Here is a 57,671-nt window from a genome sequence, read left to right as displayed (position 1 = left end):
TTTCTCCGATACAAGTGTGGATTCCGTTTTCAAAAACTCGTTGATTCTTTTTTGTGACGCTTCAGCGCGTTGCACCAGGCTGCTGGTATACCCTAATGAGGTTACCGGCCATGTCAATAAGTTCACGTAAATGATAAACTCGGCAATGTTGCCAAGGGTAAGGTTACCGCGAATTACTTCAGTGCTTCCTGCATAAATGGTAAGAATGGTACTGAGTCCGATCAGTCCCATAATGAGCGGAAAAAACAATGCCTGAACTTTGGTGAGCTTAAGTGATTGATGTTTGTATTCATCGCTTTCAAGTTCAAATTTCCGGATGGATTCATGTTCGCGGTTGAATGATTTCAGCACACGAATTCCACTGAATGCCTCCTGAACAAAAGTTGACAATCGTGACTGACTTTTTTGAATTTGTTCGGAGCGTCTTTCAATAATGTTGTTGACAAAATAAATGCTTAGCGAAAGAAGCGGTAATGGAATAAGTGCGTACCACGTAAGCATGGTACTAACATGAAACATCCAGGGGATCAACATCATGAACAACGTAATGAGTTGCAATCCATACATAATAGCCGGGCCAAGGTACATGCGCACACGGCTCACATCTTCGGAGATGCGATTCATCAGATCACCGGTGTTGTTCTTTCGGTAAAAGCTTAACGGAAGTGCCTGGTAGTGGGCAAATATTTCGTTCTTCAAATCAAACTCCACATGCCGCGACATGACAATAAGCGTTTGGCGAACGAGGTAAAGAAAAAATCCGCGTAGCAAGGCCATCAATAGAATTAATCCGGCATACATGAGAATACCGAAAGCAAAAACCTTGAAAAAGCTATCCTGTATGGAGAGTCCATCGAAGGTGCGATACACCCGAATGTTTTCAGAAACCAGGTCCAAAGAATGGCGAACAAGCTGTGCCGGAATGATCTGGAAGACGTTTGAGATGACCACAAACAGCAATCCAAGCAAGATCAACCGCTTGTATTTGAGTAGGTATTTATTGAGGTATTTAAGCTCCTTCATTTAATAAAATTTGGCGAACCTTTCTTAAAACGAAACAAACCACTATTGGTTTTCGCAAACGTTTGTTTTGGTTGCTAAGCAGGTAAAAAGCGGTACCTTTGTGCATCCATTTTTAACGTGATTTCCGCCCGGTTGCGGCCTGTAAAAGTAGTACAAACATTACTAAAACAAATTTGATGGAGATTAAAGCGCTAGAGAAAGTTGAGCAGGCCGGATTGTTCGGCACTGTCGCTCAAATGGGTCATGAGCAGGTTGTGTTTTGTTATGACGAAGCCACCGGCTTAAAATCGATCATTGCCATTCACAACACCGTACTGGGTCCTGCCTTGGGCGGTACACGCATGTGGCATTACAATGACGAGCATGAAGCCTTGGTTGATGTGTTGCGTTTGTCGCGCGGCATGACATTCAAAGCCTCCATCAGCGGGTTGAACCTGGGTGGTGGAAAAGCTGTGATTATTGGCGATGCCAAAACCATGAAGACTGAAGCCTTCATGAGACGGTTCGGAAAATTCGTGAATAGCCTGGGTGGTAAATACATTACTGCTGAGGATGTGAACATGAAAACAGCCGACATGGAGTACATCAGCATGGAAACCAAACATGTTACCGGCTTGCCTGAATCATTAGGTGGCGGAGGAGATCCTTCTCCGGTAACGGCATACGGCACTTACCTCGGCATGAAAGCTTCTGCTAAAAAAGTATTTGGTAACGACTCACTGGAAGGTAAGAAGATTGTTGTTCAGGGTGTTGGCCAGGTGGGTATGTACCTCGTAGAGCACCTGGTAAAAGAAAATGCCCAGGTGATGATTGCTGATATCAATGAAGAAAAAGTACAGATGCTGGCTAAGAAGCATGGTGTTAAAGCCGTTGCTCAGGATGCTGTGTATGATCTGGATGTAGATATTTATGCACCTTGTGCATTGGGTGCAACGTTGAATGATGATACCATTCCTCGCCTGAAGTGTAGCATCGTTTCGGGTGCAGCTAATAATCAGTTAAAAGATGAAATTAAGCATGGCTACATGCTGATCGATCGTGGCATTACATATGCACCGGATTTTCTGATTAACGCGGGCGGATTGATCAATGTGTACAACGAATACCTAGGCAACTATAACCGCGCCCGTGTATTTGAGCAGGCTGAGAAGATTTACACCACTTGCTTGAATATTTTCGCATTGGCGGAGCAGGAGAAAATCAACACGCAGGAAGCGGCCATTAAATTGGCTGAAAAGCGAATTGAAGAAGTTGGTCGTGTGAGAATTCCGCGTTAATAAAGGAATTGCTATTTTTGAAGTCGCTTGTTAAGGTTAGCCCGGCAAGCGACTTTTTTATTTTACTTTTTATTGTTCTTTGAAACATGCTTAATCGCAGAAGCCTCCGCATAAAAGTCATGCAAAGCCTCTTTGCCTTCCAACAAAGTAAAGAAGCGAATTACCTGTTGTGTTGCGACAACATTGAACAAGCCTTTGCTCCGGATTTAAACTCCATGGAGCCGCAGGATAAAAAAGAACTGACCAAGCAGAAGAAGGAAGCACTCAAGTTGCTGGATAAGGTTTTTGAAACAGCAGCTTCTGTTGAGCATGAAAACGAAAAAATCAAAAAAGTTGTAGAAGAAAGTTTGGATCACTACCGCAAAACGGTGGCTGACGATGTGCGCTTTTTCAAAAAGAGCCTCAAGCAGGATGTAGAAAAAATTTATCGCTACTACCTTTCCGTGTTAACGTTGGCTATTGCCATAGCTGAAGCTGCAAAGGCAGACAAAAAAATCAACCATTCGAATTTTGTAAATAATAAGTGGGTTCAAGGTTTACAAGCGAGCAACGATCTTAAAAAAGAAGCGCTTCGGTTAAATGCGACCTGGGATAATAAATTTGACCGTGTTCAGCTTTGGTTGCGCGATGTGGTAAAGCAGGATAACGAATACATGGCTTATCTTGATAAGAAGTCTCCTTCGGTTGATGATCAGAAACGAATCCTGAACCATGTATTTCGCAGGGTCATTTTGGGCAAAACCACCATCAACGATTTTTTTGAGGAGGAAGTGCTGCATTGGTCGGAGGACCGTGAGATTGTGAAAGGCATGGTGGAAAAGACAGTAAAGTCTTACGATCCGGCTTCCGGAGAGCCTTTGCATCTGCACCAGTTATCGCTCAATTGGGAAGATGACCTTCACTTTATTGAACACCTATTTTCAGGCTCCGTTAACCTGGCACCCGAATACAGCAAACTCATTGCCGACAACACCCGCAACTGGGAGGTTGATCGCTTGCCGCTGATCGACCGGGTTATTCTTGAAATGGCCATTACCGAGATGCTGAGTTTTCCGAGCATACCCGTTAAAGTTACCATGAACGAATACATTGAACTGGCCAAAAACTACAGCACCCCGAAAAGCCGGCAGTTTATCAACGGTATTTTGGATGTAATTACCAAACATCTGAAAACGGAAGGCAAAATCAAGAAGAGTGGCCGCGGGCTCATGGACAATAAATAATTGTTAAAAACCCGTTAAAGGGCCATTTTCTGGCTCATTTTCCTGTTACAAATTATTGTGCTGGTGTATTTTTGAGCGATTTTCCACCGTTCAACCGGTTTGGCATGGAAATCCGGAAATTAGTGGTGAAATTTGAGGTTCTATGAGCAAAAAAAGTGGAAATACGTTAGTGGCTTTCCTGGCTGGCGCAGCAGCCGGAGCTATTTTGGGCATCCTCTATGCCCCCGATAAAGGAATCAACACCCGGCAGAAATTATCGTTTCAGCTTGAGAAGTATAAGGATATGCTTCAAACGTTGCTGAACGATTTTGTTGAAGGCAAGGAGACGCCTTTGACAACCGAGGCTAAATCCATGGGCCAAAAAGTAGTGGACGATGCAAAACTGAAAGCCGAAAAACTTTTAGAGGACGTAGATGAACTTTTAGACCAGATTAAGGGTAAGAATAAATAAACTGAATAACTATGTTGATGAAAAGAAGCATTTGGATGATAGGCCTTGTGGCGTTAATGTTAGTTGCCTGCAAGGATAAGGACGCAGAAAAGAAAATTGCAGCGCTTGAGGCAAGGTTGTCGGAGTTGGAAGGGAAGAAGCCAGCACCAGTTTCTGTAACGCCAACTGAAAATCCTGTTCCTGCTCAGCCCGAGCAAAAACCTGAGGGTCCACTTCCCGTGATTCAGTTTGAGAAAACGGAGCACGATTTCGGAACCATTCAGGAAGGACAAAAAGTGGTGTATACGTACAAGTTCAAGAATACAGGAGAGGCCCCATTGATTATTCAAAGTGCACAGCCTACTTGCGGTTGTACTGTTCCGGATTGGTCGAAAGAGCCTATTCCGGTTGGTGGCGAAGGTTTTGTAAAAGCAGAATTTGACAGCAACGGAAAGCCCAACATGCAAAACAAAACCGTTACCGTAACGGCCAACACCTGGCCAAAGCAAACTGTACTTAGCTTTAAGGCTATGGTTGTTCCAAAGAACGAAGCGCAGGGTCCTGCGAAGTAATTAACGATAAAAAGCATATACGTCATCCCAAACCTATACGGGTTTGGGATGCGTATTTTTAAGCCTAACTTTAAACCGTAAAATTTTATACCGACTATATGATCTATTCCATTTTAGCACAAGCGCAGGCACAAGGAAGCAACTACAGTTTCTACATCATGATGGGCCTCATGATTGTTATCTTTTATTTTTTCATGATCAGGCCGCAACAGAAAAAAGCAAAAGACCAGAAAAAATTTATTGATGACATTCAGCGTGGCGATTATGTGGTCACCATTGGTGGAGCGCATGGCCGTGTGGCTGAGCTTGAGAAGGATACATTTATACTGGAAGTTGAAAAGGGCGGACGCATCAAGTTTAACAAGTCGGCCATTTCGCTGGAAGCAACTAAAGCAGCCAATAAAGGAGCCTGACACGAACAGAAAAACACTGCATCCGATGTAATGGCATTGATCCAATCGATATTGAGTTTTTTTCGATTTAATAACAAAAACTGGAAGGTTATACTGCTGTGTATTTTTGCGGCTGCCATCTTCTGGATTTTCAATTCACTCAACAAAAATTATTCAGCCAGCATCGATTTTCCGCTGGTATTTGATTACGATCAGGAAAGTTATGTAGCGGTAAAGCCCTTGCCGGAGGATATTAAACTGAATGTTACCGGACTTGGCTGGGATTTGTTTCGTAAAAGCGCAGGCCTGAAGGTGCCGCCCTTGCGTATACCATTAGAGAATCCCTCGGAAGTAAAAAAAATTGTTGGCGCTACATTGCCGGCTTTGTTCTCCGGTCAAATGGAGGGGCTTCAAATAAACTTTGTTATCACGGATACGCTGCATCTTCAGATCGATCCAAAAATAAGAAAACGCATTCAGATACACGTTGACTCGGTGGAGCAGTACATCCGCGCAGGGTATGGTTTATCAGGTGAAGTTACGGTTGTGCCTGATACCGTTTGGTTGGAGGGCCCGCAAAGTCAGGTGATTCGTGTGCCGGATAACTTTCAACTTAAGCCCGAAGTCAGCAACTTAGATGAACCTTTTGATGAATTAGTGGCCGTTACGGTACCGGGTAATTTAATACAAATTGAACCTTCCGCGGTTCGCGTAGGCATTCCTGTTAGTGAGTTGGTACAGCGAAGTGATTCCGCCACGCTAACCATTGTGAATATACCCAGAGGGCTGCGGACAATGGCTGCCATAAGCAAGATTCATTTTCGGTATGATGTTCCGGCAAATCTGCAAAGCAATCAGGTCGGGCAGGTTGAAGCCGTGCTTGATCTTGAAGGATTACCTAAAGGAACACATAAACTTGTTCCGCGCCTGGTTAATCTGCCGCCTTTTGTTCACCATGTAGCGGTAGATACGCTGCACATTAGTTTTTAAGAAATCATCATGAAAAAGCCGCTTCAGGTTGGCGTTACAGGGGGCATTGGCTCAGGCAAAAGCCTGGTGTGCCGCATATTTCAATGCCTTGGAATTTCCGTATACGATGCCGATAGCCGAGCGAAATCCTTAATGACCACCGATGGAATACTGGTCTCTCAAATCCGTCAGGAATTCGGAGATTTGGCGTACCATGCCGATGGTAGCCTGAACCGAAAGTACCTGGGGGAAACGGTATTTAATGATCCGGATAAACTCGAGTTATTGAACAAACTGGTTCATCCCAGGGTTGGAGAAGACTACAGGCAATGGTTGAAGGAAAACAGCAGAGAGGTATACGTACTAAAGGAAGCTGCTCTCATGTTTGAGGCAGGTTCGTATAAGGCGTTGGATAAGATTATTGTGGTATACGCGCCTGAAGATATAAAAGTATCCAGGGTGCTTGGTCGCGACTTGCACCGTAGCGAAAAAGATGTCCGCGCAATAATTAAAAACCAAATGCCGGATGAAGTAAAGTTGAAGCGGGCAGACCACATAATCTTCAACGATGATTCTCAACTGGTGATCCCTCAAGTGCTGTCATTGCACCAACTGTTTTTATCCGGGAACTAATTCCGGGTCCGATACTTTTACTTACTATGAAGAAAAAAATTCTTACAGGCGTTGTTGTTTTAGGTGTATTGTTTTTGTTGGCTTTACCAAAGCTAAATCTTTTTAGTTCAAAAGATGAGCAAGGCCCTGCCGCAAACTTAGCCCAGCCCAAACTTCCTGTGGAAGCTTTGGTGTTAAAGCCAGAGCGCCTGGATAATAAATTGGTGATTACGGGTTCAGTTCTGCCTAATGAATCTTTAGAAATAAAAAGTGAAATATCAGGAAAGATTTCACGCATATATTTCCGGGAAGGTAAACGGGTAAAAAAAGGCGACCTTCTGGTTGAGATAAACGATGATGAACTTGAAGCGCAGCTTACCAAAGAGAGACATAACAAAAAGCTAAACGAGGATAATGAATTCCGCCAACGTAAACTTCTGGAGAAAGACGCTATTAGTCAGGAGGAATATGACAATGCATTGAATCGTTTAAATGTTACCAACGCAGACATCCGGCTGTTAGAGGCACAATGGGAGAAAACCAAAATTCGCGCACCGTTTGACGGAACAATTGGATTACGTTTTGTCAGTGAAGGAGCCTTCATCAACTCCAGCACAGTTATTGCAACGTTGTATAATTTGAGCCCTGCAAAAATTGATTTTGCGGTACCTGGTCGATACAGTACACAGGTTCAGCCGGGAAAGAAAATTTTCTTCACCATAGAGAATGATGCACGCGTACTGGAGGGTGAAGTGTATGCCATAGAGCCACAGATAGACGCCAGTACCCGAACATTAAAAGTTCGTGCTTTAGCCGATAATACCGGCAATCTTTTACTGCCAGGACAGTTTGTGCGGGTTGAATTAATCCTTCAAACTATCGACAACGCCATATTGGTTCCCTCAGAAGCGGTGGTACCCGAGTTGAGTGGTCACAAAGTTTATCTGAATAAATCCGGAAAAGCCACCGAAACAAAAGTAGAAATAGGTTTAAGGACTGACCGCAACGTTGAAATTGTTTCCGGATTGAATTCCGGAGATACGCTGATAACCACGGGATTGTTGCAAATGCGAAATGGGTTAGATGTTTCGCTAACCAAAGTACAGTGATTGTGTTTTTAGGGTAGAACTGTAAAGAAAAGAGAATGGCAAGTTTATCAAATATCAGTATTAAGCGACCGGTGCTGGCCATTGTGATGTCATTGGTGATTGTGCTGTTTGGCTTTATCGGATTTACGTACCTGGGTGTGCGTGAATTTCCCAGTGTTGATCCGCCAGTAATCTCAGTGTCAACCAGCTATGTGGGTGCAAATTCAGATGTAATTGAATCGCAAATAACAGAGCCACTTGAAGATGCCATCAACGGCATTGCAGGGATTCGAACCATTACTTCTGCCAGTCGTGAAGGAAGAAGCAACATTACGGTTGAATTTGAATTAGGAATTGATCTTGAAGCTGCGGCCAACGATGTTCGTGATAAAGTTTCTGGCGCGATTCGAAATTTGCCGCCTGATGTAGACCCACCCGTGGTTTCCAAAGCTGATGCGGACTCAAGCCCGATTATTTTCTTTTCAATTCTAAGTGATAAGCGTGACTTGTTGGAGCTATCGCGTATTGCTGAGATAACTTTTAAAGAGCGCCTTCAAACAATACCGGGTATAAGTGTTGTACACATTTGGGGACAGCGAAGATATTCCATGCGTATGTGGATGGATCCGATCAAATTAGCCTCCTTGAAATTGGCTCCCTCAGATGTGCTTCAGGCATTGAACCGAGAGAATGTGGAGTTGCCATCCGGCCGGGTGGAAGGCGAGGCAACCGAACTAACTGTGCGTACGGTTGGCCGGTTGGTTACAGAAGAAGATTTTAACAACCTGATTATTAAAGAGGATGGCGATAACATTGTTCGGTTCAGTGACATTGGATATGCCAAGCTCGGTGCAGAGAATGATCGTACCTTACTAAGACGCGATGGTGTACCAAGTGTTGCGTTGGCCATAGTAGCACAACCGGGTGCTAATAATATCGACATTGCAGATAGAATGTATGAACGCCTTGAGCAAATCAAGCGCGATCTTCCTCCTGATGTTGAAATTCTTTTGAGTTACGACTCAACAAAATATATTCGGGCATCTATACTTGAAGTGCAAGAGACTATCATTATAGCTTTTGTACTGGTGCTTTCAATTATCTTCATTTTTTTGCGCGACTGGCGTACTACACTCATTCCGGTTGTTACTATTCCAATTTCACTTATCGGTACATTTTTTCTTATGTACCTGCTTGGTTTTACAGTAAATGTATTAACGCTGTTAGGAATTGTGTTGGCCATTGGTTTGGTGGTGGACGATGCTATTGTTGTGTTGGAGAATATTTATACAAAAGTTGAAGATGGTGAAGAACCAACGGAGGCGGCAAAAAAAGGTGCTGTTGAAATTTATTTTGCTGTAATCTCGACTACAGTTGCGGTTGTAGCTGTATTCCTTCCCGTAATATTTCTTCAAGGGCTAACAGGCCGGTTGTTTCGTGAGTTCGGTTTAGTTGTAGCCAGTGCAGTGGTGATTTCTTCCTTTGTTTCATTGTCACTCACGCCCATGATGTGTTCGCGCATTTTGAAAAAACGCGCCAAGCAGCCGTGGTTGTATCGGGTTACTGAACCCTTCTTTATTTGGTTAAATGATTTGTACACGCGATCCCTTTCAAGTTTTATGAAAATGCGCTGGATGGGATTTGTTATTATCGTTGTTGCGGCTGGTTTGATTTATTTGCTTGGAGCTAATATTCCAACGGAGTTGGCGCCAATGGAAGATCGGGGTGAGTTTCGACTTCAAATGCAGGCTACTGAAGGGGCCACATACGAGTACATGGATCAATATGTTAAAGCCATTACAGATTCAATTAATACTACATGGATTCCTGAACGAGAAGGAACGATTTCTGTTACGGCACCCGGTTTTTCAGGTGGAGGTGTGAATTCTGGTTTTGTGCGGGTGATGCTAACAGACGCAAAGGAGAGGGATCGTTCTCACGTTGAAATTTCAGATGATCTGACAAAGCGATTACGAACCATGACAGGTATTCGAAGTTTTGCATCATTACCACAAACAATTGGCGACAGAAGGGGTGGACTGCCTGTACAATTTGTAATTCAAGCGGCCGACATTGATAAACTCAAAGCTGTGCTTCCTGAATTTGTTTCAAAAGCTTCGGCAAATCCCAAGTTTACATTTGTCGATCTCGATTTGAAATTCAACAAGCCCGAAATAAGCATTTCCATCAATCGCGATAAAGCAAGAACCCTGGGTGTAAATGTTTTTGATATTGCTCAAACACTGCAATTGGGGTTAAGCGGTTCTCGCTTCGGTAACTTCATAATGGATGGTAAGCAATACCAGATCATTGGACAGGTGGAGCGTCAGGACCGTAACGAACCGCTGGATTTGAAAGCCTTATATGTAAAGAACAACCGGGGAGATTTAATTCAATTGGATAACCTGGTTACCATGCAGGAGTTGAGTAGCCCTCCGCAATTGTATCGTTTTAATCGATACTCATCTGCAAAGGTTAGTGCGCAATTAGCCTCAGGTGTTTCCTTGGGAGAAGGCATTGAAGAGATGAGAAAAATAGCGGATGAAGTGTTGGATGAAACCTACACAACGAGCTTAGATGGAACATCCCGGGAATTTGCCGAAAGTTCATCTACCATCTACCAGGCTTTTCTGATCGCCTTAGCTATCATCTATCTTGTTCTCTCCGGGCAATTTGAAAGTTTCCGTGATCCGTTTATAATCATGTTTACTGTACCACTAGCCTTGGCAGGGGCATTGTTATCGCTATGGTATTTTGATCAAACCTTAAACGTATTTAGTCAGATCGGAATCATCATGTTGATCGGGCTGGTAACTAAAAACGGTATTTTGATTGTGGAATTTGCCAACCAACGTAAAGAGCAAGGAATGAATCGGCTTGAAGCCGTTATCAATGCAGCTGAATCACGATTCCGCCCCATTCTGATGACCAGTATGTCTACTATTCTTGGAATTCTTCCCATTGCCCTTGCTTTGGGGGCTGGTTCAGAAAGTCGTGTGTCGATGGGTATTGCGGTTATCGGGGGCTTGCTGTTTGCCACTATCTTAACTCTTTATGTAATCCCGGCCATTTACTCGTATTTCAGTAGCAAGGAAGCACGAGCCGTTATTGAAGCGTAACTATGAGGTATCTTTTATTAGCACTTTTTCTTTTTCCTTTTTTGAGTTTAGCGCAGGAGCAGTTAAGCCTGGCGCGAGCTATTGAACTTGGGCTGCAAAACAATTTTGATGTTCAGATACAAAAATTGGAAATCGATATTGCCAGCCGCAACAACAATTGGGGACAAGCGGGTGCATTACCGTCAGTTAACTTAAATGGCAACCAAAACAACAACATAACTTATCGTCAGCCGGCTAACCCGTTTGCTGTTCCAGGTCAAAATATTTCCGGTAACCTGGTTGGTCAACTGGATGTACAATTCGTGCTTTTTGATGGTTTTTTTGTGCGCGTTTCCAAGCGTCAACTGGAGCAATTGGAAAAGGTAAGTTATGGAAATGCTACGTTGGTTATCGAGAATACGATTCAGGCAATAATACTGAATTATTATTTGGCCTTGATGGAGCGCGAACGCACCGACTTGCGAAAAAAGGTAATGGATTTTTCACGAGAAAGGTTTGATTATGTGAAGCTGAGGAAAGAATTGGGCGGTGCTATCACGTTTGATGTACTGCAGGCTCAAAATGATTACTTAACGGACTCAACCAATTACCTGCTTCAGGAATTAACCTATAAAAATACAATCCGGAATCTTAATGTTTTATTGAACGAAGATATCAGCACGGTATACACCCTAACAGATTCCCTTACTTTTATAGATGAGGTTTACGGCCTGGATGATTTGCGCAGAAAAATGACCTCAACAAATACCAATCTACGCAATCAATATATGAATCAGGAGTTGATGCGCCTGGCCACCAAAGCAGCTATGGCCGATCGCTATCCAACCGTAACGTTTAATACAGGAGTAAACGGCTCGCGCGACAGACTAAATGCCAATTTTGGATCCAATACTGGACCAGACGTAACAACCACCGTTGGTTATGTTAACGGAGACATCAATTCACCGGTAACAAATACAGCGCCTTCGAGAATCCAGGTTAATCAAACCAATAATGGATACTCATATGGAGCGTACGGAAACTTCACCTTGCGTTATACGCTTTTTAACGGGGGCCAGATTAACCGCAACATTGAGAATGCACAAGTGCGGGAGCAAATTGCTCAAATGAGTGTTGATCAGTTGAAACTTTCGTTGGAAAATGGACTTCAGGTAACCTATGATGATTACAACCTGCGCAGGCAACTCGTTGAAATTGCGAATGTTAAATTTAAGGCTGCAGAACTAAACCTGGAGTTGGCCAATGAGCGGTATAAAAATGGTGCGCTTAGTGCTATTGACCTTCGCATTGTACAGGAAGCGTATCAAAACGCAGCACTCGAAAATTTGCTGGCCATTTATAATGTACTGTTCAGTCGAACAGAACTTGTACGCATTACCGGTGGATTGGTGGATGAGTTTAATGCTAGGCCTGTGGAAGATTAACTCGCTGGAGTTTCTACCGCACCAGCCTTTGTAATCCAAAAATTATTATAACCCTCTCCTACCTGAATTCCCAATTGGCCCACAGCCAACAATTCAAGGATGGAAAGAAAGTTGAAGATTAAAGCAATCCGGGTTTTATAGGTTTCAACAATTTCGGTAAAAGAAACACGCTCCTTTGTGGCCACTTCGTTCAACAGGTATTTCTTCTGGTCTTCCATGGTGTACGGGTACTGAATAACCTGATGTACGGGTTTGTTTTTTTCAGCTTCAAAGCGCTTCAACACTTTTTCGAAAACCGTCATTAGTTTAAATAAGTCCACGTCCTGAAGTTCGGCTTCAACGTTACTGCTTTCGGCTAATGATTTCAGCTCCCGCATCAGGTTACCGCGCTTTTCTTTCATCAGTTCGGTCTCCTCCATTTTATGGAAGCTATCGATAACGGATTTGTATTTTTTGTACTCCAGTAAATGTTTTACCAGCTCTTCACGAGGATCAATTTCGTTACCCTGTTCATCAATTTGCGGACGAGGCAACAGCATTTTGGATTTGATCCGCATGAGCGTAGCAGCCACAAGGATGAACTCGCTGGCCACCTCCACATTCAGCGTGTCTAAATGGTGCAGGTAGTCAAGGAAATCTTTGGTGATTTTAGCGATGGGAATATCATAGATATCCAGCTCATCGCGCTCGATAAAAAACAATAAAAGGTCGAAAGGACCCTCAAAAAGGGGTAATCTGACCTCAAAATTCTCTTGTGCTGTTGTTGTCATGGAAGGGGCAAATTTATTCCAAATTTCCTTAGCAGAGGTGCTAAAAGGGGGTTCGTTACAATAAATAATGCCCGATCTGTTGAAATATGTATTTTTACAGAATTGTAAATGGTTTACCCAGCCAAAACAATTGGTTTAAGCCCATTGTTAAACGCTTTATACCTGAAAAATCATGCTTATCACGCCCGGCCCTCTTTTGGCTAAAATCAATAGCCCTGACGATGTAAAAAAACTCGATCAGGCCCAGTTGGTTCAGCTCTGTGACGAACTGCGTCATTTCATCATTGACAACGTGTCTGTTTATGGAGGGCATTTCGGGGCAAGCCTGGGCGTAGTTGAGCTTACGGCTGCGCTGCACTATGTTTTTAATACACCCAGCGATCAATTGGTTTGGGATGTAGGCCACCAGGCTTACGGCCACAAAATTCTAACAGGCCGGAAAAATGTGTTTCATACCAATCGTTTTTATGGAGGTATTTCTGGCTTTCCCAAGCGAAGCGAAAGTGAATACGATGCGTTTGGTGTGGGGCACTCCTCTACCTCTGTATCGGCAGCGTTGGGTATGGCGGTAGCATCAAAATATTTGAAAGAAGAGGATAAGCATCACATTGCCGTAATCGGAGATGGAGCCCTTACAGGCGGTATTGCTTTTGAAGGATTAAATCATGCGGGTGTTTCAAATGCCAACTTGTTGATTATCCTGAACGATAACTGCATGTCGATTGACCCGAATGTGGGTGCGCTAAAAGATTACCTGACTGACATCACCACGTCCAAGACATACAACAAACTTAAGGATGAGGTGTGGAACCTGCTGGGCAAACTGTCATCGTTTGGTAAAAACGCACAGGAGATTGTTTCGAAGATTGAGAATGGGATAAAGTCAACTGTACTGAGTCAAAGCAACTTTTTTGAATCACTTAACCTGCGATACTTTGGTCCGGTTGATGGTCACGATGTGAATCATTTGGTGAGTATTCTGAACGATTTGAAGTCGATTAAGGGGCCTAAAATTTTGCACTGCGTTACTGTTAAGGGCAAGGGCTATGCCCCGGCTGAATCGGGTAACGCTACCACATGGCATGCACCTGGTACGTTCGATAAGATTACGGGCGAGATACATAAAAAGGTGTACGACAAGCCGCAGGCGCCCAAGTACCAGGATGTATTTGGTCACACACTTGTCGAGCTTGCTAAACAAAATGATAAAATTGTTGGGATAACACCCGCCATGCCTTCCGGCTCTTCCATGAACATTATGATGAAAGAAATGCCGGATAGGGCTTTTGATGTGGGCATTGCCGAACAGCATGCCGTTACATTCTCGGCTGGTTTGGCAACACAAGGCATCATTCCGTTCTGTAACATTTACAGTTCATTCATGCAACGCGCCTATGATCAGGTAGTGCATGATGTGTGTATCCAGAATCTTCCGGTGAATTTCTGTCTTGACCGCGCAGGTTTTGCTGGTGCCGATGGACCAACGCACCACGGTGCATACGACATTGCTTACTTCCGTTGTGTGCCCAACATGATTGTATCGGCTCCGATGAATGAGCAGGAGCTTCGCAACCTGATGTATACGGCATCGTTGCCCAGAACAAAAACGGCTTTCTCTATTCGCTATCCGCGTGGACAGGGCGTGATGCCCAACTGGCGAACACCATTTGAAGCAATCGAAATTGGTACAGGAAGAGTAATTCGCGAAGGCGAAGAGGTTGCCATCCTGACCCTTGGTCATATCGGAAATTATGCCGTTGAGGTTAGCGAGCGATTGGAGAAAAAAGGAATCTCCATTGGGCATTATGATATGCGGTTCGTAAAACCGCTGGATGAAAAATTGCTGCACAAGATTTTCGCATCATACAAGAAAATCATTACGGTGGAAGATGGCTGCATTCAGGGAGGCTTTGGTAGTGCAGTTCTGGAATTTATGGCCGATCATAACTATCATGCTGAAGTAAGACGACTCGGTATTCCTGACCGTGTAGTGGAGCATGGCGAACAATCCGAGTTGCATCATGAATGCGGCTTTGATGCTGAGCATATCGAAAAGGCCGTGCATGAAATGCTTGAACTGGTGCATAAACCAGCCTGATAATTTTCATGATACATTATACCGAGGAGGGCAAGGGTTTTCCAATAGTACTGATCCATGGATTTTGTGAGACGAATCAGATTTGGTCGAAACTCACCCCTGTTCTGGCTACCAATTACCGGGTAATCGCCATTGATCTTCCGGGATTTGGCAAAAGCAATGAACTTAACCGTCCTTTTACACTTGTTGAGGTAGCTCAGCAGGTCATCAATTTTATTCAGCAGGATTTAAGACTTACTACCTGCGTGGTGTTTGGCCACAGTCTGGGCGGTTATGTTACGCTTGCTATGGCCGATCTGAAGCCCGAACTTCTTCATGGATTCGGGTTGATACACTCCACGGCATTAGCCGATTCGGAGGAACGAAAAATTTCCAGGGGAAAGGTAATTGAGTTTGTAGAGGAGCATGGCGTTCAACCCTTTGTCCGGTCTTTTATTCCCCCCTTGTTTTTCAGCCAATCTCATCCGGCTATAAGCGGTGCCGTTGCGCTAGCAGAGCAGACCAGCAAGCAAACATTAATCGGGTATACGGAGGCTATGCGTGGCCGCCCCGACCGTACGCATGTGCTTAAGGCGTTCACAAAGCCTGTATTATTGTTGGCAGGAGAAAGGGATACCATCATACCAGTACAAACGCTCGAGGAGCAGGCAAAAGTTACCTCTAATCCAACCCTGGTTATCCTCCATGGTGCGGCCCACATGGGCATGTTGGAAAATGTTACGGAGACGGGAGAAGCCATTCAGATGTTTCTCCAGCGCATAGGCGTTTGATCCGCTGCGTGTTTGAAATCATATTTTTTTATTTTTTTAGCTAAAAGTGTATTAAATTGGGATGGTTTTTTCCAAATACCGTTTAATCCAGTTAGGTTAAAATAAAAGAGGCACATATATTTGTTTAGACATTACCAATAAAACCAAAACCCACTTATGGAACTCATAGAAGCGGATTTTCAACCCTGGAACAGGATGGCCGAATACATTGCGTACGGCTGTTGGGCGTTAGCGCTCTTGATTGTTCTGTGGCACCTTGTAAAACTGGCTACCACCAGTGATCCAAAGACCAAGTACGATTACATTAGCCGCAACGAAATCAAATTACTGTGGATTGCTTCTGTTATTTTGATTGTAGGTTGTTGCTTTTATGCCAATGCGAACATAGTGGAACTAAACGCTATTCTGATTTTCGTGCGTGTTTTCACAACAGTTTCAATGGGCTTAATTGCTGCTCTTATTGTACAAAATCTGCTTAAGTTCTATTATCCGTTTTACATTGAAAAGCGCTTAAAAGTATTGCGTTACCAGCCAAGGATTTCTCCGAAAAACGGCCGCCCCATGAAGTTGTTAAGTGAAGAAGAAGAAGATGCTTACCTGGATGAAGGTATGCAGGCGGAAGAAAACGTTTTTTCTACTGATTATGATGTATGGAAGGATGAAGAAAGCGGCTATATCAAGATTGAAAAGTACGCAGGTCACCTTCATGCTTTGGAATGCCCTGAGTGTAATTACCAAACCTTTAAAGTAGCGAAGGAAGAAATTTTGAAAGCACCTACACCAACCGAAGAAGGTGAATTGCTTAAGCATTATACTTGTGGGTATTGCGGATACAAAGCAAAGAAAACCGTTACGCTTCGGGCGTCAACTAAATTTGAGGAAGCGGCAGCTACTGCTTAGTCAATTTAATTTGAAATTCTTGTATAAAAGGGCTTTCCATCCGGGAGGCCCTTTTCTTTTAAGCCATTTCCTGCGGAAGTTTGATTTGATCTGAATAGAATTTCATCCGGGTATGATTGGTGTCAAGCAGTGAAATTTTTTCAATGCTGGCCCATTTGTGATTCACAAAAACCTCAACATAGTTTTGCCCGAGTAAATACAAATTGATTTTGTAGTTGTAATACCGGATGGCCATCACAAATGTGCCGCGCTCATAAAGTACGCTGATTTTTCTGTCTAGTGTGTAATTCTTAAACTCAGCCCACGTGATCATGAACTAAACTTAGCGAAAAAACTTCTTGATCGAAAAAATTATCCGTTAAGCTTCTCTTTGAAAAACGCTACCGTTCGTGACCATGCCAGTTTTGCAGCCTCTTCGTTATAGCGTGTTGGTGCGGTATCGTTATTAAAGGCATGCTGCGCACCTTCATAAATATAGAGCTGATATTTTTTGCCAGCCTCTTTCAAGGCCTTTTCATACGCCTCAATTCCGGCATTAACGCGTTCATCCATACCGGCATAATGCAATTGTAATTCGGCTTTTATTTTTGGTACTTCTGCCAAATCTGGCTGGCGTCCGTAATAAGGCGCAGCAGCTAAGAGATCAGGTACCTGAATGGCGAGGTTGTTGGTCATCGCTCCGCCCCAGCAAAAACCAATGCAGGCAAATTTTCCGTTGCAATCTTTTCGTGTCTTCAAATAAGTAAACCCATGGGCAAAATTACTGATGGTCTTTTTACCATCCAGTTGTTGAAACAGTTCTCGGGCCTTGTCTGTATCGGTAGGCGTTCCGCCTAGAGGTGCCAACGCGTCCGGAGCAATGGCAAGAAAGCCTTCGAGTGCCATACGTCTGGTCACATCTTCAATATGCGGATTTAACCCCCGGTTTTCATGCACTACCATAACACCACCGTAAACACCGTTTTGTTTCGGGCGCGCAACATACGCGCGCATCGTAACATCATCAGCGGGGTAGTTGATATACTCTGTTATCAATCGATCATCCTGCAGCGGAATGGTAGCAGCATGCGCGTAGTTTACTTCAAGCAGAGGCAATACAGCAAGTGCGGCTGCTGTGCTTCCGGTTAAAATGGTAAGCCTGCGAATGAATTCTTCCCGCGAAAGCGGCTTGTGTGTGTATTCGTCAAACAGATTAATGATGCGCTGATCCATAGGTATAACGGTTGTTGTACCAGTAAGATCAAAAGTTCCTGCGCTTATTGCAAGGCTTTATCCAATGCTTTTGCAGCCTGGATAATGGCTTCCACGCTTTTGTGGTAAAAATCAAGATTTACTTTATCGAAATCATCAGTTGGACGGTGATAATCGGGATGATCTTCTACACCGAAATACACGAACGGTATTTTCTTCAAGTGAAAATTCATGTGGTCGGACTGGCTGGTCCAGTCATTACGACCCGAACCAGGTTGATCATGGCCAAACCGTAAGCTGAATTTTTCGGGTAAAGAAATTTTTTCGATCGGATTTTTTAATTGCGGATAGTGGTGAGTTCCGCATGCGTACAATTCATTTTTTTCATTGCGGCTGATCATGTCCATGTTGATGTTTAACGCAATGGATTCGCGAGCAAGATCTATTGTGTTTACAAAATGTGCTGAACCGCGCAGGCCCATTTCTTCCGCATCAAAAAATGCAAGGAGGATGCGATGTGAAGGTTTGTTCTTGGTAAAATATTCCGCTATCGCCAGAAGGGCAGCTGTACCAGATGCATTGTCATCAGTACCGTTGTAAATTTTACCACCCATTATGCCCATGTGATCATAATGTGCACTGATTACAATGGTTTCCTTTTTCGTTCCTTCAATAACAGCGAACACATTTGACCCATCACCAGCCTGCACCTGGCCAAAGGCTTGCGGAAAGGAAAAGGTTTGCACATAACCACTTTCAAAGAAGGGTTTAATGTTCAGCGTTTCTAAGCGGTTAATGATATACGATCTGGCTTTTGCGCTACCATCGGTTCCAACCCTTCTGCCTTCCAGACTGTCGGAAGAAAGAATTTTCAGGTCATTGGTAAGCCGACCAGCATCAAAAGAATACTGAGCAAGTGCAGTTTGTGTAAATAAAAGAACTGCGATAATAAGACCCCTGCAAACAATCATTCCCATAAAATAGAAAGCCCCTTTTCGGGGCTTAGGTTTTATAATTTTTTGGGTGAAAGACGGGACTCGAACCCGCGACCCCCAGAACCACAATCTGGTGCTCTAACCAACTGAGCTACATTCACCGTTAGTTTTTGCCCGAAAAACCCATAGGGGTCCGGGAAAGGACTGCAAATTTAGCAACTGCCAGACAATAACAAAACCAGACTTAATCCCGTTCGAACGTAAGCCTCTTGCCCATGCGGCTTTCATTAAAATGGCCATTTTCATACGCTAAATGTCCGGAAACAAAGGTATGGGTGATGCGCGACTTAAATGTTACCCCCTCAAACGGAGACCACTTGCATTTGGCCAGGATATTCTCCCGATTAACCGTCCATGGGTTGTTCAGGTCAACCAATACCAGGTCGGCAAAATAGCCTTCGCGGATAAACCCGCGTTTTTCTACCTGAAAAAGAATAGCCGGGTTGTGGGCCGTTTTTTTAGCGATCCACTCAAGTGAAACTTGCCCGCGGTGATAGAACTCCAGTAGGGCGTTTAAACTATGTTGCACCAACGGTCCGCCAGAAGGTGCCTTGAAATAATTTTGTTGTTTTTCCTCAATGGTGTGTGGTGCATGATCGGTTGCAATCACATCAATCCGATCATCCAGAAGCCCTTGAAGAATGGCTTTCTGATCGGCTTCTGTTTTAATGGCAGGATTCCATTTTATGTGCATGCCCAGGCGATCATAATCTGCATCGTTAAACCACAAGTGGTGAATGCATGCCTCGGCTGTGATTTTCTTTTTATCTAACGGAAGTGAATTGTCGAAGAGCGAAACTTCTTTGGCTGTGGAAATGTGCAGGATGTGCAAACGCGTACCGAACTTTTTTGCCAACTCAACCGCAAACGATGATGATTTGTAACACGCTGCTTCACTGCGGATTTCCGGGTGAAATTTAATGGGCATGTCTTCACCATATTTTTCCCGGTAGTCGGCTGTATTTTTTAGTATGGTGGCTTCATCTTCGCAATGTGTGGCGATTAGAAACGGAACTTTTGCAAAAAGATTTTCCAACGTTTTAGGATTATCCACCAGCAAGTTGCCTGTTGATGAACCCATAAAAATTTTCAACCCGCAAACCTTTTTTGAATTTGTTTTTAACACCTCTTCCAGGTTATCATTTGAGGTGCCCATGAAGAACGAGTAGTTTGCCAATGAATCGCGCGAAGCAATGTTGTACTTGTCTTCCAGCAGTTGTTGTGTGAAGGCAGGCGGAACGGTGTTGGGCATTTCCATATAGCTGGTAACGCCACCTGCAACTGCAGCGCGTGATTCCGTGAAGATAGTAGCCTTGTATGTAAGTCCGGGCTCCCGAAAGTGGACCTGATCGTCTATCAATCCAGGAAACAGGTACTTTCCGTTTGCATCAATTACCACATCTGCCTCATGTGCTGACAAATCAGCACCAATGGCTTCCATGTATTCGCCCCTGATCAGCACTTCACCCTGAAAGACCTTGCCTTCATTGACTATATTTGCATTGACGATTCTTGTTGATTTCATACTGTAAAAATACGCCCGCATGGCAGCAATTTCATCTTTTGAAGATTTTAAATTGAATAAACAGTTGCTGAATGCGATAGCCGATGCCGGTTTTGATCGTCCAACGGAAATTCAACAGAAATGCATACCCATACTCATGGGCGGTCAGGAGGTGATAGGCATTGCCCAAACCGGTACGGGTAAAACGGCAGCCTATGTTATTCCGGTGCTGATGAAGGTGCGTTATGCTCAGGGAACCGAACCACGAGCCATTATTCTTGCGCCCACCAAGGAACTCACCATTCAGATTGCTGAACACACAAAGCAGCTTTCAAAATATACGGATCTGCGGATTCTTCCGATTTATGGGGGCGTGGGACCCAAGACCCAAATCGAAGCGATTCAACAAGGGGTGGATATTCTGGTGGCTACACCGGGAAGGTTTATGGAGTTGTATCTGAAAGGAGATCTTCCAACCAAACAAATCAAAACACTTGTACTAGACGAAGCTGATCGCATGATGGATATGGGTTTTATGCCCCAGCTTCGAAAAATATTTGAAGTGATCCCGAATAAGCGGCAGAACATGTTGTTCTCGGCCACATTTAACCCACGTGTTGAAAAGTTATCCGCGGAGTTTTTAGAGTTTCCCATACGGATTGAAGTTACACCCCCGGCCACAGCGGCCAGTCAGGTACATCAGGAAGTGTATTATGTGCCCAACCTGAAAACGAAAATTAATTTTTTAGAGCACCTGCTCTCCGATCATGAAACCTTTGCTCGCGTGATGATCTTTACACGTAATAAGCAAACAGCGGATAATGTGTTTCATTACCTTGATCGTAAAGGACTTGGTCCGGTTCGAGTTATTCATTCCAACAAAGGTCAGAACAGCCGCATCAATGCAGTGAATGAATTTAAAGAAGGCAACCTTCGGATTTTGGTTTCAACCGATGTAACGGCACGCGGCATTGATGTAACCGGTGTGTCGCATGTTATTAATTTTGATGTGCCTGTGGTGTATGATGATTATGTGCACCGCATTGGCCGCACCGGTCGCGCGTTTCATGAAGGCACAGCCATTACTTTTGTAACCGATGCTGAACTGTATCACATCAAAAAAATTGAACGGTTGATCCGTGAACAGATTCCGGTAAAGCGCATACCCAAAGCGGTAGAGATTACCGAGACTTCCTTTGAAGAGGCGCAAGCCATGGCCCGGGAAATAGACCGGCAGAAGCGCAAGGAAAACCCTGATTTTAAAGGGGCGTTTCATGAAAAGGGGAAAGCAAAGAAGAAGTAATTGTGAGAAGTATAGCTGCATGCATTTTATTTCTTTTTTCATCTTTTGCTTATGCACAGGTAGCCAACGATAAAATTGATAACCGGATTGAATTGCATCTGGATTCTGTTCCGGTTTATTCCAACACCTATAATGCAACGGTCGAGTGGGGTTGTATTAACCGAGCGCTTACCAACAGTTGCCTGGTTTACCATAACGACCAATGGTTTTATTTTACGCCAACCGATTCAAGGAAGCAGTACCTGAATATTACAAATCAACAGTGTAAAAACTTCAAAGGTGTGCAAGTTGTGATCATAGAAGGTAATCCGTGTGAGACGTCAACGTATACATTAATCCATTGCACTTCTTTTACCGATCAGAACGATACGTTTATTGAATTGGATTCTCTCAAACCCGGAGTGCAATACCTGGTGTTGATTGATGGATTCCTTGGGGATCAATGCGATTTTGAAATTCAGTTCAGTACACGGCCATCAGGAATTCCGGTGCACCGGGATAGTAAGGACACGCTTTCGCTTCGGCTTGAACAAGATAGTCACCTGGTGAACCTTCAATGGGGTGCAAATCAATCACAGTTGGATGAGTTGGATCATTTTGAAATTTTCCGGCAGCAAGTAAACGCCTCCAAAGCAGTGGAACTTGCAGAAATTTCTATCTCAACCAACGCGTTGGGTAGACACATGGAGTACTACGTGTATAGCGACAGTCTCTCCGAGCATGGTTTGTTTGTATACCGGATAATAGGCATAACAAAGTCTGGTAACGAACGGATTATACTGGATGAAACCCAGGTTGAATTTTTTCCAGTAAAGCCTGCTCAGACTATTATTGAGCACGTCATTCAATTTCCGGTAACTTTCTCAGGGCCTGTCGAAATTGTGGTTTCTGATGCCATCAAAGGAACGGCACTTTTCGGAACAACTATAAAGGCTGATCAAAACCGTTTAGTGCCATTGGATGTAACCCATCTTGTTAATCGCGGTTACCGGTTTTTTCGAGTAAAGGCGGTGCACGTAAAATCCAGGAATGTGTTTACACAAACCTATGCGTTGAGTGATGATGGGGAGTGGATAGTGGTGCCTAAATAAAAAATCAGCCAACAGATTGCTCCGTTGGCTGATTACGTCATTTATAATTGACTAATTGATATTATCCGTTCATCGATAACAAAAACTCTTCATTATTTCGGGTTCCTTTCATCTTCTGCAGCAGGAATTCCATCGCTTCGTTGCTATTCATGTCGCTCATAAACTTGCGGAGTATCCACACGCGCTGAAGTTCTTCTTCCTTCATCAACAGGTCTTCACGTCTGGTGCCGGAAGCCGGAACATCAATGGCCGGATACACACGCTTGTTGGAAAGCTTGCGATCGAGCTGCAATTCCATGTTACCGGTACCTTTAAATTCTTCAAAGATTACTTCGTCCATTTTCGAACCGGTGTCAATCAAGGCAGTAGCAATGATGGTCAGCGATCCGCCATTTTCAATATTACGGGCCGCACCAAAGAAACGCTTGGGCTTGTGCAACGCGTTGGCATCCACACCACCGGAAAGAATTTTACCAGAAGAAGGAACAACGGTATTGTAAGCACGCGCTAAACGTGTAATAGAATCCAACAGAATCACAACATCGTGTCCGCATTCTACCATACGCTTGGCTTTTTCCAATACAATGCTGGCCACTTTTACATGGCGTTCAGCCTGTTCGTCAAACGTAGAGGCAATCACTTCTGCTTTCACGTTGCGCGCCATGTCGGTTACTTCTTCAGGGCGTTCATCAATCAGCAACACGATCAGGTAAACTTCCGGATGATTTTCGGCAATGGCATTGGCAATGTTTTGCAGCAACACGGTTTTACCGGTCTTAGGCTGTGCCACAATCATACCGCGCTGACCTTTTCCGATAGGCGCAAACAAGTCGAGTATACGAGTCGACATGTTGTCGTGTGTGGTGCTCAGCCTGAGTTTTTCTTCCGGGAAAAGTGGCGTGAGGTATTCGAACGCTACGCGGTCGCGTATTTCTTCCGTGGTTTTTCCGTTAACGGATTCAACCTTTAATAGGGCAAAATATTTTTCTCCTTCTTTCGGAGGGCGGATGGTTCCTTTTACAGTATCACCGGTTTTTAAACCGAACAGTTTAATCTGTGAAGGCGAAACATAAATATCATCCGGGCTGGCCAGGTAGTTGTAATCGGAAGAGCGGAGGAAGCCGTAGCCATCCTGCATAATTTCCAATACACCTTCGTTGTCGATTACGCCATCGAAGTCGCGGATGTTGGGGCGTGATGCTTGTTGCTGTTGTTGTGGGTTGCGCTCATCATCACGTTTTTCGTGACGGGGCTGTTGTTGTTCAACTTGTTTTTTAGGGGCGGGTTCTTCGAAGGTGGGAGTGGTGGTTTCAAGATCAAGGTTGATGGACTCCAGGAGTTCATCGGTTGATAGCTCTTTCTCCTGTTTAGGTGTTGGCGCAACGTTTTCGCGTCTGCGTGGCCTCAGGTTTTTGCCTTCACCCTTACCTTCATTGGAAGGTGCCGATTTTTTTGGAGCCGGGGCTTCCGGGGTGATGGCCTGCTGGTCGAGTATCTTGTAGACCAGGTCTTGTTTGGAAAGTTTTTTGGCGTTCTTCACGCCCATTTTTTCTGCAATTTCTTTCAGCTCGGAAAGAAGTCTGACATTCAGATCGTCAATTGTGTACATGTTAAAAAATGAATAGAGTTGTTTTGATGGTTGTTAATCCGGTTGGGTGTTCATCAGAGAAATTTCTGAAACGCGTTCAATGAAAACAGGGTCGTTTTTAAAGTTCAGCTAAAGTTCAGTAAGCTAGTGCGGTATATATGAAAGGGCTTTAGAATATGCCCGATGACGTTGCAAGTATAGGCCAAAATTGATTACAAACAAAAATCCTTATAGAATTTGTTGGGTTTTAGCCCCCTTTCGATCATTCAAAAACCTAATTTTACAGCCGAATTTAAAACGCATAGAGTATGCTTCAGGTTTCCATTTTGCGCGAGCAGCGCGACCGTATCATTAAAGGACTTGAAAAGCGGAGGCTGAAAGATGCCGCTGCGTTGGTAGATCAGGCGATCGAACTGGATCAGTCGCGCAGAGATACCCAAAAACAAGCCGATGACCTGAAGGCAAAATCCAATGCTGAAGCCAAGCGTATAGGTGAGTTGATGAAGGCTGGGAAAACTGATGAGGCCAACACCTTGCGTGCGGCCATTGCCAGTGAAAAGGATCAGCTAAAGAGCCTTGAGCAAAAGCTTAGCGGGTTAGAAGAAGCGTTGAAAATACAGTTGTATAAAATCCCGAATGTGCCGGCTGAAAAGGTTCCGGCAGGGGGTGGCGCTGAGGATAACATCACCGTACATGAACATGGAAAAATCCCTCAGCTTGGCGCAGATGCATTGCCGCACTGGGAGTTGATCAAAAAGTACGACATCATCGACTTTGATTTAGGGATTAAAATAACCGGTGCAGGATTTCCGGTATACAAAGGCAAAGGGGCCAAACTGCAGCGTGCCTTGATCAACTTCTTTTTGGATGAAGCCGAGAAAGCCGGCTACCGTGAAATGCTTCCGCCTATTGTGGTGAATGAAGCTTCCGGCTATGGCACCGGGCAACTTCCCGATAAGGAAGGTCAAATGTATTTTGTTCAAGAGGATGGACTGTACCTGATTCCAACTGCCGAGGTTCCCATCACCAATTTGTATCGTGATGTAATGCTGACGGAAGATCAGCTTCCGGTAAAAAATGTGGGATACACACCATGCTTTCGCAGAGAGGCCGGAAGCTGGGGTGCGCATGTTCGCGGATTGAATCGCTTGCACCAGTTTGATAAGGTTGAGATTGTGCAGGTACGCAAGGCGGAAGAATCATACCAGATATTGGATGAAATGTGTGCGCATGTTCAGGGCTTGTTGGAAAAATTGGAATTGCCTTACCGAAAGCTATTGCTCTGTGGCGGAGATATGGGTTTTAATTCAGCCATGACCTACGACATGGAAGTGTTTGCCGCAGCCCAGCAGCGTTGGTTGGAAGTAAGCTCCGTGAGTAACTTTGAAGCATACCAGTCGAACCGGTTAAAACTCAGGTATAAGAACAAAGACGGCAAAACCGAATTGTTACACACCCTTAACGGTAGTGCGTTGGCGTTGCCACGGATTGTAGCTGGTATCCTGGAAAACAACCAAACCTCTGATGGCATTAAAATACCCAAGGTATTGGTGCCTTATTGCGGGTTCGACAAAATCAGTTAATACAGCTACGCAATCGTATGAAGTAAGTTTTAGAGAGGCTTTATTGATTTTTCTCGTAAAAATCACAGACCTTTGTTTTGTTGATTACGTATATGTGCTTACGTAAAGCCATTTTTCTGATCCGCTTACTACTCATTGTAATCTGTATTCAGTTTACAGCGCCTGCTGTAATGGCTATGCCTTTAACAGCCGGAGGGCATGAGCAGGGCACCTTCGTTCCCATAAAAAAGACGGGTAAACCCTTAAGCACTTCTTCACTATTTGAAAAAACAGAAACTGAAGGCGAAAGCGAAAGGCTTAAGTTCGATGCAGTTGAAATCGAAGATATTTCAGCCTCATGCCATTTTCGTTCTCAAACGTTTCAATCACCTTGTGCCAACAGCCCGATTGTTCTTTACGGGCATCAGCCACCACTCTTCAGGCTGCATTGTGTTTTTCTGATTTGATTTTTAAGGATCGCTGAATCATCAGCATGGGTTTGAACCCTGTTCGAACCATCGGCTTTAATCCAAAGTCATTTTAGAAATTCTTAGAAATTAAATTTTATTCGATTGAAACACGCTCAGTTTAATGAGCATGAAGTACTGAAAGAGCTAAGCCACTATTTGCCCGCGCAAGCTCCGTTGAAAGACTTTATTCATCACAACACACTTCATGCTTTCCAGGATTTGCCGTTTGAAAAAGCTACCCGATATGCTGCAGAACTTTTTGGGTACAAAACATTGCTCATGTTGGAGGAATACCGTTCGTTATTCCATACGGGAAGAATCAGTTCATCCGTTCTGGAGAAAATAGTTTCTGCCCGAAAGGGAAATGCCCTGGTTGATGTATGGAAGCGAAAACTTTTGCACGAAGATTACCCGCCACCCCAATCACCCCGGATTGGTGCTTTGCGTTCACGATGGAAAAGGGATTACCGTGTTGACCTGGATTCTCTTGTTCATCCCTTTCTGTTTCGAATTCTTTGCAGTTACCTCGATCAGGGAATTGCCATGTGGGGATTTCCGGTTTGGCATAAAGGGTTTCTGGCGTCCATTCGGGAAATGGAGCGCACTAGCCTGACGAGCTTTTTCAAATCGAAACGTGCAAAGCACTATTTACTTCAACACCACAGCCTGACCAGTTTATTACGGGAGGTAGTGGGCAATGAAAAATATTTTAAGCAGTACGTGTTCGATCAGCAGTTTGCCCATCAGGGTTGGTCGGGGATGGTAGCAGTAATTGAAAATGATCCACATGTATTATTAGACCGCAAGAAAATCTCGTTGCATGACCTGATCGTATTTGAATTGCTGCTGGAGATTGATGCATTGGATACTCATTTTGAAGAAGGATGGACTCCGCTTGGGCATTTGACAGGCGAGAAGCCAATCGATTTGTTCGAAGAAGTCAGTTCAGCAGAACACCATGAGGTTTTGGTGCTGTGGCAAGAAGCTTTTGAATGGACGTATTATGATGAAGTGCTGCTTGGTTTAAAGTTGGGATCAAATGGAAAGCAGGATTTATCGGCTAAAACCTTTCAGGCCATGTTTTGCCTTGACGACCGTGCGTGTTCGTTGAGACGGTACCTTGAGCGACTCGATACACATTGCGAAACGTATGGCACGCCTGGTTTTTTCAATGTTGAGTTTTTCTACCAGCCCGAGCATGGAAAATTTTTAACCAAGCTATGCCCGGCACCGGTAAGGCCTCAGTATCTGATTAAAGAAAAGGGCACGCGTAAAAAGCATGAGCGTGATGTTCATTTTACCAAACACAGTCATGGCTTATTCAGGGGTTGGCTCATTTCGCAAACACTTGGTTTTTGGTCGGCATTAAAACTCTTCATTAATATTTTCAAGCCATCCATGAGTCCGGCAACGGCCACTTCGCTGCGGCATATGGACAAACATTCAACACTCACTATAGAGTGTAAACATCCTGAGCATCGCGAAAAGGATTTGCAGGTTGGCTTTACAATTGATGAAATGGCTGATCGGGTGGAGGGGTTGCTAAAGAGCATCGGACTGGTGAAAAATTTTGCACCGTTGGTTTATGTTGTTGGCCACGGATCGAGCAGTGTCAATAATCCACATTATGCAGCCTATGATTGTGGCGCATGTTCAGGAAGACCAGGCTCAGTTAATGCACGTGTGGTTTGTCACATGGCTAATCACAGGGCAGTGCGTGAAGTGTTGAGCGCACGCGGTATTGATATTCCGGCAACAACCCGTTTTGTTGGTGGCTTGCACGATACAACGCGCGATGAAGTGGTGTTCTTTGATGAAGAAACACTTTCTCAGGAATTAGCAGAAGCACATATGCGCAATGTGCTGGTGTTTCATACGGCTCTTGATTTAAACGCAAAGGAACGTTCACGTAGGTTTGTGATGGTTAACAGCAAACTCAATCTTGACAAGGTGCATGATGCTGTGCGCAGAAGATCGGTCTCGTTATTTGAACCGCGACCAGAACTTAATCATGCCACCAATGCCTTGTGCGTAATCGGTAGAAGAAACCTAACCCGACACGTGTTTCTCGACCGAAGATCATTTCTTAATTCGTACGATTATCGGGTTGATCCGGAAGGAAAATACCTACTCAACATTTTGAAAGCAGCTGCACCCGTATGCGGGGGCATTAATCTGGAGTACTTCTTTTCGCGTGTGGACAATCAAAAACTTGGAGCGGGCACAAAATTGCCACACAACGTAATGGGGCTGTTTGGGGTAGCAAACGGAATTGATGGCGATTTGCGTCCCGGCTTACCCAGCCAGATGGTTGAGGTACATGACCCGGTTCGTCTGCTTACCCTTGTGGAGCATAAACCCGATGTTGTGTTGCGCGTAATCCAATCCTCTCCACCAACATATGAGTGGTTTGAAAACCAATGGGTTCACCTCGTAGTGGTTGATCCGGAGACACATGAGTTTTGGTTATACCGGGATGGTACATTTGCTCCCTATGATCCGGTAGAGAAGCCCATGTTACAGGCGGATGATCTCGCTCCTGTATTTGAAACCCATTCAGAAAATTTACCTGTTTACTTAATCCCCTAAGTCATGCGACCAGAACTTTTCATTCAAGTGTTTGTGGGGATTCCGTTGCTTGGATTTCTGCTGAGTTTAATCGTTTCGCGAAGCCGGGAGATGTTTATTTCGCGACTTGCATTTGGCACCATTGGCGTTAACCTGTTAGCGGTGATGATCTTCACTGGATATTGGTTGATGGAAGGACAGCCTACACTTAACCTTCGCGATTTCTCCATTTTCAAAACGCAGGGATACGAATTCTTTGTCGATTTCTGTTTTGATAAGATAACGGCTGTGTATTTGTTGGTGGGATCGATACTCTCTTTTTTGGTTACGTTGTACAGTCGGTATTATATGCACCGCGAAGAAGGGTACAAGCGGTTTTTCAATACCCTATTGTTCTTCTACCTCGGGTACAACCTGGTGATCGTTGCCGGTAATTTTGAAACGATGTTTATCGGGTGGGAGATGTTAGGCATATCATCTTTCCTGCTCATTGCATTTTATCGCGACCGGTATTTGCCGGTAAAAAATGCAGTAAAAGTTTTTTCTATTTATCGTGTAGCTGATGTAGGCTTTCTGCTCACCATGTGGATGAGTCATCATCTTTGGCATGAGAACATCACATTTGTTAAGTTAAACGATGCGGCATTTGTTAATGAACACCTGGCATCTCATTCGGCAATCGGAGTATTCATTTCTTTGATGATTCTGATTTCAGCTGCTGCCAAATCTGCACAGCTTCCGTTCTCATCGTGGTTGCCGCGTGCCATGGAAGGCCCAACGCCATCCAGTGCCATTTTTTACGGATCACTTTCGGTGCATATCGGTGTGTTTTTGTTGCTACGCACTTTCCCGTTTTGGGAACACCAGTTTTCTATTCGCATTTTAATTGGTGTTCTTGGCCTGGTCACCAGTCTGGTCGCTACAGGTATTGCACGTGTTCAGTCTACGGTGAAAAGTCAGATCGCATATTCCTCTATCGCACAGATTGGTTTAATTTTTATTGAGGTAGCAGCCGGTTTTGAAAACCTGGCGCTTTTTCATTTTGCAGGCAATGCTTTTTTACGAACCTATCAGCTACTTGTTTCGCCTTCGGTTGTAAGCTACCTGATTCGCGAGCAGTTTTATCATTTTGTTCCACGCGAACACACGGTGGAGGATTCACTGCCAAAGCGAATTGAATATTCTTTTTATATGCTCTGTTTAAAAGAATGGAACCTTGACTCTTTCATGTATCGCTATTTATGGAATCCGATGAAGACAGCCGGAAATGCATTGGGTTTTTTCTCCGTGAAGCGTGTTGTTATATTCTTTCTAATGGTTACACTGTTGGGGTTGGGTGTTCACGCCATTGCGCAAGCATTGCCTGATGAGTTTGTCAAATCACTTCCGTTTGCATTTGCTTTGCTGGCAGTAACCATGGTATTGAAATCCTTCACAGAGCGAAAGAATGTGTTGGCAAGCTGGATGTTGATAATTGCTAATCATTGTTTGATTGCACTGGCCGTTTCATTCAATGAGCTTTTTGGGCTGGATCATATTGTGATTTACCTGAGCGGTGTAATTGCATTTGGCATTCTTGGGTACCTGGGCTTACTCCGGTTAAAGATGCTGGAGGGCGATATTGACCTTGATCGGTTTCATGGTTATGTATATGCGCATCCGAAAATCACCTTTACCTTTTTATTAAGCTGCCTGGGTATTGCGGGCTTTCCGATATCACCAACCTTTCTGGGTGAAGATTTAATATTCACGCACATTCATGCATATCAGTATGGTCTTGCCTTTTTGGTGGCGCTGAGTTTTATCCTAAATGGATTAGCGCTTATTCGGATTTATGCGCGTGTTTTTCTAGGACCACATGTTAAGTCCATGTATGAGATGGCCTATCGGTCATCCTGATTAACACAATTCATCAAACATTAAAGAAATCAACATGAAGACAATAGATATTCCAAAAGACGGTATTGAAGGATTTAAACAAAATTGGAAGCAAGATGCACTCTCTGGCTTCCTGGTTTTTCTGCTGGCGTTACCACTCAGTTTGGGCATTGCCAAGGCGAGTGAGTTTCCACCAGCGATGGGCGTGTTAACCGCCATGGTTGGGGGATTGTTTGTAAGCTTTTTTGCAGGATCGCGCCTTACCATTAAGGGCCCTGCGGCTGGCTTAATTACTATTTGCGCTGCAGCTGTTACAGAATTCGGTGGTGGCTCTGAAGGTTGGCACCTGGCCCTTGGTGTAATTGTAGTGGCATCCTTAATTCAAATAATTTTCGGTTTCCTGAAGTTCGGATCACTCAGCGATTTTTTTCCGCACTCGGCTGTGCACGGCATGTTAGCTGCCATTGGCCTTATTATTTTTTCAAAGCAGATTCATGTGTTGCTGGGTATTGATCCGGCCACGCTGAAAGGCCTTGGGCCGGTTGAATTGTATGAACGTATCCCGCACTCCATCATACATGCTGATCCGCGCGTAACGCTGGTGGGTATCGTAAGCCTGGTAATCATTTTTGGAATGCCGTACCTGAAGGGAAAAATTTTTAAACGTATACCTGCGCCAATGGTGGTGCTGCTGGTCACTATTCCAATGGCACTTATTATGGATTTCAAGCACACCGAGCCCGCCTTTGATATGGTAAGCATTGGTGATTTTTGGAGTAACGTGGGTTTCAACGCAAGCTTCGCAGCCATTGGTACGTTTGTTTTCTGGAAGTACGTCTTTATGTTTTTGTTTGTGAGCAGCCTGGAGTCGTTGCTTACGGTTAAGGCAATTGATGGATTGGATCCCTGGAAAAGGGTCAGTAATCCAAACAAAGACCTGGCTGCAGTTGGTGCAGGGAATGCCATTGCCAGTTTATTGGGTGGTTTGCCTATGATATCTGAAGTGGCACGAAGTTCAGCGAACATCAACTTTGGGGGACGCACACGCTGGAGTAATTTCTTTCACGGATTCTTTCTGCTTGCTGCGATGATCTTTTTTATACCGGTAATTGAAATGATTCCCAATACTGCATTGGCCGCTTTACTGATTGCAGTAGGTTATCGACTCGCTTCTCCAAATGAGTTTTTCAAAACCTATAAGATTGGTTCGGAACAGCTTGTGGTCTTTGTGACAACTATTATTGTTACCGTAGCTACGGATTTATTAATAGGAGTTTTTGCGGGTATCCTTATGAAGTTTGTATTTCACGTCATTAATGGTGCACCTTTACGGTCGCTGTTCAAGGCCCGGTTTGACGTTCAGGAATCCCAGCAGGAATATGCCATAAAAATTAGAGATGCAGCTATCTTTTCTAATCTGATCGGATTCAAAAAGTTATTTAAGCAGCTGAAACCGGCAAAGACGGTAACCTTAAATTTCGCTGATGCAAAGATTGTCGATCATACCTTCATGGAACAACTACATCATTTTGAAGAATCATTCGGGCATGAAGGCGGAAAAGTAAATGTAACCGGGTTTGAGTATTTTGAAAACTTCTCAAATCATCCCTTGTCGGCCCGTAAGGTTTCAGTGAACAATAACAAGCTGGAAATTAAACTCAATGACCGCCAGATTAGTTTGCGCAAGTATGCGAGTGATTTTGGCTTTACCTTTTACCCACAAAAGGTAAAGAATACCTTTAAGTTTAAGGACTTCCCGATTTTGCAGGGTATTAAATTTCAGTATGAAGAAAATGTTCTCGTTCGATACAATGAATGGGCACGGTATGAAGTGTCAGACATCAAGCTTTCTGAGTTTGCTTTACAGGCACAATCCGATTTGGTGATCACTGTGCTTATGATCAGCGAAACTGAGGTTCACTTGCCTGATTTTGCCCTGGAACCGGAAAATCTTTGGTCGAAATTTTCTGAAGGCGTTCAAGGTAAAGACATTGATTTTTCTGGAAATCCGGTTTTTTCAAAGCGCTACTATTTGCGCGGTACGGACGAAAGGGCAGTTAAGGAATTTTTCAATGAGCCTGTTATCAATTTCTTTGAATCACATAATGGCATTCATGTGGAGTCTCATCGAAACAAAATTTTGATTTATCTGAAAAGGGATACGCTTGATCCTGAAGGCATCCATAACTTGATTGCATTCGCAGATGAATTTGTTCAGTTGTGCCAATTGCAGCCGACAACATAGTATTACAAGTATTCTTTTCGAAAGGCAGAATAAAGAAAGAGTACTCCAACAAGTACAGTCATTACCGCAGCTGCTGAACTGATAAAAATTTGTTCGCCTTGCCAGCGTAGATAAATACCCGCCAATGCCCAGGTAACTACTGCGGCAAAGGCGGGTTTCTTATACGTTAATGTAATGTAAACGGCAAGTAAAAAAGCAACCGCCATCATGATCACCGTCCAGGTTTCGGGTGCAAGCATGTACGATGATAATTTCAGGGAAACAAGTGCAGTGGCTATGTTGGCAATGGTGGCTACACAAATCCACGCAAAGTAAGTTGTGAGTGGTAGTGAAATAAAGAAGCGCTTTGCACGCGTGTTCAGGTTTGCTTGTTGAAATTTGAGAAAGGCTAGCGTAAGCGTTACCAAAAAGGCAAGCATAATGATTACGGATATCCACACATAGAGAAAGTGCCAGGCTAAAATCCAGGAAATATTGAAAACAGAAGAAAATATAAAATAAGGTGATAGCTGCCTATAGATTTCCTGAGTCGGCTTGTCGCGCAGGCGAACCCATTGCCACAAAACAAACGCCAGCAGCAGCAGGTAGATCACGCTCCAGATGGAGAAAGTAATACCTGCCGGGGTAAACAGACTTGGGTACAGGGCAGAAACCTCTCCCGTGGTTAAGCCATTGATGGGAAGAATGTTGGCTAGTGCGTTAGCGGTAAGCACTGCGATTAGGGCAATGGAATGAATTAGGGAGTTGATAACTGGATTTTTCATATTCATAGAACATTGAATTATCCAGCTTGGTTTTCCACTTATCATAAATCAGTTGAAAAGGCCAATGAGTAATTAGTAAACTTGTATATAAACCTCAAAAAATATGAAATTACATGCTTTATGGGCATCTGGCTTGATCCTGATTGGTCTTGTTGGCTGTCAGAATAAGGAAGCAGAAACCGCACTAACCTATCCGGTTACACAAAAAGTTGACACCGTTGATGTGTACTTCGGAACAGAAGTTCCCGATCCATACCGTTGGCTGGAGAATGACACCGCCAAAGCCACAGCCGATTGGGTTACCGCACAAAATGATGTTACGTTTGGCTACCTGAGCAACATCACCTATCGCGATGCAGTTAAGCAGCGCCTGCTGGAGCTGAACAATTATGAAAAACTCGGCACCCCTTTCCGCAGAGGTGAATATTATTATTTCTACAAGAATGACGGACTTCAAAATCAATATGTATTGTACCGAAAGAAAGGCGAGAACGGTGAGGCCGAACTGTTTTTAGATCCCAACACCTTTTCAAAAGACGGAACGACCACCATGCGTGGGCTGTCGTTTTCAAAAGACGGTTCCTTGTTAGCTTTTCAAATCGCTAAAGGGGGCGCGGATCGTGCCGAAGCTGTGGTGATCAGAACATCCGACAAATCGTTGGTGGAAGATACCATTCGGAATATGAAGCAAAGTTCCATTTCCTGGAAAGGCAATGACGGTTATTACATCAACCGGTTTGCTGAAGGGTTGAACAAAAGTCTGGGTGCAAAGAATGAATATCAGATACTCTATTATCATAAGCTGGGTACCCCCTCTTCTCAGGATAAAGTGATTTTTGGTGAAAAGGAAAAGCGGAGATTTGTAAGCGGATTTGTTTCTGAAGATGAGCGCTATTTAATTATGACAACTGCCGAAGGCACCACCGGCAATGAGTTATATGTTCAGGACTTATCTAAACCTGATGGTAAGATTTTGCCCATCAAAACGGGATTCGAAAGCGATCAATATGTAATCGAAACCGAAGGGTCAAGATTGTTCATTGAAACAAATTACCAGGCGCCAAATTCAAAAGTTGTTTGGGTGGATGCGGCTAACCCATCATACGAAAACTGGAAAGATCTGATTCCGGAAACGGAGAACACCCTAAGTACATCAGCAGGTGGAGGAAAAATTTTTGCAAGTTATTTGGTTGATGTAAAGACTCAGGTTAAGCAGTATGATCTGAATGGCAAGTTTGAGCGCGAAATAGAACTGCCTGGCATTGGAACGGCCAATGGTTTTAGCGGATGGAAAGATGATGTAAACCTGTATTACACCTTTACCTCATTTACCTACCCGCCAACCAGCTTTAAATACAACATCGCTTCCGGTGAGTCAACGGAATATGCACGGCCAAAAATTGACTTTAATCCGGATGATTTTGAGACCAAACAAATATTCTACACCAGCAAGGACGGTACAAAAATTCCCATGTTCATTGTACACAAAAAGGGGATTGAACTTAATGGTAAGAACCCAACGTGGTTATATGCCTATGGAGGCTTCAACATTAGTTTGACACCTTCTTTCAGCGCATCAAGAATGGTGTGGCTGGAGAACGGTGGCATTTTTGCACAACCAAACCTTCGCGGTGGCGGTGAATACGGAGAGAAGTGGCATTTGGCTGGAACAAAGATGAACAAGCAAAATGTGTTTGATGATTTTATTGCAGCAGGTGAGTACTTAATAAACGAAAAGTATACATCCAATGAGTACCTGGCTATAAATGGAGGGTCAAATGGTGGGTTATTGATCGGAGCGGTGATGACTCAACGACCTGATTTGGCTAAAGTAGCTTTTCCTGCGGTGGGTGTGATGGACATGTTGCGCTATCATAAGTTTACAATAGGAGCAGCCTGGGCTCCGGATTATGGAACTGCTGAGGATTCAAAAGAGATGTTTGAGTATTTGAAAAGATATTCGCCAGTTCATGCGTTAAAACCCGGAACAAATTACCCGGCTACAATGGTAACTACCGCTGATCGCGATGACCGGGTGGTGCCGGCACATAGTTTCAAGTTTGCTGCAGCACTGCAGGAAAATCATGCGGGTAGCAATCCTGTGTTAATCCGTATAGATGTGAACTCGGCTCATGGTGCTTCAAACCTGAGTAAAGGAATTGAATCCATTGCCGATCAATATTCATTTGCGTGGTATAATATGGGCGTAGTTCCACCTATAGCGAAAGAGGATATGTAATAACAATTGAATTTTTTTAATTTAAGGGGCTGTCTATCGGATAGCCCCTTTTGGTTTTATGAAAACAGAGATTACCATACGAAAAGGAACAAAAGCTGATCTGCCACGCGTTCTTGAGTTGATTAAGGAACTTGCCTTGTATGAAAAAGCTCCGCACGAAGTAATCAATACGGTTGAATTGATGGAGAAAGATGGTTTCGGGTCGAATCCGATTTATGGCTTGTTTGTAGCTGAGAATCAAAAGGGTGTTGTGGGCATCTCCATTTACTATTGGCGTTACTCTACCTGGAAGGGCAAGCGACTTTACCTGGAAGACATTGTAGTAACCGAAACAGAACGTGGCAAGGGAATTGGGAAACTACTCTTTGACCGAACCATGCAACATGCGCTGGATGAGGATTGCTCGGGCATGATGTGGCAGGTGCTGGATTGGAATGAACCGGCTATTAATTTCTATGAGAAATATTATAAGGCGAAATTGGATGGTGAGTGGATAAACTGCAGCCTGGAGCGTGATGAAATCATAAAACTGATTTCAAATGAATAGATCAGATCTCCTGCAGCAATGTTCTGAATGCCACATGACGCCCGCCATATTTTTGCTTATGTTTTTCGATTAATTCGGGAGCAAACTTTTCGAGATACTGCACTACGTTTTCCAGGGTTTCAGCGAAGTATTGTACGCTATACGAAATGCTGCCATCGTCATTGTCGTGCAACACCTTGTACATTTTATAATTTAAAAACAGACCGGTATTGAGTACATCGGGAATGTGTTCGGCCTTCATCCAGGCAACCCATTCTTGTTCAATTTCCTTATCAATGCCAATGGTAACGTTGTATAAAAACATATCTCTTATTTTTCTGCTACGTAGTCTTCAAGGTAAGCAAAGTTTTCGGTTAGCTGCCCGCCTTTTGCAATTGTCGCGCGTTTCAAAACTCCATCGGCATCTTTTACAAAAAGCAACGGTAAAATTCGGTCGATTAAATCGCGACCAAATTCTTCCGAAGCACTGCGGGGAAGTTCACACGGGAGGTTATCCACCGCCATTACCGTTATGTGTTTATCATTACTTAAAGAAGGTTTTTCCTGCCCGGTTTGTGGATCGTAATCATATAAAGGCTCAGGAATGGTACTGGCCCGAATGGTACTGGGGATGGAGCCGCCCACATCGCAGGTGATATCGGCAATAATTTTAATCTTGAACTCGGGTGAGCACATGTCTTCACGCGTAAAGAGAACAGGTGCTTTGGGATTCCAGAAAGCACCTGCCATCAATATGTCGGCAACTTTGGTGAACGATAAAAACGTTGAATCATAACGTTCGGGATGCTGATGAAATTCATCGCGGTTAAAGTGTCCACCTTCACGCCTGATGTGGTAATCGGCACTGCCCAATTGTACGTATACGGGCTCATCAAATGTTTTGGTCAGAAAATCGTACACGCCAACTTTACGAATACCCGCTGTATCCAGTGTTTCCATAGCACCTTTTCCAACACGACCAGCACCAGTAAGGATAATTTTCACGGGAGGTAATTTCACCTTGCGTAACTCCAGCTTCAAATCGTTTACGTCAAAACACTCAAACGCTCTGCGCAAAGAATAATCTCCATAACGTTTTCCGTAAGTCCACAAGCCATTATAGGCACCAACAATTCCCGCGTACCGGCCAAACGCCACAAGCCTGTTTCCCAGTCTGTCTTTTAAGGTTTCATAATCGATCAGCCTGATTTTTCTTTTGAGTATCTCCTGAAGCAGTTTTTTGTTATAAGGTTGCTTTTTTATCGTATGCGAAAAGAACAGGTAGGTTTTATTCGGAATAAGATCGGCTATGGGAACCTCTTTAATGCCCATCAGTATGTCGCAATCGCCTACGTCTGTTCTAACCTCAATGCCTAATTCGCGGTATTCATCATCGTTAAATGCGCGCACTTCACTCGATTGACAGATTACCTTAACGTTCGGAAACCGTTGTTCAATTTCTTCTGTTTGCAGGGGTGTGAACGGAACGCGTTTATCGGGTGGGACTTTGCCTTCGCGAATGATGCCGAGTTTGATAGATTTCATAGACATGGAACTATCCAAAGGTAATGAGGTTTTTGATGTAAATTGGAGTTGTGGAAAAATACAGTTTGCTGATTTTGGGTTGGATAGGTTACCTCGGTCTACACAGCGTGTTTGCGGCTGATGGCATAAAGCAGTATTTCAGCCAGCGCATGCGTAGCGTATTTAAGTATTATCGGTTGTTGTATGTTTTCTTTTCAACCACCGGGCTTTTTGCCATGTTGTTGTTGAATGCCTCCATTTCTTCAGCTTATCTTATTGAATCCAGTGATTGGAACCGATACTTAAGCATGATGCTGGCCACGTTTGCCATTTTTATTTTTAAGGCTGCCTTTAAACAATATAGCCTGAAAGGTTTTGCAGGCTTTGAATCGGATGAACAGGAACAATTTAAAGTGGATGGAATACTGAAGCATGTGCGTCACCCGATTTATTCGGCCACGATTTTAATGGTGGTGGCGTTCTGGTTATTTATTCCCAACGTGACTACGCTGGTTTCAGCTTGCTGTATTTTCATTTACCTGGCCATTGGTATCCCGTTGGAAGAGCGAAAACTGATTAAAAAGTATGGTGAGGCATATATCAGTTATAAGCAGCGCGTTCCCGCCCTGATTCCGTGGTTTCGAAGGAGTTCCTGAGTTATTCTTTCTTCTTTTTCTTTTTGCCCTTTTTCAACTCATCATAATCATCCCGTTCAGCCAGTTTTTTGTCGTCCACATTCTTATCCAGAAAGGCGTTGATTTTTTCAATATCCATGTTGGATTTCAACTCACCAAACTGGTTGATAGACACTTCAAATCCTTCCAGATCTTTGTGCACACGCGGCTTTTTGGCAGCCGGTTTTTTTTCGGGTTTTGATTTTTTTGTCATGCTAACCGACTTTGATTTTTAGATTACTCAATGCAAACGTCAACCGACTCACCACCTCTTCCTTGCCGATGATCTCCATAATCATCATCAGATCTGGTCCACCGCCCAATCCACTTAATGCTACACGCAACGCCTGAAGTATTTTGCCAGTGCCAATCTGGAGAGAGGCTGTAACCTGTTCCAGGGTTTCTTTTGCTATCGTTGCATCGAATGTACTCAATTTTTCAACGGCATCGCGGTAAGCGGTTAATACCTTCACAGCCTCATCGTTCCACTTTTTTGACACAACTCCCTCATCAAATGATGAAGGAGCGTTGAAGAAGAATTTACCCTGCTCCCAAAGATCTTTTGGGAAGGTGATGCGTTCTTTCATTACAGCACAAATTTTTTCTGCTTTGTCCTGTGAGCAGTTAATGTTTTCTTTCTTTAGCTGATTCAGCAAGAATGAGGCAAGTTCGGCATTGGATTTAACCCTTAAATATTGCTGGTTATACCATTGGGCTTTCTGGATATCAAACTTTGCTCCGGCTTTTCCAATTCGTTCAATGCTAAAAGCCTGAATTAATTCATTCATCGAAAAGATTTCCTGTTCCGTGCCGGGGTTCCATCCCAGAAAAACAAGGAAGTTAATTAAGGCTTCAGGTAAATAACCTGCTTCGCGATAGCCGGTAGATTGCTCGCTCGTATTCGGGTCAGTCCAAGTTAACGGAAAGATGGGAAATCCCATGCGATCCGCATCGCGTTTGCTGAGTTTGCCGTTACCATCGGGTTTTAGTAATAATGGCAGATGTGCAAACTGTGGCATATCTTTTTCCCATCCGAAAGCTTTGTACAACAAAACATGGAGCGGGGCAGAAGGAAGCCATTCTTCGCCTCGGATTACGTGCGAAATTTTCATCAGGTAATCATCTACTACGTTGGCCAGGTGGTAGGTGGGCATTCCGTCTGATTTCATCAAAACTTTGTCATCGAGCTGGGCGGTTTGCACCGAAACTTCACCACGAATCAAATCATGCAACACTACCGTTTCATTTTCCGGAATTTTAAACCGTATAACATACGGATGGCCAGCGCCAAGAAGCTTTTTAGTTTCTTCAGCCGATAGGGTAAGTGAGTTGCGCATGGTCATGCGGGTGGTACTGCTGTACTGCTGCTGATCGGAGCCAGCGGCTTTTTGACGTTCGCGCATGGCTTCCAGATCTGCTTCGGTATCAAAAGCATAATAGGCATGTCCGCTTTGCAACAGTTGCTGCGCGTATTGGCTGTAGATTTCTTTCCGTTCCGATTGACGGTATGGCCCGTATGGCCCGCCTTCGCGAACACCTTCATCGATCTGTATTCCGGCCCATGCTAATGAATCCATAATATACTCCTCCGCACCGGGTACATACCGGTTCTGGTCGGTATCTTCAATTCGAAGGATCATGGTGCCCCCCTGCTGGCGGGCTAATAAAAAATTATAAAGGGCTGTACGAACCCCCCCGATATGTAACGCCCCTGTCGGACTCGGGGCAAACCGCACGCGAACATCTTTCATAGGGCAAAGTTAATCGTTCAATTATAATTCTTCTGTAAAAGGGTTTTACCTTTGCACCTTTTACACACAACTGCCATGGCTGAGGAAAAGAGTCTGAACTTTCTGGAGGAAATTGTTGAAAACGACTTGCGGGAAGGCAAGCACCAAACCATACTCACCCGCTTTCCGCCCGAGCCTAATGGCTACCTCCACATTGGCCACGCCAAAAGCATTTGCCTGAATTTTGGTCTGGCTTTAAAGTATGGTGGTAAAACCAACCTGCGGTTTGATGACACCAACCCGGTAACAGAAGAAACCGAGTATGTAGAGAGCATCAAAAATGATATTCAGTGGCTGGGTTTTCGGTGGGCTAATGAATTTTATGCTTCCGATTATTTTGAGCAGCTGTATGAATTTGCGATAAAGCTGATCACGAAGGGTTTGGCATATGTGGATGACAGCACCAGCGAAGAAATCGCACAGCAAAAGGGAACCCCAACACAACCCGGCACGAATAGTCCGTATCGCAACCGGAGTATTGAGGAAAACCTGCAGCTGTTTGCCGATATGCGGGCGGGTAAGTATAAAGACGGTTCGAAGGTACTGCGTGCCAAGGTTGACATGGCGCATCCAAATATGCACATGCGCGATCCAATCATTTATAGAATTAAGCATGCGCATCATCATCGCACGGGCGATGCCTGGTGCATTTACCCGATGTATGATTTTGCCCATGGCCAAAGCGACTCGATAGAAAAAATAACGCACAGCATCTGTACACTTGAGTTTGTTCCACACCGTGCCCTGTACGATTGGTTCATCGAAAACCTGGAGATTTATCCATCGCGGCAATATGAATTTGCTCGATTGAACCTGACGTACACGGTAATGAGTAAGCGTAAGTTATTGCAACTGGTCAATGAAAATCATGTAAGTGGATGGGACGACCCGCGCATGCCAACGTTGAGTGGCGTGCGAAGAAGAGGATATACACCTGAGAGCATTCGCGATTTTTGTGACCGCATTGGCGTAGCCAAACGCGATAACCTGATTGATGTAGGTTTGTTGGAGTTTTGTGTTCGCGAGCACCTGAACAAAGTTGCCCTGCGCAGGATGGTGGTGTTCGATCCGGTTAAGGTAGTGATCACCAATTATCCGGAAGGAAAGACTGAAATGGTTTCGAGCGAAAATAATCCGGAAGATGAATCAACCGGAACACGCGAAATTCCCTTCAGTCGTGAACTATACATTGAGCAGGAAGACTTCATGGAGAATCCCCCGAAAAAATATTTCCGTCTGGCGCCCGGACAAATGGTGCGGCTAAAAAGTGCTTATATTATTAAGTGCGAGTCGGTGGTGAAGGATGCAACCGGAAATGTGACTGAGTTACACTGCACGTATATTCCAGAAAGCCGCAGCGGTTCTGATACTTCAGGAATAAACGTGAAGGGTACGTTACATTGGGTGAGCGCTGCCCATGCAGCAAAAGTGGAAGTGCGCTTGTATGACCGACTCTTTAAAGTTGAAGATGTAGCGGATGCTGAAGGCGATTTCAAAGATCACCTCAATCCCGATTCATTGAAAGTACAAACGGTATTTGCTGAACCCGATCTGTTAAAAGCGACTGCCAATACACGCTACCAGTTTATGCGCAAAGGATATTTTGTTCTTGACCCGGATTCGACCGAAAGCAATTTGGTTTTCAACCGAACCGTTACGCTCAAGGATATGTGGGCGAAAATCAAGACTTAAGACTCAAGTAGCAAGACACGACTTCCTCTGTCTTATGTCTTACATCTTATGTCTTAGGTCTCATGTCTACTTCACAGCGATACAAGAAATCTCAACCCGCACATCCTTAGGCAGGCGACTAACCTCTACCGTTTCGCGGGCAGGAGGATTGGCGTTGAAGTACTCTCCGTAAATCGCATTGACTTCTGCAAAGGAATTCATGTCTTTTAAAAAGATAGAGCATTTGACCACGTGGGTAAAATCCATACCGGCAGCGCTTAAAACAGCCTTCAGGTTTTTCATCACCTGGTGTGTTTCATCGGCAAGGCTTCCTGAAACCAGGTTTCCGGTTTTGCGATCTATGGCAATCTGACCACTTACAAACAGCATGTTGCCGGCCTGAATGGCCTGGCTATACGGACCGATGGGTTCTGGTGCCTGGTCGGAATAAATAACGGTTTTTGACATAAGGGATGATTTTTAAAACATTAATTTAGCAACGGCTCAAAGTACGTGAATCATGAACATTTTAGTGATCGGTGACCCGATAAATCTTGAAGAATGCAAGCTTAAATTTGGCGATCAGCACGCGTATACCTTTGAGCAGGACCATCGGGAGGCTGAACGTTTTGTTTCCGGTAGCGACCTGGTGTTTGATTTTATTTTGGATGAAGAGCCTTTTCAAGCTGAAATCTATGCAGAAAAGGAGGCAAACGTATTTGTAAATACCGCCAAACTTTCACTGGCAGAGCTTTTCAGTCTATCCGATCACAAGATCAAGGCAAACCTGTTTGGTTTTAATGGTTTACCCACTTTTGTAAACCGTTCGGTGTTGGAGGTAAGCGTACTGCATCCTGCTGATGTGGTGAATCTAAAAAGCTTATGCGATAAGTTGGGTACCGACTTTTTGTTGGTAGAAGACCGAGTGGGATTAGTCACACCGCGCATCATTTGCATGATTATTAACGAAGCATATTACACCGTTCAGGAAGGGACTGCTTCACGCGAAGATATTGACCAGGCCATGAAATGGGGCACCAACTATCCGCATGGACCGTTTGAGTGGTGCGGTTTAATCGGCATCAAACATGTGTACGAGTTGCTGGAAGCGGTGTATGAAGATACACACGATGAACGCTACAAAGTGTGCCCGTTATTGAAGCGGGAGTATTTGATGGGGTGATTAAACTTATCCCAGTGATTAGCTGAGTCAGATCAGTTAATCTACGTCACAGTTGTACTTAAACTCGCCTGTTACGGCAAGTGCACTCGATTGGCGGGTTAACAAGAAACCTTTTTCTGAAAAGGTATATGTGTAAGTAGTGATGTCTCCGGATTGAACATGTTTAATACTTACAGGGTTGTTTTCACTCAGGTTCCAGATGCTAAACAAGTATTCTTCCCCACTGAACTTGGTTTCGAAGTATGGATTTTTCTTGTCGTCATATTCAATTTCGTAGCTTTCTTCCAGTTCTTCCAGTTCATTGTACATGCTCACCAGCGTAATGTTTTTGCCTGTATAGGTGTAAACGGTTGAGTCGCCCTTGGCAAAATTATTACTGTTGCTTCGCTCCGCGAAACTGATAACCTTATCATTTGAGTCCAAAAAGTAATAGCGATAGGATTGCAGGTTCTCAATGGAACTACTCGACCGATAGAACTGCTCTTTTATGGTGTCAGTTGCATGGGTTATCTGAACAAAGTCATCTGCAATATTTCCATTCACATAAAAATTTATGCGCGTTAGTTTATCATCGTTACTGTATGTACGAATGCTGGTGAATGAGAAATCGTCATCATCAGTAAACGTATAGTTTACCCCTGCCAATCGGTTTCTTATATCGTAGCTTGCCGTCATAATTCCCTCTTCTTCTTCGAAGGGAAACTGGGTCGGTAAGCATTTGGTTGATCCTGTAAAGATTTCGTTATTCTCACAATTGGAGAACAAGAGAGTTGTTCCAACAAGAATCACGATTGATAAAAGTGATTTCAGTAGTTTACGCTCTCCTTTGGACATCTTTAAAAGCACAAGCCCTGCAAAAAAACCAACAATAAAAATCAAGAGTGTATTCATAGACTTTATTCAACAGTTACAGATTTAGCGAGATTTCTAGGCTGATCAACGTTACAGCCACGCATTACAGCAATGTGGTATGAGAGTAGCTGCAACGGAATTACAGAAACAATCGGTATCAAGGCATCCTGAACGGCCGGAATTTCAATTACGAACTCTGCCATTTGCGGAATTAACTTGTCACCTTCGGTTACAACCGCAATGACCCTTCCTTTTCGGGCCTTTACTTCCTGAATGTTGGAAACAACTTTCTCGTAAGATCCATCGTGTGTAGCAATAAACACTACGGGCATTTCTTCATCAATCAACGCTATGGGACCGTGCTTCATTTCGGCAGCCGGGTAACCTTCTGCATGGATGTATGAAATTTCTTTCAGTTTCAAGGCGCCCTCCAAAGCCACTGGAAAGTTATAACCACGGCCTAAGTAAAGGAAATTAGAGACATCCTTAAACGTGAAAGCGATTTCACGAATCTTATCATTAAGCCTCAACACCCTTTCAACTTTTTCAGGAATAGTTTCCAATTCAACCAACATTTGGTGAAAAGCCTGATCAGTAATGGTCCCGCGTTTTTGCGCGATGATGAGGCAAATCATACTCAGTACTGTAAGTTGTGCAGTGAATGCCTTAGTACTGGCTACTCCTATTTCGGGTCCGGCATGCGTGTAGGAACCCGCATGTGACGTACGCGCAATGGATGAACCCACCACGTTACAAACCCCGATAATGATGGCACCTTTGGATTTGGCCAGCTCAATGGCAGCGAGTGTATCTGCAGTTTCTCCTGACTGTGAGATAGCAATGACTACATCACCCTCGCGAATAATTGGATTGCGGTAGCGAAACTCTGAGGCATATTCGACTTCAACCGGTATCCGGCAAAATTCTTCAATCATGTATTCAGCTACCAGTCCGGCATGCCAGGATGTGCCACAGGCTACAATGATGATGCGCTCCGCATTCATCATCTTATTCACATACTCACGGATACCACCCAATACCAGTCTTCCTGCTTGTGAGTCAAGTCTTCCCCGCAAGCAATCTTTAATGGATTTCGGTTGTTCAAAAATCTCTTTCAACATGAAATGATCGAACCCGCCCTTTTCGATTGCCTCCAGCTCCAGCTCCAATTTTTGAATGTATGGAGTCATTGGGGCATCTTCTATGGTTTTGATGCGTAGTTGCCCCTCATCAATTACGGCAATCTCCAGATCGTTGAGGTAAACCACATCTTTGGTATATTCGATAATGGGTGTGGCATCGGAAGCCATAAAGAATTCATCCTTCCCAACCCCAATTACCAATGGGCTACCCTTACGTGCTGCAATGAGTTGATCGGGATTATCGTTCGACATGATGACAATGGCATAGGCACCTACCACCTTGGTAAGCGCCAGGCGCACTGCTTCTTCAAGCGTGCAGTTGTTATTTTCCCAAATGTCTTCAATGAAGTGAATTAATACCTCGGTATCTGTTTCACTTAGAAAAACATGTCCTTTATTGACCAGCTCTTGTTTCAGCGAGCTGTAATTTTCAATGATACCGTTGTGGATAATCGCAAGCTTGCGTGAAGAAGAATAATGCGGATGAGCATTTACATCATTGGGTTCACCGTGCGTAGCCCAACGGGTATGTCCGATGCCGATGGTACTTTTTAACGTAGCATCATGAAGGTGATCTTCCAGGTCAGATACTTTCCCTTTTTTCTTATAAACGTTAAGCCCGTTATTCAACAGGGCAATACCTGCACTGTCGTACCCGCGGTACTCCAATCGTTTAAGGCCCTTTATGATTACTTCCTGGGCATCGCGATGGCCAACGTAGGCAACTATTCCGCACATAAATGCTTAGTTGTTAAAGGTTTTGATTATTCGGCTGCGTATAATAAACACGCAGTTTTATATTTTCTTTCGTAAAGACGGTGCGATCAAGTGTTTTGCCGGTGGGCACTGTCGAAGGAACTCCTGTAATGCTTGTGCCTGGGTACAAGCCTAAATAAAGTGGCCTATACTGACTGTTTTTGTTTTGAAAGAGCGTTTGAATAAACAAGGTAATTGAACCCGTGTAGGTCTTGGTTGAACTATTATAAAGCAAGCTACCAGCAATTCGATTCTGACTTTGTTGAGATAAGTCACTGCTAACGTAATAGTTGATCAAGTTGGTGAACATGAAAAACTTGTTCAGCGAATCTTTAGTAGTCTGATCGAGTTCACGATAATCCAAAAAATTATTATCCTCCTGCATCAGCCGTAATTCTAATACAGGCAAAGGCTTATAGTCACCAGTTGTATTCACTGATTCAATGACAATTTCTGCAGCATTTATGATAATGTTTTTTTCAGATACCTCGTCAGCAAATTCTTCGTAAAAACTGCTTAAGTCAACTTTAGTAACCATAGGATAACCGCCCTGTACTACACGTAGACTGGTGGTTGCTTCTCCTGCTGCATAAGGAGGATCAACAACGGGTAATTCGGCTACACGATCAGGAATAATATTATGAAAAGAAACACCTGAAAATCCAAAATCACGTGCCAGGGTATCCACAACCTGACCAGCAAGTTCGGAGTGATAGTACAATCTTATTTGAGAATAGGCATTTGCTGGTTCAAGTCCATACACAGCATCGCATCCCTCAGGAATAAGTGCCAGGCCCTTAAATAATGAACGAAACTTAGTCGCGTTTGAAAAATTCTGATCATCATCGTTGAGTGCTACATTGAAAAGTTCAAGTCCAAAACTGTCATCAAGCCTTGCTCTTGCCACCAGTGTATCTTGCCGGTTTATTCTTTCAACCGTAATGTTTGTAGCAACACGTCTTTCTTCCTGTTCAAACTGATAAATTTGTTGGAATTGGGTTTCACCAATTTCTTCTGCTTCATCAGCATAATTAACGGTTGAATTGGAATAGTATCGGTTAGCAATGTTTACTAATACTTCTTTGTCGGTTCCAGGTATCGTGAAGTACTCTTGCCGTAAATTTAACGGATTTGCTTCTGTAATTTTCCGAATGCTGAGTTTGCCTGTTCCGGCAGAACTGGTATTCAAACCATATGAATAGCCATCTAATCGAAGTTGCAGCGTAATGGAGTCATACACATAGGTGTGATCCTCTTTTTGAGCAAGCTTGGTTGTAAGTGCAGGTAAGAACTCTGTGAAAACTTCTGTCTTAATGGCGCCAATAATCGGGTCATTGTGTTCACCGGCAAGTAGTCTTCTTGCACCTGTTCCTTGATCGGTTAACTCAGGATCGGTAGCAACAATTGCCCCATCTCCAACAAGAAACTCCTGAAACTTTACATTAAACCGGTTATTAGCTTTAAACCCCAACAGGCTTGTCTCATCTTCACAAGCCACCAAAAACAAAGCAGCTAAAAGTAGCTGCCATGTTCGCTTAACCCACAAGTTCATTATATAAATTGAAGTATGATTCGGTGTAGTTTTCGTCTTTGTCGATGGTTTCGACTTTCTTTTCTTTTATTTTTTTGAAGAGCCCTTCAAGTTTTTTGTTCTCGCCTGCCACAATAACCGCATCGGAGAATTCAACACCCATGCGGATGAATCCTTCGTAGTCGGCCGACTTCAGGTTGCCCAACATCTTGTCTTCAATGTCCATCATCTTCACTTTGCTCATAATGTCTTCCTTGAACTTATGCGTAAAGCTATTATTGTAAATGGTGAAAACAGTTTTTGCGTTCTTGAACAACGGATCGTTCTTGTAGGTGGTTTTCAAGTACAACGGAATGAAGCTGGTAATCCAGTCGTTGCAGTGTACCACATCCGGTGCCCACCCTAATTTACGAACGGTTTCAATAGCACCTTTGCAAAAGAAGATTGCACGCTCATCGTTATCGGCATAAAAGCGATTTTCTTTATCGTGAAATACAGACTTTCTGTGGAAGTAATCTTCATTATCAATAAAGTAAACCTGAAGTTTGGCATTCGGGATAGAAGCCACCTTGATTGTCAAGGGCTTTTCCTCATCACCTACGGCAATGTTAATCCCCGATAATCTGACTACTTCATGTAACCGGTTCTTTCTCTCATTAATAATCCCAAAGCGCGGCACCAGTATGCGGATCTCCATTCCCTTTTCCTGCATGGCCTGGGGTAACTTGCGTACAAAATCGGCTACCTCAGAAGTTTGCAGAAAGGGATTGATCTCGCTGGCTACATAAAGAATACGGAGTTTCGACATAATATGATTGATTAGTTGACTGAACGGAAAATGAGCCACAAAAGTACGAAAATCGCCCCCCTTATTCAACTCTTTTTCTGATTAAAGCCTATATTTGGCGCCTTTATCCGAAGCTGTAACATGCAGATTTTCAGGGAAATTAAGCCCCTAAGGGCATTTTTGGTTGAAAAATGGAGGGCTGGACAAAAGCCCGGATTTGTTCCCACCATGGGGGCCCTTCACCGCGGACATTTGGAATTAGTTGCCGCTTCACGTGCCAACCACCCGTTTACCGTTTGCTCTGTTTTTGTTAACCCCACCCAGTTCAATAATGCTGAGGATTTCGCCAAATACCCCCGAAATATTGAACGGGATATTGATTTATTAAAGCAGGAAGGGTGCGATGTGTTGTTTTGTCCGGATGAAGCCGAGATGCGCCCGGATAGCCAATTCCTGAATTTTGATTTTGGGCACCTGGATAAAGTGATGGAAGGAAAATTTCGTCCGGGTCATTTCAGTGGGGTCGCGCAAGTGGTATCAAAGCTGTTTCATATTGTGGAGCCAGATACGGCCTATTTCGGACAGAAGGATTGGCAACAGTTTGTGATCATCTGCACGTTGGTTAATGAGTTAAAGTTTAACGTAAAGCTTAAGGCAGTTGAAACCGTTCGTGAACCTGATGGCCTTGCAATGTCTTCAAGAAACGAACGACTTTCAGAAGTGCAACGAAAGGAGGCCACTTTACTATCAAAATGTTTGAATGAGGCCCGCGAACAACTTCTGCACGGAAAGTCTGTTGAAGATGTAAAGAAAAGTGTCACGAACACGTTTAATCAAAATGAAGCTTTGCAGCTTGAATATTTTGAAATGGTAAACGCAGAGAACCTAACCCCAATCAAATCTGTTGGGGATGCTGACCGTGCTATACTGTGTATGGCTGCCTATGTGGGTGGGGTTCGTTTAATTGATAATATGTTTGTTTGATTTATGAGAATTGAAGTTTTAAAGTCGAAAATACATCGGGCAAAAATTACCCAGGCCGAGCTGCATTATGTAGGTAGCATAACCATTGATGAAACGCTTATGGATGCTGCCGGATTTATAGAAGGCGAAAAGGTGACCGTTGTAAACGTGAATAACGGTGAGCGTTTGGAGACCTATGTCATCAAAGGAGAACGTGACTCCGGTATGATTTGCCTTAATGGGCCGGCTGCTCGCAAAGTGCAGGTGGGGGATATCGTAATCATTTTTTCATACGCCTCCATGAAGCTTGAAAAAGCCAAAACTTTTAAACCCACTATTGTTTTCCCAACACCCGATAACCGATTAAATTGACAGCTTAATTCCACCGCATTGGGTTCACGCATCCGGGTATTTGTTCAATACATTCTTGTCCTCGCAGCCACCGTTTTTCTCGTGTGGTTTTCGCTGCGTGCCATTCAGGTTGAGGAAGGTCAGAATAAATGGGATTACCTCTTAAACACGTGGCATCGGGCCGATAAGTTTTGGCTCATGGTCATGCTGGTTTTTGTGATGATCAGTCACGTGCTTCGGGCCGAACGCTGGCGGATGTTATTAAAGTCGGCAGGCCATAGTACTTCCTTGTATAAGGGTTTTCTTTCGTTGATGGTGGGTTATCTCGTAAACCTGGTTATTCCACGGGGTGGGGAAGTCTCACGGTGTTTTAATTTATATAAGCTCCACAAAATTCCCGTGGAGGTTTCATTCGGCACGGTGGTGGTAGAACGAATTGCCGATTTGTTTTTTTTGGTGATTGTGTTGACCCTGGCATTTGTGGTTGAGGCTGATAAACTTTTTGGATTCATAGAAACCTTACCCATTCAACCAGTACTTGGCCAGGGCAAATTGGGTTTGATTATAACGGTGCTTGTTGCGCTGATCGTGATCAGCCTGATTGGCTTTTATATCTTAAAAAGAAATCAAAAGCTTCGTGATCGGGTTCGCAACGTATGGAAGGGATTTAAAACCGGCCTAACCTCAGTACTCAAACTTGAAAGTAAAGGGCTTTTCATTTTGCACTCCGTTGTCATTTGGGTTTTGTACTTTCTGATGAGTTATGCCGTAATCCGTGCGTTTGATGAAACTGCCCATCTTGGCTTTGGGGCAGTACTTTCACTTTTTGCCATTGGCACCATTGCCATGGCTGCACCGCTTCCGGGTGGGGCCGGGTCGTATCATGTTCTGTTACCGGCCGGACTTTCCCTATTGTACCAGGTTCCGCAAGCTGATGCGGTAGCGTTTACATTCGTTTTCCATGGCTGGCAAACCCTGATTATGATTGTGGGCGGGGTTATCTCCTTAATTTTGACGTCTGTTCTTCTTAGAAAACAAAAGAGTGCACCACCCGTATCGGATGAGCAACCTTCTGATTAGCTTTGTAAAGGCCAGTCGTGACGAATTGTCAGGGAATTCAACTGGCTTGGAAGTTGTTAAAGTAGAAATCTAAAAACGTAGAGAAATATGGGTGTTTTCATTATTGGTGGAATTTTCATGGTGATCGGGATGATCGTTAGCGGCAGACTGAAAAGTAAATTCCGCAAGTATTCCGAAATCCGGTTGAACCGCGATTTATCAGGTGCTGAAATTGCCAAGCTGATGCTGGCCGATAACGGCATTCACGATGTGCAGGTACTGAGTGTGGAGGGTGAACTTTCCGACCACTACAATCCGGCAAACAAAACCGTAAACCTTAGCCCTGAAGTTTATCATGGCAGAAGCGCTGCCGCAGCGGCCGTTGCTGCCCACGAATGTGGTCACGCGGTGCAGCATGCTACGGCTTACTCCATGCTTCAGTTCCGTTCGGCTATGGTGCCCATTCAAAATGTGAGTGGTAAAATCATGAACATGATTTTTTGGGCTATGATTTTGGGAGGTTCATTCATGCAAAGCATTTTGCCCTGGAACTCAGCTTTGCTGATCATTATTGCCTGTTACGGGGTGTTCACTTTGTTTGCCTTTGTAACGCTACCGGTTGAATTTGATGCCAGCCGCAGGGCATTGGCCTGGATCGAAAACCGTGGAATTGTAAACCGCCAGGAGCATGACATGGCAAAGGATGCGCTCAAGTGGGCCGCCATGACATATGTGGTGGCTGCAATCGGTGCGCTGACTACCCTCTTATATTATGTGATGATGTTTCTGGGTGGGCGTGATGATTAATCCGATATAATTTCAAGTATTCAATTAATTTTGGGCCCGGAATTAACCCCGGGCCCTTTCTATTTGTTTAATTCGGAAAAAGCACAGACCATGAATTTTCAACTAACCGAAGAGCACATTGCCGTACAACAAGCTGCCAGAGATTTTGCGCAGAATGAATTATTGCCGGGTGTAATTGATCGGGATACCGAGCAGAAGTTTCCGGCCGAGCAGGTAAAGAAAATGGGTGAACTCGGTTTCATGGGTATGATGGTGGATCCGAAATACAATGGTGGAGGAATGGACACCATCTCCTATGTGTTGGCGATGGAAGAGATTTCAAAGATTGATGCATCGGCTTCGGTGTGTATGTCGGTAAACAACTCATTGGTGTGTTGGGGATTGGAGAAATTTGGAACGGAAGAACAAAAGGAAAAATATTTAAAGCGCCTGGCTGCAGGCGAGATCATCGGTGCGTTTTGTTTGTCGGAGCCCGAAGCAGGCTCAGATGCGACAAGCCAGCGTACTACTGCAGAAGATAAAGGCGATCACTATCTTTTAAACGGAACAAAAAACTGGATCACCAACGGCAACAGTGCCAGTGTATATATAGTCATCGCCCAAACCGATGCAGCCAAGCGCCATAAGGGTATTAATGCCTTGATTGTTGAAAAGGGAATGCACGGCTTTGTAGTTGGCAAGAAGGAAGACAAGATGGGCATCCGTGGTTCGGATACACACTCGCTAATGTTCACCGATGTAAAGGTGCCGAAAGCCAATCGTATTGGTGAAGATGGTTTTGGTTTTACCTTCGCCATGACCACCTTAAATGGTGGACGAATAGGTATTGCTTCGCAGGCGTTGGGTATCGCTTCAGGTGCTTATGAGTTAGCGCTAACATATTCCAAAGAAAGAAAAGCTTTCGGAAAACATCTGGCCGAGCATCAGGCCATTCAATTCAAGTTGGCGGAAATGGCTACAAAAATTGATGCAGCCCGTTTGTTGGTTTGGAATGCAGCGTGCCTGAAAGACCAGGGGAAGGATTTTGTTAAGGCGGCAGCGCAAGCCAAACTTTTCGCTTCACAGATTGCTCAGGAGGTAACTACCGAAGCGGTTCAGATTCATGGTGGTTACGGCTACGTGAAAGAGTTTCACGTTGAGCGCCTCATGCGCGATGCGAAGATCACGCAGATTTATGAAGGCACAACAGAAATTCAGAAGCTGGTTATTTCACGGGAGCTTCTTCGTTAAGCAACTGAATTAATCTTCTTTTAGAAATTTACGGTGAGCGTAATTACTTCACCACCCCGCTTCACCTTCACCGGAATGGTTTGCCCTTTATCAAACTTTCCGAGTGCACCCATATAATCCTGAATGTCTTTTATGGTCAGGTCGCCCATTTGGATGATAATGTCTCCGGTTTGAATGCCTGCTTTTTGTCCGGGTCTGCCATCGGTTACTCCATCCACTTTAACGCCAGGTTCATCGGCTGTATAGCTGGGCATAATGCCCATGGTTACTTTAAAAGCAGAGCGGCTCGCCATCGGTTTTGCTTTGGTAGTAAGAAAGGCAAGCTTGGGTTCACTGTCCAATTCGTTAATCAATTTAGCAATCAGGGTTAGCACATCTGCCTGACCTTTGGTGTTTATTTTTTCCCAATCATCTGTGGGTTTGTGATAATCGGAATGCGCCCCTGTGAAGAAATGAAGTGCCGGAATATTTTTCAGGTAAAACGAAGTATGATCAGAAGGTCCGATTCCCGAAGAATCTGTTTTTATTTTCAATTGATCGGATGCTAATTTCTGCAACAATGGCTCCCACACCGGGCTTGTTCCTGTCCCGTTCACGGCCAGGGCTTTCGTTTGTGGATCAAGTCTACCAATCATATCCATGTTGATCATGTAATTTACTTTCGTCAGATCAAGTGGCGCATGCTCTGTAAAATGCTTTGATCCGAACAGACCCATTTCTTCACCCGAAAAGCAGATGAAAACGAAATTGTATTTCTCCTTAATCTTGTTGGTGCTGAAGTATCGGGCAAGCTCAAGTACGCCCGCCACGCCAGAGGCATTATCATCAGCACCGTTATGAATTTTACCGCTTGGATTGGCATCCAGCGAATTCCCTTGTTCACCAATGCCCAAGTGATCATAATGCGCGCCAATAACAATGGTGTATTCCGCTTTATTGTCGAGAAAACCCACCACATTATGAGCGGTGCCCGGTTCGCCCTCACCATGCGCCCCACGTTTAAACTCAAAGGGTTGAAGGTAGTTTTTGGCTTTGCCCACCGGCTTTAGCTTAAGCGATTTGTATGTTTTGGAGATGTATTCGGCAGCCATTTTTTCGCCTTCGGTGCCTGTGCCGCGCCCTTGAAGATCATCACTAGCCAGTACTTTAATGTGCGAAAGGATACGACCTTCATCGAATTGCTGTGCAAAAAGTGAGGCAGAAATTAATAATCCGAATAAACCAAGAAGTGCTGTTTTTTTCATGTGGATATATAATGAACCGCAAAGATAGCGCAACCCCTACAGTTTTATGCTAGCATGGAATAAAAAGTGATAAATTGGAGGCATGGGTTATCGCATGGATTTTTTTGCCGTCTTTATATTGCTCGGCCTGGTACAAGCGGTATTCCTTACGCTATTTTTCTTCTCTAAAGAACATCGGTTACGACAATATAATGTGTTCTACGGGTGGTTGCTGATTGCCATCATCGCTTGCGAGCTTGAGATATTTCTCATGTACACCGGGTATATTGTTCACGCCCTTCATCTCGCGGATTTTTCTGAGCCTTTTGCCTTGCTTATCGGCCCGTTCCTTTTTCTGTATGTTAGCTCGTTGGCCCGCGGACCGGTAAATCGGAAAACCATTGGTGCCCACACGGCTTTCCCCATTATTTACTCCTTGCTGTTGATTCCCTTTCTGATCTCATCAACCGATATAAAATACAATGCGTGGATAAATGCCTATCATCCCGGTTCGCCCTTGAGGGATGTGGTTTACCACTTCGATCCGTGGATGTTCGTGTTAACGGAGTGGCATACGGAACTGGTGTTGATCAGCCTGGCGTTTTACCTGGTGCTTAGCGGAGGGGTTATCATTCAGGCGTTCGGTAAGAAGAATGAATCCTTTTGGTCTCCCCAATCATTATCATTACGAACCTTACGCAACGGAGTAATGCAGATTGCATGCTTCACGTTATTTATACTGGTTGTAAAACTTTTGAATAAGGAAGATACAGGCGACCATTTGTTTGCCACGTTTGGCGCATTACTGATTTATGCTACCAGCTTTTCGGTGATGCGAGGCTCCGGTTTTTTTAAACAGGCATCGCTTAATGAGCAACAGAAATATAAAGGTTCATCACTCACGCCAGCTCAGCAACAAGCGCTTATTGATAAACTGAATTACTTGATGAAAGCTGAGAAACCTTTCATGCGTTCTGATTTCTCACTTCCTGAATTGGCACAAGAGTTAGGCGTTTCGGTTCATGTGCTTTCGCAAGCGATTAATGACGGGTTGGGCAAAAGTTTTTTCGAGCTGATAGCCGCTTACCGTGTTGAGGAGGCAAAGAAATTATTAAAAGAGCAGATGAATATTAAAGTGGAAGAAATTGCGGAGCAGGTTGGGTATAATTCAAAATCATCGTTCAACACAGCATTCAAAAAAAATACGGGCATGACGCCTTCGGAATTTCGTCAGCAATAACCCAATGAATCCTATTCTTTATATTCTTCAGCAGGTACACCCACTTTCAATGGAAACGCAAGAGGCCTTTTCCTCCATCCTACATACCAAACAGGTTAAGCGAGGCGATCACCTGGTTCGGATCGGTCAGGTACCGGAGAATTTTTACTTTGTGGTAAAAGGTCTGGCACGTGTTTATTATTTACGGAATGATCAGGACATAACCGATTACTTTGCCATCGATAATCAGTTTATCGGTGCGTTGCCCGCCTTGTTCAGTCAGCAACCTTCGCACAAGGCCATAGAAGTGTTGGAAGATTCAACCATTAGTTACTTCTCATACGCTGCTTTCGATAAGCTGTGCGAACAACATCACGATCTTGAACGTGCTTCGCGTAAAATGACGATTTACGGAATGCTTGAGGGGCAACAACGCATAGAAAGCATTCGGTTTTTATCGGCTAAGGAACGCTACGAAGAATTAGAAAAGCTGTATCCCGGTATAACCAATCGGGCACCGTTAAAACACATTGCTTCCTACCTCGGCACAACACAGGTAAGCATCAGCCGCATTCGCGCAGGCAAGCAATAATTTAACATATGTAAAATTCCTGACCGCAAGGTTAGCGTATAAGCAAGTGATGAATAACAAGATTTTAATTCTGGGTGGCGGTATTGCTGGGCTGACCACCGCAATTGCCTTGCAACGTAAAAACATCGACTTCACCGTGTACGAGGCGGTTCCTGAAATCAAAGCCATTGGCTCGGGCATAAGCCTGGCGGGCAATGCCATGAAAGTATTGGAGCAACTTCAGGTGGCGGAACAGGTAAAAGCGCGCGGGCACCTGATCACATCCATGATCATTCAAGACGAAAAAGGCAACTACATTTCGGCACTCGATACACGAAAGTTTACCCGGGAATATGGAATGTACAATGTAGCCATTCACCGGGGTGCATTGCATGAAGTGCTGCTGGGAGAAATACCACCCGGCCGAATTCAAACGGGGAAAAAAGCAATCGGTTTTAACGAAAAGGAAAACAGCGTTGAGCTGAAGTTTGACGATGGCACGAAAGCTGAGGGTGCGGCTGTTATTGTTGCGGATGGCATTCACTCGACAATACGCAAACAACTACTACCCAACTCAACACCGCGTTACGCAGGTTATACTTGCTGGCGCGGAATTGTTGAAAATACGTGGGGTATTGAAGATCAGGCGGTGGAGGCCTGGGGCACCACAGGCAGGATTGGATATGTTCCCATTGGCGATAACAAGGTGTATTGGTTTGCCTGTAAAAATGCGCCTTATCAGGATGAGCGCATGAAACAGTTATCGCGTGAAGCACTGAAGAAAAATTTTGAAAGCTTCGCACATCCTGTTCCGCAAATCATTGAACAAACACCAGTGGAAAATATTATCTGGAATGATATTGTAGACCTGAAACCCATACCGAGGTTTGCGTTCAACCGTCTACTGTTGATTGGCGATGCTGCACATGCCACTACACCAAACCTTGGGCAAGGTGCCTGTTTGGGTATAGAAGATGCACTGTCCATTGCTGAATTATTGGAACATCATGAAAATCCTGTAAAAGCTTTCGAAGCTTTCGAACAAACAAGGTTAAAGCGTGCGCACTTTATCGTTAACACAAGTCATCGGGTTGGCAAGCTGGCGCAGGTAGAAAATCGTTTTCTTGTCAGGTTAAGAAATGCACTTTTCCGGTTGCTTCCCGAATCAATTAACGAGCGCCAGTTGAAGCAGGTACTGGCCATTACTTCATAAAACTTTTGTAGCTGACTTGCCGTAAAAGGATAACCCATCAATCCTTTCGAATATGAGTTTGCTTTTTGGCACCACGGCAATAGGCTTTGTTTTACTTACCGCATTATTTTATGGACTCGTCTTGCGCCACCTGCGTGCTGCATTGGTTAAAACCGGCTGGACTGAAGAAAAGCAAAAGAGAATCCGCACCGGAGCTTTCATTACAATTATGGTTTGGTCGATACTTGTGGCGGCAGTGGCACTTACTGGCTTGGCGGGAAAGTTTGAATTGTTTCCGCTTAACATTGCCCCAATGCTGTTCATTCCCCTTGCCGGGATATTATGGATTACATTTTCTGCAAGAACAAAGGAAATTCTTAAACATGTACCCATTCGTGCGCTTACCTCACTTCAGGTGTTCCGTGTTTTTGTAGAGATATTATTGTGGATGTTATTTATTCAAAACCTGTTACCAGAACAAATGACGTTTGAAGGAAGGAACTTCGATATCCTTGCCGGTATCACTGCGCCATTGATGGCGTACTTCTTTAGTGA

Annotated in this window: 52 protein-coding genes and 1 tRNA gene (2 of these 53 only partly in view); 34 read left to right on the top strand and 19 right to left on the bottom strand. The window is 44.1% G+C overall.

Going from position 1 to position 57,671, the window contains the following annotated elements:
• On the bottom strand, positions 1-1,023 hold the 5' portion of the coding sequence (locus QY309_15975; protein WKZ59349.1) for an ABC transporter ATP-binding protein. It extends 792 nt beyond the left edge of the window; only the first 1,023 of its 1,815 coding nucleotides appear in the window; the start codon lies at positions 1,021-1,023; the stop codon falls past the left edge of the window.
• Between the two features lie 173 nt (positions 1,024-1,196).
• Between QY309_15975 and QY309_15970 the strand changes: the two genes are divergently transcribed.
• The 10 genes from QY309_15970 (at position 1,197) to QY309_15925 (ending at position 12,129) form a co-directional block, all read left to right on the top strand.
• Positions 1,197-2,300, top strand: a complete 1,104-nt coding sequence (locus tag QY309_15970; protein ID WKZ59348.1) for a Glu/Leu/Phe/Val dehydrogenase — start codon at positions 1,197-1,199, stop codon at positions 2,298-2,300.
• Between the two features lie 86 nt (positions 2,301-2,386).
• Positions 2,387-3,523: a transcription antitermination factor NusB gene (gene nusB, locus QY309_15965; protein ID WKZ59347.1), complete on the top strand. Its 1,137-nt coding sequence runs from the start codon at positions 2,387-2,389 to the stop codon at positions 3,521-3,523.
• A 142-nt stretch (positions 3,524-3,665) separates the two neighbouring features.
• Positions 3,666-3,974, top strand: coding sequence for a YtxH domain-containing protein (locus QY309_15960; protein WKZ59346.1), 309 nt, complete (start codon positions 3,666-3,668; stop codon positions 3,972-3,974).
• Positions 3,975-3,991: 17 nt separating this feature from the next.
• Positions 3,992-4,525, top strand: a complete 534-nt coding sequence (locus QY309_15955) for a DUF1573 domain-containing protein (protein WKZ59345.1) — start codon at positions 3,992-3,994, stop codon at positions 4,523-4,525.
• Positions 4,526-4,623: 98 nt separating this feature from the next.
• Entirely contained in the window at positions 4,624-4,938 is a 315-nt protein-coding gene (yajC, locus tag QY309_15950; GenBank protein WKZ59344.1) for a preprotein translocase subunit YajC, read from the top strand.
• 30 nt (positions 4,939-4,968) lie between these two features.
• Complete coding sequence (locus QY309_15945; protein ID WKZ59343.1) at positions 4,969-5,907, top strand: CdaR family protein; 939 nt, start codon at positions 4,969-4,971, stop codon at positions 5,905-5,907.
• Positions 5,908-5,916: 9 nt separating this feature from the next.
• On the top strand, positions 5,917-6,519 hold the full coding sequence (gene coaE / locus QY309_15940) for a dephospho-CoA kinase (protein ID WKZ59342.1): 603 nt from the start codon (positions 5,917-5,919) through the stop codon (positions 6,517-6,519).
• A gap of 26 nt (positions 6,520-6,545) precedes the next feature.
• On the top strand, positions 6,546-7,607 hold the full coding sequence (locus QY309_15935) for an efflux RND transporter periplasmic adaptor subunit (protein WKZ59341.1): 1,062 nt from the start codon (positions 6,546-6,548) through the stop codon (positions 7,605-7,607).
• Positions 7,608-7,642: 35 nt separating this feature from the next.
• Positions 7,643-10,705, top strand: a complete 3,063-nt coding sequence (locus QY309_15930) for an efflux RND transporter permease subunit (protein WKZ59340.1) — start codon at positions 7,643-7,645, stop codon at positions 10,703-10,705.
• Between the two features lie 2 nt (positions 10,706-10,707).
• Positions 10,708-12,129 carry a TolC family protein gene (locus tag QY309_15925; GenBank protein WKZ59339.1) on the top strand — a complete coding sequence of 474 codons (1,422 nt, stop codon included), beginning with the start codon at positions 10,708-10,710 and terminating at the stop codon, positions 12,127-12,129.
• Here the strand turns inward: QY309_15925 and QY309_15920 are convergent.
• Positions 12,126-12,899, bottom strand: coding sequence for a segregation/condensation protein A (locus QY309_15920; protein ID WKZ59338.1), 774 nt, complete (start codon positions 12,897-12,899; stop codon positions 12,126-12,128). The two genes, QY309_15925 and QY309_15920, sit on opposite strands and share 4 nt — an antisense overlap.
• Before the next feature lie 172 nt (positions 12,900-13,071).
• Here QY309_15920 and dxs point away from each other — a divergent pair, with 172 nt between their 5' ends.
• The 3 genes from dxs (at position 13,072) to QY309_15905 (ending at position 16,667) form a co-directional block, all read left to right on the top strand.
• The gene (gene dxs / locus QY309_15915; GenBank protein ID WKZ59337.1) at positions 13,072-14,997 is read left to right on the top strand and encodes a 1-deoxy-D-xylulose-5-phosphate synthase; all 1,926 of its coding nucleotides are present in this window, start codon (positions 13,072-13,074) and stop codon (positions 14,995-14,997) included.
• A gap of 8 nt (positions 14,998-15,005) precedes the next feature.
• Positions 15,006-15,767, top strand: a complete 762-nt coding sequence (locus QY309_15910) for an alpha/beta hydrolase (GenBank protein ID WKZ59336.1) — start codon at positions 15,006-15,008, stop codon at positions 15,765-15,767.
• 156 nt (positions 15,768-15,923) lie between these two features.
• On the top strand, positions 15,924-16,667 hold the full coding sequence (locus QY309_15905; protein WKZ59335.1) for a hypothetical protein: 744 nt from the start codon (positions 15,924-15,926) through the stop codon (positions 16,665-16,667).
• A 58-nt stretch (positions 16,668-16,725) separates the two neighbouring features.
• Here the strand turns inward: QY309_15905 and QY309_15900 are convergent, their stop codons facing one another.
• From QY309_15900 to QY309_15880, 5 genes are all read right to left on the bottom strand, one after another.
• On the bottom strand, positions 16,726-16,980 hold the full coding sequence (locus QY309_15900) for a hypothetical protein (GenBank protein ID WKZ59334.1): 255 nt from the start codon (positions 16,978-16,980) through the stop codon (positions 16,726-16,728).
• 38 nt (positions 16,981-17,018) lie between these two features.
• On the bottom strand, positions 17,019-17,879 hold the full coding sequence (locus QY309_15895) for a dienelactone hydrolase family protein (GenBank protein WKZ59333.1): 861 nt from the start codon (positions 17,877-17,879) through the stop codon (positions 17,019-17,021).
• Positions 17,880-17,923: 44 nt separating this feature from the next.
• Complete coding sequence (locus tag QY309_15890; protein WKZ59332.1) at positions 17,924-18,835, bottom strand: M28 family peptidase; 912 nt, start codon at positions 18,833-18,835, stop codon at positions 17,924-17,926.
• Between the two features lie 44 nt (positions 18,836-18,879).
• Positions 18,880-18,955 (bottom strand) — tRNA-His (locus tag QY309_15885).
• An 82-nt stretch (positions 18,956-19,037) separates the two neighbouring features.
• Positions 19,038-20,378 (bottom strand): dihydroorotase, encoded by a 1,341-nt coding sequence (locus tag QY309_15880; protein ID WKZ59331.1) that lies wholly within the window; start codon positions 20,376-20,378, stop codon positions 19,038-19,040.
• Positions 20,379-20,397: 19 nt separating this feature from the next.
• Between QY309_15880 and QY309_15875 the strand changes: the two genes are divergently transcribed.
• Both QY309_15875 and QY309_15870 read left to right on the top strand, forming a co-directional pair.
• Entirely contained in the window at positions 20,398-21,660 is a 1,263-nt protein-coding gene (locus QY309_15875; protein ID WKZ59330.1) for a DEAD/DEAH box helicase, read from the top strand.
• Positions 21,661-21,662: 2 nt separating this feature from the next.
• Positions 21,663-22,751 (top strand): hypothetical protein, encoded by a 1,089-nt coding sequence (locus QY309_15870; GenBank protein WKZ59329.1) that lies wholly within the window; start codon positions 21,663-21,665, stop codon positions 22,749-22,751.
• Positions 22,752-22,812: 61 nt separating this feature from the next.
• On the opposite strand, the gene rho is transcribed toward QY309_15870, so the two are convergent.
• Positions 22,813-24,360 carry a transcription termination factor Rho gene (gene rho / locus QY309_15865; protein WKZ59328.1) on the bottom strand — a complete coding sequence of 516 codons (1,548 nt, stop codon included), beginning with the start codon at positions 24,358-24,360 and terminating at the stop codon, positions 22,813-22,815.
• 287 nt (positions 24,361-24,647) lie between these two features.
• Between rho and serS the strand changes: the two genes are divergently transcribed.
• From serS to QY309_15840, 5 genes are all read left to right on the top strand, one after another.
• A complete protein-coding gene (gene serS / locus QY309_15860) occupies positions 24,648-25,922 on the top strand; it encodes a serine--tRNA ligase (GenBank protein ID WKZ59327.1) in 1,275 nt (424 codons plus the stop codon).
• Between the two features lie 92 nt (positions 25,923-26,014).
• The gene (locus QY309_15855) at positions 26,015-26,368 is read left to right on the top strand and encodes a hypothetical protein (protein ID WKZ59326.1); all 354 of its coding nucleotides are present in this window, start codon (positions 26,015-26,017) and stop codon (positions 26,366-26,368) included.
• 99 nt (positions 26,369-26,467) lie between these two features.
• The gene (locus tag QY309_15850) at positions 26,468-28,960 is read left to right on the top strand and encodes a DUF2309 domain-containing protein (GenBank protein ID WKZ61712.1); all 2,493 of its coding nucleotides are present in this window, start codon (positions 26,468-26,470) and stop codon (positions 28,958-28,960) included.
• A gap of 3 nt (positions 28,961-28,963) precedes the next feature.
• Complete coding sequence (locus QY309_15845; GenBank protein ID WKZ59325.1) at positions 28,964-30,838, top strand: proton-conducting transporter membrane subunit; 1,875 nt, start codon at positions 28,964-28,966, stop codon at positions 30,836-30,838.
• Between the two features lie 34 nt (positions 30,839-30,872).
• The gene (locus QY309_15840) at positions 30,873-33,062 is read left to right on the top strand and encodes a SulP family inorganic anion transporter (GenBank protein WKZ59324.1); all 2,190 of its coding nucleotides are present in this window, start codon (positions 30,873-30,875) and stop codon (positions 33,060-33,062) included.
• Between the two features lie 2 nt (positions 33,063-33,064).
• On the opposite strand, the gene QY309_15835 is transcribed toward QY309_15840, so the two are convergent.
• Entirely contained in the window at positions 33,065-33,826 is a 762-nt protein-coding gene (locus QY309_15835; GenBank protein WKZ59323.1) for a hypothetical protein, read from the bottom strand.
• Between the two features lie 103 nt (positions 33,827-33,929).
• On the opposite strand from QY309_15835, the gene QY309_15830 reads away from it, so the two are divergent.
• Both QY309_15830 and QY309_15825 read left to right on the top strand, forming a co-directional pair.
• Positions 33,930-36,065, top strand: a complete 2,136-nt coding sequence (locus QY309_15830; GenBank protein ID WKZ59322.1) for a prolyl oligopeptidase family serine peptidase — start codon at positions 33,930-33,932, stop codon at positions 36,063-36,065.
• Between the two features lie 58 nt (positions 36,066-36,123).
• Complete coding sequence (locus tag QY309_15825) at positions 36,124-36,612, top strand: GNAT family N-acetyltransferase (GenBank protein WKZ59321.1); 489 nt, start codon at positions 36,124-36,126, stop codon at positions 36,610-36,612.
• A gap of 1 nt (position 36,613) precedes the next feature.
• Here the strand turns inward: QY309_15825 and QY309_15820 are convergent, their stop codons facing one another.
• Together QY309_15820 and QY309_15815 are read right to left on the bottom strand one after the other, a co-directional pair.
• The gene (locus tag QY309_15820) at positions 36,614-36,916 is read right to left on the bottom strand and encodes a DUF4286 family protein (protein ID WKZ59320.1); all 303 of its coding nucleotides are present in this window, start codon (positions 36,914-36,916) and stop codon (positions 36,614-36,616) included.
• Positions 36,917-36,921: 5 nt separating this feature from the next.
• Positions 36,922-38,136 carry an NAD(P)-dependent oxidoreductase gene (locus QY309_15815; protein ID WKZ59319.1) on the bottom strand — a complete coding sequence of 405 codons (1,215 nt, stop codon included), beginning with the start codon at positions 38,134-38,136 and terminating at the stop codon, positions 36,922-36,924.
• Between the two features lie 50 nt (positions 38,137-38,186).
• Between QY309_15815 and QY309_15810 the strand changes: the two genes are divergently transcribed.
• On the top strand, positions 38,187-38,771 hold the full coding sequence (locus QY309_15810; GenBank protein ID WKZ59318.1) for an isoprenylcysteine carboxylmethyltransferase family protein: 585 nt from the start codon (positions 38,187-38,189) through the stop codon (positions 38,769-38,771).
• A gap of 1 nt (position 38,772) precedes the next feature.
• Here the strand turns inward: QY309_15810 and QY309_15805 are convergent, their stop codons facing one another.
• A complete protein-coding gene (locus tag QY309_15805) occupies positions 38,773-39,003 on the bottom strand; it encodes a hypothetical protein (GenBank protein WKZ59317.1) in 231 nt (76 codons plus the stop codon).
• 1 nt (position 39,004) lies between these two features.
• Complete coding sequence (gene gltX / locus QY309_15800) at positions 39,005-40,540, bottom strand: glutamate--tRNA ligase (GenBank protein ID WKZ59316.1); 1,536 nt, start codon at positions 40,538-40,540, stop codon at positions 39,005-39,007.
• A 75-nt stretch (positions 40,541-40,615) separates the two neighbouring features.
• On the opposite strand from gltX, the gene QY309_15795 reads away from it, so the two are divergent.
• Positions 40,616-42,271 (top strand): glutamine--tRNA ligase/YqeY domain fusion protein, encoded by a 1,656-nt coding sequence (locus tag QY309_15795; protein WKZ59315.1) that lies wholly within the window; start codon positions 40,616-40,618, stop codon positions 42,269-42,271.
• 66 nt (positions 42,272-42,337) lie between these two features.
• On the opposite strand, the gene QY309_15790 is transcribed toward QY309_15795, so the two are convergent.
• A complete protein-coding gene (locus QY309_15790) occupies positions 42,338-42,718 on the bottom strand; it encodes a RidA family protein (protein WKZ59314.1) in 381 nt (126 codons plus the stop codon).
• Positions 42,719-42,770: 52 nt separating this feature from the next.
• Between QY309_15790 and QY309_15785 the strand changes: the two genes are divergently transcribed.
• Positions 42,771-43,433, top strand: coding sequence for a 3-hydroxyacyl-CoA dehydrogenase family protein (locus QY309_15785; GenBank protein WKZ59313.1), 663 nt, complete (start codon positions 42,771-42,773; stop codon positions 43,431-43,433).
• A 36-nt stretch (positions 43,434-43,469) separates the two neighbouring features.
• Here the strand turns inward: QY309_15785 and QY309_15780 are convergent, their stop codons facing one another.
• From QY309_15780 to QY309_15765, 4 genes are read right to left on the bottom strand one after another with little or no spacing between them, the layout of a single operon-like run.
• Positions 43,470-44,324, bottom strand: a complete 855-nt coding sequence (locus tag QY309_15780) for a hypothetical protein (protein ID WKZ59312.1) — start codon at positions 44,322-44,324, stop codon at positions 43,470-43,472.
• A 5-nt stretch (positions 44,325-44,329) separates the two neighbouring features.
• Positions 44,330-46,165, bottom strand: a complete 1,836-nt coding sequence (glmS, locus tag QY309_15775) for a glutamine--fructose-6-phosphate transaminase (isomerizing) (protein WKZ59311.1) — start codon at positions 46,163-46,165, stop codon at positions 44,330-44,332.
• A 13-nt stretch (positions 46,166-46,178) separates the two neighbouring features.
• Positions 46,179-47,735 carry a DUF4270 family protein gene (locus tag QY309_15770; GenBank protein WKZ59310.1) on the bottom strand — a complete coding sequence of 519 codons (1,557 nt, stop codon included), beginning with the start codon at positions 47,733-47,735 and terminating at the stop codon, positions 46,179-46,181.
• Entirely contained in the window at positions 47,719-48,522 is an 804-nt protein-coding gene (locus QY309_15765; GenBank protein ID WKZ59309.1) for a glycogen/starch synthase, read from the bottom strand. Before QY309_15765 ends, QY309_15770 begins: the two co-directional genes overlap by 17 nt.
• A 120-nt stretch (positions 48,523-48,642) precedes the next feature.
• Between QY309_15765 and panC the strand changes: the two genes are divergently transcribed.
• The 5 genes from panC to QY309_15740 all read left to right on the top strand — a co-directional run bounded on the left by panC (position 48,643) and on the right by QY309_15740 (position 52,911).
• Entirely contained in the window at positions 48,643-49,485 is an 843-nt protein-coding gene (gene panC, locus QY309_15760; GenBank protein WKZ59308.1) for a pantoate--beta-alanine ligase, read from the top strand.
• Positions 49,486-49,488: 3 nt separating this feature from the next.
• Entirely contained in the window at positions 49,489-49,836 is a 348-nt protein-coding gene (locus QY309_15755) for an aspartate 1-decarboxylase (GenBank protein ID WKZ59307.1), read from the top strand.
• 18 nt (positions 49,837-49,854) lie between these two features.
• Entirely contained in the window at positions 49,855-50,895 is a 1,041-nt protein-coding gene (locus QY309_15750; protein ID WKZ59306.1) for a lysylphosphatidylglycerol synthase transmembrane domain-containing protein, read from the top strand.
• Positions 50,896-50,982: 87 nt separating this feature from the next.
• Positions 50,983-51,681, top strand: a complete 699-nt coding sequence (locus QY309_15745) for a zinc metallopeptidase (protein WKZ59305.1) — start codon at positions 50,983-50,985, stop codon at positions 51,679-51,681.
• A 90-nt stretch (positions 51,682-51,771) separates the two neighbouring features.
• Positions 51,772-52,911, top strand: coding sequence for an acyl-CoA dehydrogenase (locus QY309_15740; GenBank protein ID WKZ59304.1), 1,140 nt, complete (start codon positions 51,772-51,774; stop codon positions 52,909-52,911).
• A 20-nt stretch (positions 52,912-52,931) separates the two neighbouring features.
• On the opposite strand, the gene QY309_15735 is transcribed toward QY309_15740, so the two are convergent.
• Positions 52,932-54,155, bottom strand: a complete 1,224-nt coding sequence (locus QY309_15735; GenBank protein WKZ59303.1) for a M20/M25/M40 family metallo-hydrolase — start codon at positions 54,153-54,155, stop codon at positions 52,932-52,934.
• An 82-nt stretch (positions 54,156-54,237) separates the two neighbouring features.
• On the opposite strand from QY309_15735, the gene QY309_15730 reads away from it, so the two are divergent.
• The 4 genes in view from QY309_15730 to QY309_15715 are tightly spaced (at most 52 nt apart) and all read left to right on the top strand, a layout consistent with a single transcriptional unit that may run on beyond the window.
• Entirely contained in the window at positions 54,238-55,374 is a 1,137-nt protein-coding gene (locus QY309_15730) for a helix-turn-helix domain-containing protein (protein ID WKZ59302.1), read from the top strand.
• A 4-nt stretch (positions 55,375-55,378) separates the two neighbouring features.
• Positions 55,379-55,945 (top strand): Crp/Fnr family transcriptional regulator, encoded by a 567-nt coding sequence (locus tag QY309_15725; GenBank protein WKZ59301.1) that lies wholly within the window; start codon positions 55,379-55,381, stop codon positions 55,943-55,945.
• Between the two features lie 49 nt (positions 55,946-55,994).
• The gene (locus QY309_15720; GenBank protein ID WKZ59300.1) at positions 55,995-57,137 is read left to right on the top strand and encodes an FAD-dependent monooxygenase; all 1,143 of its coding nucleotides are present in this window, start codon (positions 55,995-55,997) and stop codon (positions 57,135-57,137) included.
• 52 nt (positions 57,138-57,189) lie between these two features.
• A protein-coding gene (locus tag QY309_15715; GenBank protein WKZ59299.1) for a hypothetical protein crosses the window boundary here: on the top strand, positions 57,190-57,671 show its 5' portion. The gene runs 226 nt beyond the window's last position; only the first 482 of its 708 coding nucleotides appear in the window; it begins with the start codon at positions 57,190-57,192; the stop codon falls past the right edge of the window.

The sequence above is a fragment of the Cyclobacteriaceae bacterium genome (genome assembly GCA_030584025.1).
GTDB lineage: Bacteria > Bacteroidota > Bacteroidia > Cytophagales > Cyclobacteriaceae > UBA2336.
The sequence above is the reverse complement of the archived record's forward strand: the minus strand, read 5'-3'. Positions and strand labels throughout refer to the sequence as shown.

What these genes read in the sequence shown, in the direction of transcription:
- nusB (WKZ59347.1), top strand. Translation starts at nt 2,387, where the DNA reads ATGCTTAATCGCAGAAGCCTCCGCATAAAAGTCATGCAAAGCCTCTTT.
- QY309_15960 (WKZ59346.1), top strand. Translation starts at nt 3,666, where the DNA reads ATGAGCAAAAAAAGTGGAAATACGTTAGTGGCTTTCCTGGCTGGCGCA.
- QY309_15955 (WKZ59345.1), top strand. Translation starts at nt 3,992, where the DNA reads ATGAAAAGAAGCATTTGGATGATAGGCCTTGTGGCGTTAATGTTAGTT.
- yajC (WKZ59344.1), top strand. Translation starts at nt 4,624, where the DNA reads ATGATCTATTCCATTTTAGCACAAGCGCAGGCACAAGGAAGCAACTAC.
- QY309_15945 (WKZ59343.1), top strand. Translation starts at nt 4,969, where the DNA reads ATGGCATTGATCCAATCGATATTGAGTTTTTTTCGATTTAATAACAAA.
- coaE (WKZ59342.1), top strand. Translation starts at nt 5,917, where the DNA reads ATGAAAAAGCCGCTTCAGGTTGGCGTTACAGGGGGCATTGGCTCAGGC.
- QY309_15935 (WKZ59341.1), top strand. Translation starts at nt 6,546, where the DNA reads ATGAAGAAAAAAATTCTTACAGGCGTTGTTGTTTTAGGTGTATTGTTT.
- QY309_15930 (WKZ59340.1), top strand. Translation starts at nt 7,643, where the DNA reads ATGGCAAGTTTATCAAATATCAGTATTAAGCGACCGGTGCTGGCCATT.
- QY309_15925 (WKZ59339.1), top strand. Translation starts at nt 10,708, where the DNA reads ATGAGGTATCTTTTATTAGCACTTTTTCTTTTTCCTTTTTTGAGTTTA.
- QY309_15920 (WKZ59338.1), bottom strand. Translation starts at nt 12,899, where the DNA reads ATGACAACAACAGCACAAGAGAATTTTGAGGTCAGATTACCCCTTTTT.
- dxs (WKZ59337.1), top strand. Translation starts at nt 13,072, where the DNA reads ATGCTTATCACGCCCGGCCCTCTTTTGGCTAAAATCAATAGCCCTGAC.
- QY309_15910 (WKZ59336.1), top strand. Translation starts at nt 15,006, where the DNA reads ATGATACATTATACCGAGGAGGGCAAGGGTTTTCCAATAGTACTGATC.
- QY309_15905 (WKZ59335.1), top strand. Translation starts at nt 15,924, where the DNA reads ATGGAACTCATAGAAGCGGATTTTCAACCCTGGAACAGGATGGCCGAA.
- QY309_15900 (WKZ59334.1), bottom strand. Translation starts at nt 16,980, where the DNA reads ATGATCACGTGGGCTGAGTTTAAGAATTACACACTAGACAGAAAAATC.
- QY309_15895 (WKZ59333.1), bottom strand. Translation starts at nt 17,879, where the DNA reads ATGGATCAGCGCATCATTAATCTGTTTGACGAATACACACACAAGCCG.
- QY309_15890 (WKZ59332.1), bottom strand. Translation starts at nt 18,835, where the DNA reads ATGGGAATGATTGTTTGCAGGGGTCTTATTATCGCAGTTCTTTTATTT.
- QY309_15880 (WKZ59331.1), bottom strand. Translation starts at nt 20,378, where the DNA reads ATGAAATCAACAAGAATCGTCAATGCAAATATAGTCAATGAAGGCAAG.
- QY309_15875 (WKZ59330.1), top strand. Translation starts at nt 20,398, where the DNA reads ATGGCAGCAATTTCATCTTTTGAAGATTTTAAATTGAATAAACAGTTG.
- rho (WKZ59328.1), bottom strand. Translation starts at nt 24,360, where the DNA reads ATGTACACAATTGACGATCTGAATGTCAGACTTCTTTCCGAGCTGAAA.
- serS (WKZ59327.1), top strand. Translation starts at nt 24,648, where the DNA reads ATGCTTCAGGTTTCCATTTTGCGCGAGCAGCGCGACCGTATCATTAAA.
- QY309_15855 (WKZ59326.1), top strand. Translation starts at nt 26,015, where the DNA reads ATGTGCTTACGTAAAGCCATTTTTCTGATCCGCTTACTACTCATTGTA.
- QY309_15845 (WKZ59325.1), top strand. Translation starts at nt 28,964, where the DNA reads ATGCGACCAGAACTTTTCATTCAAGTGTTTGTGGGGATTCCGTTGCTT.
- QY309_15840 (WKZ59324.1), top strand. Translation starts at nt 30,873, where the DNA reads ATGAAGACAATAGATATTCCAAAAGACGGTATTGAAGGATTTAAACAA.
- QY309_15835 (WKZ59323.1), bottom strand. Translation starts at nt 33,826, where the DNA reads ATGAAAAATCCAGTTATCAACTCCCTAATTCATTCCATTGCCCTAATC.
- QY309_15830 (WKZ59322.1), top strand. Translation starts at nt 33,930, where the DNA reads ATGAAATTACATGCTTTATGGGCATCTGGCTTGATCCTGATTGGTCTT.
- QY309_15825 (WKZ59321.1), top strand. Translation starts at nt 36,124, where the DNA reads ATGAAAACAGAGATTACCATACGAAAAGGAACAAAAGCTGATCTGCCA.
- QY309_15820 (WKZ59320.1), bottom strand. Translation starts at nt 36,916, where the DNA reads ATGTTTTTATACAACGTTACCATTGGCATTGATAAGGAAATTGAACAA.
- QY309_15815 (WKZ59319.1), bottom strand. Translation starts at nt 38,136, where the DNA reads ATGAAATCTATCAAACTCGGCATCATTCGCGAAGGCAAAGTCCCACCC.
- QY309_15805 (WKZ59317.1), bottom strand. Translation starts at nt 39,003, where the DNA reads ATGACAAAAAAATCAAAACCCGAAAAAAAACCGGCTGCCAAAAAGCCG.
- gltX (WKZ59316.1), bottom strand. Translation starts at nt 40,540, where the DNA reads ATGAAAGATGTTCGCGTGCGGTTTGCCCCGAGTCCGACAGGGGCGTTA.
- QY309_15795 (WKZ59315.1), top strand. Translation starts at nt 40,616, where the DNA reads ATGGCTGAGGAAAAGAGTCTGAACTTTCTGGAGGAAATTGTTGAAAAC.
- QY309_15790 (WKZ59314.1), bottom strand. Translation starts at nt 42,718, where the DNA reads ATGTCAAAAACCGTTATTTATTCCGACCAGGCACCAGAACCCATCGGT.
- QY309_15785 (WKZ59313.1), top strand. Translation starts at nt 42,771, where the DNA reads ATGAACATTTTAGTGATCGGTGACCCGATAAATCTTGAAGAATGCAAG.
- QY309_15780 (WKZ59312.1), bottom strand. Translation starts at nt 44,324, where the DNA reads ATGAATACACTCTTGATTTTTATTGTTGGTTTTTTTGCAGGGCTTGTG.
- glmS (WKZ59311.1), bottom strand. Translation starts at nt 46,165, where the DNA reads ATGTGCGGAATAGTTGCCTACGTTGGCCATCGCGATGCCCAGGAAGTA.
- QY309_15770 (WKZ59310.1), bottom strand. Translation starts at nt 47,735, where the DNA reads ATGAACTTGTGGGTTAAGCGAACATGGCAGCTACTTTTAGCTGCTTTG.
- QY309_15765 (WKZ59309.1), bottom strand. Translation starts at nt 48,522, where the DNA reads ATGTCGAAACTCCGTATTCTTTATGTAGCCAGCGAGATCAATCCCTTT.
- panC (WKZ59308.1), top strand. Translation starts at nt 48,643, where the DNA reads ATGCAGATTTTCAGGGAAATTAAGCCCCTAAGGGCATTTTTGGTTGAA.
- QY309_15755 (WKZ59307.1), top strand. Translation starts at nt 49,489, where the DNA reads ATGAGAATTGAAGTTTTAAAGTCGAAAATACATCGGGCAAAAATTACC.
- QY309_15745 (WKZ59305.1), top strand. Translation starts at nt 50,983, where the DNA reads ATGGGTGTTTTCATTATTGGTGGAATTTTCATGGTGATCGGGATGATC.
- QY309_15740 (WKZ59304.1), top strand. Translation starts at nt 51,772, where the DNA reads ATGAATTTTCAACTAACCGAAGAGCACATTGCCGTACAACAAGCTGCC.
- QY309_15735 (WKZ59303.1), bottom strand. Translation starts at nt 54,155, where the DNA reads ATGAAAAAAACAGCACTTCTTGGTTTATTCGGATTATTAATTTCTGCC.
- QY309_15730 (WKZ59302.1), top strand. Translation starts at nt 54,238, where the DNA reads ATGGGTTATCGCATGGATTTTTTTGCCGTCTTTATATTGCTCGGCCTG.
- QY309_15725 (WKZ59301.1), top strand. Translation starts at nt 55,379, where the DNA reads ATGAATCCTATTCTTTATATTCTTCAGCAGGTACACCCACTTTCAATG.
- QY309_15720 (WKZ59300.1), top strand. Translation starts at nt 55,995, where the DNA reads ATGAATAACAAGATTTTAATTCTGGGTGGCGGTATTGCTGGGCTGACC.